Below are 57,671 nucleotides of genomic sequence, written 5' to 3'. Positions count from 1 at the left end.
CAATTCCAGCGATTCTTCTCCGCGGCGAACTTCCACCTTTGCCCCCAACTCGGCGTCATGGCTGGAAAGCGTGACCAGTTCCCGCATGTTTTCAAAACTTTCCACGGGCAAGTCATTGATGCTCAGGATTTTGTCCTGGGCCTGTAGACCCGCCTCCCAACCCGCGCCCCCGGGAATAACTTGGCCCAAGATGGGGGCGGTTTCTTGCACGCCCAGCATAAATGCCAAAGTCGCCATGAGAAACGCAAAAATAACATTCATGATCACGCCGGCGGAGATGATCGCCGCGCGTTGCGGGACCGACTTTGACAGATAGCTGCGGGGGTCATTCAGGCTGGATTGCAGATGCACGATCCGCTGGGTGATTTCCGCCTCGGTCGGCAGTTGCTCTCCCTTGGCCAGCCGAATTTGATCGGTTTTGCCGGCGCGGATCAGCTCTTGTAAATCGGAAAGCTCCTTTAGCTCCGCAAACGCGGTGGCGGGATTGTCTTCTTGGCCCAGCATTTTGACGTAGCCCCCCAGGGGAACCAGGCCGATGCCGTAGGTGGTTTCACCGTAGGAAAACTTAACCAGGCTGGCGGGTACGATTCGGCTAAAAAACTTGGACTCGGCGGCGTTTTTGTTGAACAACCTCCGCAGCCGGTTCCCCAGGCCGTCCAACATCAAGCCAAAGGGGACGTCAAAGCCCAGGTAAAACTTGTCACAGCGGACGCCGCAGGCCTTGGCGACCAAAAAGTGCCCCAGTTCATGGACAAAGATCACAAACCCCAGCCCGGCGGCCACGGTAAGAATGGTTAGCCAGTTCCCCGGCTGCAAAAACCACCAGACGGTTTCAATAAAATTATAAATCAAGAACATACGCGCGCGGTGACCTCCTGACGGGCCCAGCGATCGACGGCTAGCAGCCGTTCGAGCGTGGGTTGGGATTCAAAAGTATGAGCGTTAAGGACGCGGCGGCAAACCGCGGCAATTTCGGTAAAGGGTATTTCCCCCGCTAAGAATTCGGCGACGGCCGCTTCGTTGGCGGCGTTGAGCACGGCCCCCGCGGTGCCTCCGGCGCGGGCCGCCTCAAAGCCTAGCTCTATCGCGGGAAACCGCCGCGTATCAACGGGGGAAAAATCGAGTTGGCAGGCGGTTTGCCAATTCATTTTTTTGGCGGGGCCGGGGACCCGCGCGGGATAAGTCAGGGCATACTGGATTGGCAGCTTCATGTCCGGCGGGCTAAGCTGCGCCATGACGCCGCCATCACAAAATTCCACCAGCGAATGAATCACCGATTGCGGGTGAACTACCACCTCGATTTGTGCTGGCGAGACGCCAAACAACCAGCGCGCTTCGATAATCTCGAGCGCTTTATTGAGCATCGTGGCGGAATCAATCGTTATTTTTTTGCCCATCGACCAGTTAGGATGGCACAGCGCTTGATCAACGGTGACGCGAGCCAGTTCGTCCAGCGGCAAATTGCGAAACGGCCCCCCGCTGGCGGTCAAAATCAATCGCGCGACCTCGTGCGGGCGGCCCGCTTGCATTGCCTGAAAAATGGCCGAATGTTCGCTATCCACCGGCAACAGCGCGGCACCGGTTTGCCTGGCCAATTCCATGACCAGCGGTCCCGCCATCACCAGCGTTTCTTTATTGGCCAAGGCCACGCGCTTGCCGGCGGATATCGCCCCCCAGGTGCTGGGCAGTCCCGCGCTCCCGACGATCGCGGCAACCACGCAATCAATTTCCGGATGGGCGGCCAGCTCCTCCAAATGCTCCGGCCCGACCAACAACTCTGTCTGCGGCGGCAGGGAACTCCAATCCTGGGCGCGTGCGGCTTCCTGGTCGGTAATGACGAGCCAACGAGGCAAAATCTGCCTGGCCTGGGCTAGTGCCTGCGCCGTCCCCCGATGGGCGGAAAGGGCCACAATGCGTAGCTCCGACCGCAGGGCAGTCGCCACAGCCAGGGTGTTCTGCCCAATGCTGCCTGTGGAGCCAAAGACAGCGATAGATTGAATGCGGGACATGCCGGGCGGGCCAAGCGGAAGTTATTTTGGGGAAAGGGGCAAGCTAGGGGAGAATGGCGCGGAACTTAATCTTGGGAAATTCGTACTATTTGGTATGTCCCCGGCGACAATGGGGTAAAGGTGGGGTAACGAGCAACAAAATCAAGCAGAAGTTAAGGAAATAACCGCACCGCCTAAAATAATCCGACAAAACCCCCGGGGGGAATGGCAATTTTAGGCCCGCCGCCAGCCAAAACGACCTGCTTATCAAAAAAGACCGCCATTCCCGGTTCTCCGCGGAAGGGATCGGCCCAAGGCCGTTGAACGACTGCAACCCCCCTTGCATTCGTACGCAGCAGCCGGGTCTGGGGTTGAGGACGCCAGTTTTTTTTCGTAACTGGATTCTATAGAATGACTTCGGACATCACAACCCGCAAATCCGGCACCAGGGGATGCGTCGGAGCCAGGAATTTATTGACACTTTTGTCAAAAAGGGGTCGGTTGGTTGTGGGGCCGCGCGCGGCTGCCTAGGATAAATCACAGGGGAATGAGCGGCGATCTGTTTTATCCCGCGACGCATCTAAGTGGTTAGGGGAAAGATTGGCGTGGTGGGGGAGCCCCCCGCGGAGGTCTCTCCCAGGCCGAAATGAACTTTCATTTTTTAATAATCGATTATGGATCAAGACTCAAACAACCTTCCCCGGACCAAGACGCCCGAACGCCGCCCCAATTTGTGGGTGAATACGCTGCTTATGGTCCTGGGGGGGACCGGCGTGTTGGTATTGGCGGTTTATCTGCTGAATCCCGCTGGCGAGACCGTGGAGCTAAGTTTTTCGCAACTGGTGGCATTGCTAGAAAAAATTGATCCCCAAACGCAGACCGGTTCGCATACGTTGAAGCTGGCGGGGGCCGAGCAAGAGGTGACTTTGTCTGATCCGCGCGAGATCATTATCGAGGCACAAAAGATCTCGGGCACGCTCAAGCGCAAAACCACCGGTGAAAAGCCCGTGGAAAAGAAAGTCAACTTTGCCGTGGATCGGCTGTATAGCGATGCCAACGAAACCCGCCTGATCGAGCTTCTTGATAAAAAAGGCCTGGACTTTCGCTATCCCAAGGGTCCCAACGGTTGGATGAACTATGTGCCGATTGTGGTCTGCACCTTGCTCATCATGGGCTTTATTTATTACATGCTAAAATCGCTGAGCGGCGCGGGTTCGCCGATGGCGTTTGGCCGCAGCCGGGGAAAAATGTACGCGCAAGAGGATTTGGAAATTTCCTTTGACGATGTGGCGGGCATTGACGAAGCGGTGGAGGAACTGCGGGAAGTCGTGGAATTTTTGAAGCATCCGGAAAAGTTTCAGGCCCTGGGAGGGCGCATCCCCAAGGGAGTGCTGCTGGTTGGTCCCCCCGGCACCGGCAAGACCCTTTTGGCCAAGGCGATCGCCGGCGAGGCGGATGTGCCGTTCTTTTCGTTATCGGGGTCGGACTTTGTGGAGATGTTTGTCGGCGTGGGGGCCGCTCGCGTGCGGGACATGTTTCAACAGGCCGAGGCCAAAGCCCCCTGCATTATTTTTATCGATGAACTGGACGCCCTGGGCAAAACCCGTGGCAGCAGCGTGGTCGGCGGCCATGACGAGCGTGAGCAAACCCTCAACGCGCTCTTGGTCGAAATGGACGGCTTTAGCAGTAATAATGGCGTGATCGTCATGGCGGCCACCAACCGTCCCGAAACGCTCGATCCCGCGCTGTTGCGTCCCGGTAGATTTGATCGCCATGTGCTGGTGGATCGGCCCGACATTCGTGGACGGGAAGACATCCTCAAAGTACACATCCAAAATGTAAAACTGGATAATACCGTCCAGCTTAAGGAAATCGCTTCGTTGACGCCGGGCTTTGTGGGGGCGGATTTGGCCAATTTGGTCAACGAGGCCGCGCTGCTCGCCGCGCGCAAGGGTAAAACCGCCGTCGGCATGGCCGAATTTAACGAAGGGATCGAGCGTGTCACCGCCGGTCTAGAAAAGAAAAAGCGGGTCATCCAACCCGAGGAAAAACAGCGCGTCGCCTACCACGAGGCGGGACACGCCCTGGTCGCGTTTTCCCTGCCTAATACCGATCCCGTGCACAAGGTCTCGATCATTCCCCGCGGTCTGGCGGCCCTGGGTTACACGCTGCAACGTCCGGAGGACGAGCGTTATCTGATGACGCAAAGCGAGCTAGAGGCCCGCATTCAGGTGCTCTTGGCGGGGACCCTGGTGGAGGAAATGATTTACGACGATATTTCTACCGGAGCGCAAAACGACCTCGAACGAGCCAGCGAAATGGCCCGGTCGATGGTGATGGATTATGGAATGAGCAAGCTGGGGCGCATCTCTTACCGCGAAAGCCCGCGCTCGGCGTTTTTGCCCGGTGGTGGGGAAGGCTTTACCAACCGCAATTTTAGCGAGCATACCAGCCGCGAGATCGATATCGAGGTCAAGCGCATCATCGAGGAAGCGATCGAAAAAGTACGCCAAATTCTTCAGGCCCGCAAAGGAGCGCTAGAGGCCCTCACCGCCCGCCTAATGGAAAAGGAAGTTATCGACGGCGAGGAAATGCGCGCCGTCATCGAAAAATTCAGCCAAAGTCCCAGTATCGTGCCGGGCACCACCAGCCCGCGCAAGCCCCGCGCCGATGGAACCCCCTCCCCCGGCACTCAGGTCGCCGGAGGCCCGGTGGCGGGTGGTCACGTCGGCGATAAAGCGGACTTTAAACTCGATATTGCCGAAGCCGAATAACCCTGGCGCAATCACGGAAGAGGGGAATTTCTGTGGTAAACGGCGGTCATTTTGCGTAGAGTAACCTCTGGCGGCTTTGCCCGGCAAGCGTTATTCCATCCAGTTTTTTGTCACCCGCCTTTTCCCCCTCGCCAATCTCGTGTCCAACTCTTTGCAAGAAATTCTGTTTGTGTTCGGCCAGCCCGTCGCCGGTAACCCCACCCAATTCATGATGGAGCGGGCCTTGGCCGAGGCCAATCTTGATTGGCGCTATTTGACGCTGGAGGTCCCCGCCGAAAAACTGGCCGATGCCATCCGCGGCGCGCGGGCGATGAACTTTCGCGGGGGCAATATCACCATGCCCCACAAAGTGGCCGTGATTGAGCATTTGGATGAACTAAGCCAGGCCGCCCAACTGATGCAGGCGGTCAACTGTATCCACCACCACCAGGGGCGGCTACTGGGCGAAAACACCGACGGCAAGGGATTTTTGCAATCGCTGCGGGAGGTGCGGGATCCCGCCGGGACCCAGGTCACGATCCTGGGGGCGGGGGGCGCCGCTCGGGCGATCGCGGTCGAGCTGGCACTCGCCCAGGCGGGTAAGATCACCATTGTGAACCGCACGCCGTCGCGCGGCGAAGAACTGGCGGCGGTCTTGCGGGAAAAAGTGCATGTGGCGGCGGAAGCGGTGGGTTGGGAAAAAGAATACGAAATTCCCCCCGAGACCGAAATTTTGATCAATGGGACCAGTATTGGCCTGTTTGCCGAAGAGACCCGCGTGCCGGTCAAGCGCGAGACCTTGCGGCCGAATCTGGTCGTGGCGGATGTGGTTTTTAGCCCCCCGGAGACCCGATTTTTACAAGAAGCCAAGGCCGCCGGAGCGACCACGCTGGATGGCCTGGGCATGCTGGTCAACCAGGCGGTAATCGGCTTTCAAATCTGGACGGGCGTTACGCCGAATGCCGCGACGATGCGCGAGGCGCTGGAAGAGTATCTTAGCCTGTGATAACAATTAAGAATGAATAATTAAAAATTAAAAATTGTGCTTATCCACTCCTCACTAACCACTTCCCACCCTCCACTGCCCACCCCCCTCTCCCTCATGGCACGCAAAAAATTTCGCGCTGAATTTCGGAAAAACCGCGGCTCTCGCCAGCGGGAAAACGACCTGACGCGCGATTTTCAGGCGGATCGCCATAATGAGGACCACACCCGCGATGAACGGATCAGTGGCAAGGGGGAACTGACCCGCAAGCGCACGATCATCGGCGATGTGGCGGCCGATGACGCGGGACTGACCGCGCAACCCGGAATCGACCTGTCGGTCTGCCGCCGGGGGCGGGTACTGTCGGTGTTTGGCTTAACCAGCCTGGTCGAGGACGAAACCGGAGCGCACTATCAGTGCGCGACCCGGCGACTGTTAAAAACACTGGCCACCGACCAGCGGCATGTGGTGGCGGCGGGGGATTATGTGTACTTTCGCCCTGCCGCCGAACAAGAAGGGATCATCGAGCGCGTTGAACGGCGGCATGGCGTCCTTAGCCGCATGAGCAAGGGGCGGCGGCATATCATGGTCACCAACGTCGATCAACTGCTGGTCATTGGCAGCGCCGCCGAGCCGTACCTCAAGCCCAACCTCATTGATCGCTTTTTAGTCTCCGCCGAACAAGCCGGTTTGCGCCCCATCATCGGCATTAACAAAGTCGATTTGGCCGATCCCGCCGACCTGCAGCCGCTGGTCGGCGTGTACGCCCGCATGGGTTATCGGGTGCTGCTGCTATCCGCCCGGCAAAATATGGGAATCGCGCGGCTGCGGCAATGGCTGGGGGGGTATTCGACCGTGATTGTCGGTCAAAGCGGCGTGGGCAAATCCTCACTCCTCAACGCGGTGCAGCCGGACTGGAATCTGCGCACTAGTCATGTGAGCGCCGATAATCAAAAAGGACGGCATACCACCACTACCGCCAAATTGCTCAAGCTCGATAGCGGCGGTTATGTGGTCGATACGCCGGGAATCCGGCAATTTCAGCTTTGGGATATTATTCCCGAGGAAGTCGCTGGCCATTTTCGCGATTTGCGACCCTATGCCAATTTGTGCAAATATCCCAATTGCACGCACACCCACGAGGCGCACTGCGCGGTAAAGGATGGCGTGGCGGATGGCTTTTTAGACGCGCGGCGGTACGAAAGCTACTGCGCGCTGGTGGAAAATAACGAACCGTTTGCGGATTGGGATTAGATAAAAGCGAATTTCATCAGCGAGCGCGAAAGACAGCGGATGAGAATACAGATAACGCTGAAAGAACAGATTTATGTGGTATGGGCTTCAGCCCGTACCCCATGAGTTTTACTTTTATTTGTGGACAGAATGATGAATCGGGCCGTTGGCCCTTCCATTGAATTTGTCAAATATCCTAGGGCGACGCTGCGCTTGCCCTAGGCTGGGATAGGTTGGGCCTTTGGCCCACGAAGAATCAAATTCCTTTGGCCCACAAACAATCAACTGCTTTTTGGCACAAAAATGTTTAGGCAACGCTTCTATTTTTTGTAGTGGGAAGTTATGAAAGGTTAGCAGCACTGATCTGATTCAAAAAACGTAGGGTGTTGTCGCAACTGTTTTTCCTCCATTGCACCGCTAATCTTCCATGACCGAACCCCTCCTAACCGTCAACGACCTGCGGGTGCACTTTCCCATTCGCCGGGGAGTGCTGCAAACCACCGCCGGCCATGTGCGGGCGGTCGACGGCGTCACTTTTGCCATCAAACCGGGGGAAACGCTGGGCCTGGTGGGGGAAAGCGGCTGCGGCAAAACCACCACCGGCCGGGCGATTCTGCGGCTCATCCCCCCCACGGGGGGGCAGGTGGTCTTTCAGGGGCGGGACCTGACCAACCTGCCCGAGGGAGAACTCCGCGCCCTGCGCAGCGAAATGCAAATCGTCTTTCAAGATCCCTACAGCTCGCTCAATCCGCGGCATACGGTCCGCGGCATTGTCGAGGAAGGACTGATCCTGCACGAGAACCACCCGCCGGAAAAGCGGCTGGAGATTGTCAAACAGACATTGTCGCGCGTGGGCCTGGACCCCGAATACTTAACCCGCTATCCGCACGAGTTTTCCGGAGGACAGCGGCAACGGATCAGCCTGGCGCGGGCATTGGCGGTCAAGCCAAAATTTTTGGTCCTGGACGAGCCCATCTCCGCCCTGGATGTTTCCATTCAAGCGCAGGTGGTGAATCTGCTGGTGGAACTCAAACAACAGTTGGGCCTGACCTATTTGTTCATCTCCCACGATTTAAGTATGGTTGAGTACATTAGCGACCGGGTGGCGGTGATGTATTTGGGCCAGATCGTGGAACTGGCCCCCAGCGCCGAACTGTACCGCGCGGCGCTGCATCCCTACACGCACGCGCTGCTGTCGGCCATTCCGCGGGTGCGAGCGGAACCCGGACAAGAACGAATTCCCTTGACTGGCGATGTTCCCAGTCCGGCCAATCCTCCGCGCGGCTGTAGGTTTCATCCCCGCTGCCCGTTGGCCAATGAACGCTGCCAAACCGAAGAACCGTACTTACTCAACCTGGGAGACCACCAATACCGCTGCCATCGAGTGGAGGAATTGGCGCGCGAACTGCCGAATAAAAATGATCCCGCCGCGGCAGCGCAAATTAGCCGGGAAATCGCCGGACGGATGGCCACGGTGCCAGCGGTCTAACAAGACGGTAAATCCCCTCACCCCGGCTCGTTTCCTCTGGCAGTGGGCCGGGGTGAGGAAATCTACCGCAACGCGGTTGCGTCATGCGGAAATAACCCAGTAATACTGGGTGCCTTCACAAATTGCTAACCGCGCTACATTTAGCTAGAAAGCGTATTAACACAAATATCGAGCTTTTGGCAAAACTCAATACAGCCATAGAGCCGTAAATGCGTTTGGGCACGGAACTTTGTGCAAGTTCCGCTACGCGTTTAGTTCCGTTTACGATGTGTTCTACTGCACGGTCACGTTTGTTCGCTGCATTTGACCAAACCAGCCAATCCCATCCCGCACCATCCGTTGGCGAATGGTATAACTGCCCGGAGTGGCGGGGGCGGCGTGCGTGACGTTGACGCTAATTGTCTCCCCCGGCAGGACGTCACGCGGTAGCGTGATGCGGACGGGTTCCGCCGTCCAGGCTCCCACGGCATCGCTGGCCCCGCCAAAATAGACCCCCAGACGATACGGATTGGTCCCGGTGGCGTTCCAGGTCGTATTGCCGGTATTTGTTAGCGAAACGGCGTACGTCCGCGCTTGGTTAGGGGCCCAGGTGGTCGGGGTGGTACCGCCATAAGCGGCGGTGTTGATTTGCACCGTTACCGGCGTCTTTTGCAGGTAGTCAAACCAGCTCACCCCTTCCTTAACCAGACGCGTCCGCAGGAATGGATAATTGCCAACCGTGCCCGGAACATTGGGCTGGACGGTGACGGTTACGCTTTGGCCGGGGGCCACGTCATTTGGCAGGCTAATGCGCTTTGGCTCAATCGGCCAGCTATTTGGAGCGTCGCTTTCACCGGCAAAATAGACCCCCAAACGGACAGGGTTATTCCCCGTCGCATTCCAGGTTTGGGTGCCGGTGTTGGTCAGGGTCACGGAGTAGGATTGGCCTTGGAGGTTGGTCCATGTTGCTGGCACGGAACCGGCATACGTGGCCGCCAGGGTGGGGACATTGACGGTGGCGTTGAGCGCCTGGATTTGGTCAAACCACATGCTTGCGCCGGTGATCATCCGATGCCGCAGGATGTAACCATTGGCAATCGAAGGGCCGACCATATTGACCGTAATGGTCGCGGACTGTCCGGGGGCCACGTTATTGGGCAAGGAGAAATACTGCACGTCACCAATGGCCGCGGCGGGGTCTTCATTCAACCCTCCAAAGTACGCCCCCAGACGGGTGGGATTGGCCCCGCCCGCGGACCAGGACGTGGTGCCGGTATTTGTCACGGTCACGGTATAACTGCGGGTAGAGCCGGTCCCCCAGACGCCAGTCGCGGTGTTGGTGTAGCTAGCGGACGAGGTGCCGACGGTGGTGACTGAAAAATTCAACCGCTCCATCTCTTTAAACCAGCTTATCCCCTCGCGCACCATGCGGTGCCGCAGCACGTAGCCATTGGCCATCGTGGTGGCGGGTAACGTGACATTGATCGTGATCGACTGCCCCGCCGGGACATCCGCCGGCAGGGTGATCCGCTGCACGCCGCCAATGGCCAGGTCGGGATTATCATCGATCCCCCCCAGATACACGCCCAACTTCACGGGATTTGCCCCGGTGGCGTTCCAGAGTGACTTGCCGGTGTTGGTAATGGTGACCGGGTACGTCACGCTTTGGCCCAGGGGAACGGATGTCGGCGCGGAACTACTGTGCGCGGCGATAAAAGTTTGCACCACGACATCAGTCTTTTGCAGGTAGTCGAACCAGCCCACGCCTTCCTTGACCAGGCGCGCGCGGAGGATAAAGTTTTCTCCCCCGGGGCTCCCCGTCGCGGGCGAAATTCCGCCGCTGGTGGGAACATTGGGCCGCACCGTCAATGTTACCGATTGACCGGGAGCCACGTTATTTGGCAGGACGACGCGCTGGGGTTCGGTATTCCAGGCATTTGGCGCGTCGCTATATCCGCCAAAATAGACGCCCAGCCGGACGCGATTGGTCCCGGTGGCTAGCCACGTCTCGGTACCGGTGTTGGTCACGGTAACGTTATAGCTGGGGGATTGCAGATTACTCCACACGGTGGGGACGGTACCGGCGTAGGTGGCCGCCAGCGTGGGAATCGTCACCGTGGCGTTTCGCCGTTCCATCGAAGAAAGGTATTCGCCACTGGCCCGCACCAAACGATGCCGCAGGATGTAACCATTTGGCACGTTCGGGGCCACCACATTCACATTGACCACGACTGTTTGGCCAACTGCGGTGGCGGGGACGTCAAATAGTTGCGGCGTGCCGGTCCAGGTGGAGGGATTGTCGTCAAACCCGCCAAAGCCCACGGCGACTTGGACACGGTCGGGACCGCTGTTAGTCCAGTTGATCGTGCCGGTGTTAGTTAGGGTAATGTTGTAATTCTTGGTGGCGCCTGTGCCCCAGGTGGAGGGGCGATTGCTAGTAATCGTCGCCTGCACCGTCCCTAAAGAACGATACTGCGCTGTCAGGCTATTGCCGGCCGCCGCGATATTTAATGTCCGCGATAGTGCCGTAACGCCATCTGACCACTGCACAAACTCGTAAGTGTTTCCGCCCAGGACTTGGGTGGCGGGGGCGGCAACCGTCCGTTCCGCGCCTACCACGCTGGTAAAGGTGCCCGGAGTGGTCCGGGTTTCACCGTCTAGGGACAAGGTCAATCCGCTGGGCTGAGCCGCCAGGGTCAGATCGGCCGTGGCGGGACGAATGTCCAAAATCTTAAATCCGGTCAGTCCGCTGGAATCCGTCACCGTCAGAATGATCCGGTAATATTGATCAGGGTCTTGCTCGCCGATGGTGGGGATTTCAAAGGAAGCGCTCGAGACCCCTTCGATTGGCGGAATAAAATCATGGAAATGCGTGTTATGTCCAAACAAAAATGACCAAGTGAACGAACTGGCGGGCATCACCCCGTCTTCGGCGTCGACCGCGCTGCCGGAAAAGCTGACTGTCGAGCCGGCGGTATAACGAAATGTCGGCGCGGGGGTGTTTATGCTAACCACCGGCATGTTATTTCCCACGCTGATTGCTTGCGGAGCGCTGGTGTTGGACAGGCCCGTGCCGCCAGGACGGTCGTTAACCGTCAGCGTGACGTTATAAGTACCTAGCGTGTTATATGTGTGGCTGGTGGTAACCCCGGTCCCCGTGGTTCCATCGCCAAAGTTCCAGGTGTAGGTCAGCGCGTCCCCATCGGGATCGCTACTCCCCGAGCCGTTAAACTGCACCGTCAACGGGACTCCGCCGCTGGTGGGATTGGCGGTAAAGGCCGCCGTGGGCGTGCGGTTGCCCAGGGTATAGGTATACTTTAGCACGCCCTGATTGTTGGATTCCTTCGTCAGGACATACATGCTGCCATTTGCGCTAATATCGACATCCACCAGCGCGCGGGCGTCGGTAGCAAAGATCGTCACATTGCCCGTGTCGGGGTCCAGGTTGCGGATGACATTTTGCACAAAATCGGGAAAGAAATAAGTCCCCCGATAGCTGGCCGGAAATTGCGTCCCGTTATAAAAGGCCCCCCCCGTGACCGCCGCACCACCATCGCCATGCGGATACGCGTATGTCGGATTGACATACAACGGATTGGTCGACGGACCCTCCACAACCGGCCAGCCAAAGTTTGCCCCCGGCTGGATTTGATTTACTTCCTCAAAACGTCCCCCCCCCACATCATTGACAAACTTCAACCCCGTCACGGGATCATTGGCCAGGGTAAAGGGGTTCCGCACGCCGCTGGAGTAGATTTCCGGGCGCTTGTTGGGCTGGCCCACGTAGGGATTGTCAGGTGGAATCTGGTAGGGCAGAGTAGAGACATCCAGCCGCAAAACTTTACCCCGGAGGGAGTTTTGATCTTGGGCAATTTCCGATTGCAGACCATCCCCCACGCCGATGTACAAATAGCCGTCATTGCCAAAAAACATCCCCCCGCCAATGTGAATCCCCGATGGAGAGGGGATTCCCCCAAATATCACCACTTCGCTTCCGGCCAACGCGCGATTGGGATTGTTGGGGTCGGCGGTAATGCGGACTAATTGCGCCTGGGTGCCATTATCCGCCACGTTAGGATTTCCCGGCACTTCGGGAGTGTAATAGATATAAACGTAGCCGTTTTGGGCAAAGTTAGGATCCAGGACAATAGAATCCAATCCCCGTTCGCGGTACGTATCGACGGGGACGGTGTAAAAGTTTTCGGAAAGGAGCACATCATTTTGGATGATGCGGACCCGTCCCCCTTTTTCGGCCAAGAATAACCGCCCATCGGGGGCAAAGTCGGCGCTGGTGGGGTTGAGTCCGCCGGCGATGCGTGTTTCTTGAAAACCAGCGGGCAGAACCGCCAGGGCGATCCGAGTTTCCAAAGGCTCAATGCCGGTGAAGCGGCGGCGGGAGGGACGAGTGGAGCGATTGGAAGAACGAGGGCGGATACCAAAAAACTTAGCCGAAAAGAAATTCTGCCACATGAAATAGGACCAAAGGAAGTGAAGCAATGAATGTAAAATGGGCAATATAGGCAAAGTATCGCGTGTGTGTGATAGCAGCATTACACTTCATATCACGACAAAAATCAACCGCCCACACCAGAAAATGCCGCAAAAAGACAGAATTTTACTCGCTTTTAAAGCCCGCAAAATAAATATCACGATACTATATATGCATGAATGTAAGTTGATAATGTAAATAATTTCTACATACGATAGCTAGTTTCGTGGCAAATAATTAGCAAGCTTGGTCACTGTGCTGGCCGAATGTATCTCACTTTTGCCAAAGCCCGGCTCCGCCCCCAGTCGGACGGCCTCTTCTTGATATTGCGCATAGTTGCTTAACATCATAATTGGTATAGAGTTATATCGCGAATCAGCCTTTATATGGGCAATCAAATCCAGCCCGGCAGCGCCATCCCGGTCAAAAATGCGATTAACCAGCACTAGCGCGGTCGATTCCTGGTCGAGATTGGCCATGACCTCTGCGGTCGTGTCGCAATGTTGCAACTGCACGTCAAATTCACGGGTTAGCAACCATTCCAGGCTGGATTGATCGGCAAAACAATTACCCACGCAGAGCACGATTGGCTTTTTTTTCATGGCATGTTCACTGTTTTAGTCAGTATTTACTAAATCGTCAGGCGACGGGGTATGGCGGGGATTTTTTTTGAGAATGAATTATTTTAGGTAGTTTGGCGAATAACGGCCAGTTTGCCGGCTACCGGCGCAGAAAAACTGTTACCGCCCCATGCAGCATCAACAACTCTGGAACTGACAACTCTTCGACGCGGGCATTTTCAGCAAATGATAATCCCGCCAACAGGGTGTCAACATCTGATTTGGGTAGTTGCTTTTTGAGGGCATGAATCAGAACCCCCCGCAAATGCTTGCGACGATACAAAAACAGCGCGCGGATGAATTCGTGAAAACCGCGAAGATCGGGGATTTGACGGCGTAACGCGGGATCGGGCGTGATTTTCAGGATGGCGGACTCCACCTGGGGGCGCGGCCAAAACGCGCTGGGGGGCAGCACACGCAAAATTTCAGCATTCGCCTGACACTGCACCCAAATCGACAGCGCGGAATAATCCTTCGTTTGGGGGACGGCGGTTATTCGCTGCGCAAGCTCTAATTGAATGGTCACGGTCAATGAGACGGGCAGCGGCGGATCCAACAGCAGGTTGGATATGATCGGCGTCGCCACACAGTACGGCAAGTTGGCCGCGACCTTGAATTGGCGGTCAGGCCCCGCGGTTAATTCGCTTTGGACCAATTCCAAAATATTAGGAGCCAAGTGGTTCTTGTCTTGCAGGGCATCCTGGCAAAGCAAAGTCACATTGGGCTGGTCGATCAATTCCTCGCTGGCTAATTGATGCAACCGGGGATCAATTTCCACGCTGATCACGTGCGCCGCCTGCTGGGCCATGATTCCCGTGAGAGCGCCTGTCCCGGTCCCCACCTCCAGCACGACGTCCGTCGGTTGCAGGTCCGCGCTTTTGGCCAGCAGCTCCATCAAATTCAGGTCAATCAGAAAATTCTGCCCATGTTTTTTGACCGGTTCGAGTCCCACTTCGGCAAATCGGCGGCGCAAAAATGATTGAGTCTGGCGGGTGGGTGTCATGACAAGGGGGGCGGTACATTCGTAAGGGTAATAGCTTGACGAAAGGATGGCCCAAAAAGTGGTTTGCTTGAAAATGTAAAGCCGTCATCTAAAAACAAGAGCGGGCGAGCTTATTGATCGCGCGATTTACAGCGCGCGCCGGTTGCGTAACATGCGTAGCAGGGCAATCAGCGTTACTGCTCCCACGGTGGCCACCACCAATTTGCCAATCAGACCCGTGGCAGTTAAACCCAGCAATCCAAACAGCCATCCACCCAAAATCGCCCCCACCACGCCCAAGAGCAAATCGCCCAAGAGTCCGTAGCCGCCCCCTTTCATGATCTGTCCGGCCAACCAACCCGCCGCCAATCCGATCAACATAAACCAGAGAAATTCCATCACAGCACGAACTTTCCCGTTAAATTACTGCCCACCGCAAATCATGACGAAGCCATCCCCCAAAAACCCGTTCCCCATCAATTATTATAGAAGCCCGTGAACGTGGCGATAGCGGGGCCTGTCGGCAAAATAGGGCACGGCCTGTTATAATGAACCAGCGGGGATCGGTTTGATCTCTATTATATGTTAGTTCCCAGCGGTTTTTTTGCCGGTGTGCGTTGATTATGGCCCGCGTGGTTTTAGCCATGTCCGGCGGCGTGGATAGCAGCGTCGCCGCCCATCTCCTGTGCCAAGAGGGGCACGAGGTGATCGGTATTTTCATGCGCCATGGGCAGACGCTGGAAATGGCGTGTGCGGCACCGGGCCAGGGGACCTCGTCAAAATCCCCGTCGGAGTCGTGGGATAAAACATCCGGGCTGGCGACCTTGCCCATTGTCTCAGTCCGATCCGACCATAAGCAAGGCTGTTGCACCGCCAGCGACGCCGCCGACGCCCGCCGCGTGGCGACGCAACTGGGTATTCCTTTTTATGCGCTGGATTTTACGGACGCGTTTGACCGCATCATTGATTATTTTGTGGAAGAGTACAGCGCTGCCCGCACGCCCAATCCCTGCGTGATGTGCAATAATTGGATCAAATTTGGCCGGTTGTTTGACTACGCCGCCAGCGTCGATGCCCAGTATGTGGCGACGGGGCATTACGCCCGACTGGAAGGGGCTGACGCTACCGGCAGCTATCCCCGGTTGCTGCGGGGATTGGACGATGACAAGGATCAATCCTACGTCCTGTTTGGCGTGGAGCGGCCGTTGCTATCCAAAATGCTGTTGCCCCTGGGGAATTTTCGCAAGCCACACATCCGCGCCCTGGCCGCGGAACTGGGCCTGCGCGTCGCCGACAAAAAAGATAGCCAGGAAATCTGTTTTGTCAGCGCTGGAAAGCAAGCGGAATTTGTCCGCCGTCGCCGCGCCTTGGCTGGCGACAGCCTGGATACTAGCGGAGAGATCGTCAGTGTCGAGGGACGCGTCCTGGGCCGCCATGACGGCATCGAGGGGTACACCATCGGCCAACGAAAGGGATTGGGCGTGGCCCTGGGGGAACCGTACTATGTCGTGCGGATTGACGCGGATTCGCGCCAAGTGGTCCTGGGTCGGCGAGAGGATTTGGCCCGGACAACATTAACCGCAAATGGGGCTAACTGGCTGGCGGATCCCCCCCGACGGGCTTTTTCCGCCGCGGTACAGATTCGCTACAACAGCTCGGCCCAACCGGCAATTGTCACACCCACGGATCATGACGAATCAAGTGGCGTGCCCCGCCGTTTTGAAGTTTCGTTTTTGCAGCCGGTCCACGGAGTCGCCCCCGGACAAGCGGCGGTGATTTATGAGGGGGATCAAGTGCTGGGCGGGGGCTGGATTGAGGGTTAGGGAGGCTGGAGGAATGGAGTTTAGAGGAATATTAGCCGTATAGTGACAGCGTGCAGCGCAGCTATACCCTTCTGGTATTAATTCTGCATTCATTATTCTGCCTTCTGCATTCATCCTTCACACTTCCCCCCTCCTATTTTCCCCCGTATTTTTTCTTGGTTTCCGCTAGCTTGTCACTCAGTTCTTTTTGCAAATCCCGTTCGGGAATCTGTTTGATCAATCCCTCGACCTGGGCAAAAAGTTGCACACTGTCATCCGCCAGACCCGCCAAACTGTATTTTTCCGCTAGTTTCAGCAACACATAGCCCCGCGATAACGGTTCGACAATCTCCCCCGCCAGTCGCCGAGCCTCCCCTAGTAATTGTTGGGCTGGCTCGATTTGCTTGACTTTGAGTTGAGCGTCGGCAATGTCCAATAGCAATTCGCATTTGAGTCGCGCCTCCGGGGCGGACATGGCCGCTGTCCGCGCCGCCGTGTAGGCCTCGTCCCGCGGGCCATGTTGATCTAAAAAATGCCGCGCGCGGGCCAGTTCCAACCAGGCCCGCGTCAGTTCCTCGGGATCTGTCAGTCCCTTGGCCAATCCCTCGGCGGTGGCTAATGTGTCCGCCACGGTGTTTTGCGCCCCCAACGCCGCGTGGGCGTACGCCATGCGGGTCAGCACCCGGACCCGGCCAAAAGGGTTTGCGGCAAGCTTTTCTTGTCCACTTTTGGCCAACAGCAGCGATTCCCGCGCTGCTCCTTTTTGGCTGGCGCGGGCTTGTCGTTCGGCCAGGTCCGCCCAAAGTCGGGCCTGCTCGACGGGATCATCCACTTTGGGGATGATTTCCTTAATGGCGGTCAATGCCCGGTCGGCGGCGGGCTGGTCGGCCGCCGCCAATAGTTCATTAACCAGGCGCAAGAGGTTGTCAGCCCGTGCTTTTGGGTCTGAGATTTTCAGCGCGCGGGCGAGTTTGTCCGCCAGGGAGACTGTCGGCGCCGGGGGAGAGGAGGATTCTCCGCACCCGCCCCCCAGTATGCTAGCGACCACCAGCGCGCAGGACAACCAGGGGATGCTTTTGAATTTAAAGCGTAAAAACATTCCATTGCACCTGAAAAAAACGCGAAAAGCCGCGATCCCCCGGGAAGGCGGCCAACGCGGATAAAGCAGTTCCGTGATATTGCCAGCGATCAAAATGTTGGTTGGATTTGCCGCAACTGCGCCTCGGTCAGGGCCATCAGTTCATCCTCGGCGGCTTCGGTGGGGGCCTCGTAGGTAACGCTAAATCGCAGATACGCCCCCGCGTCGTCCCAGGGGACAGTGACAATGGAATGTCGGGTGATTAGGTACTGGCTGGCGGCTTCGGCATTTTCAAAGACCGTGCCATTGGCCAGACCCCGCGGCGCGGGCGTGTACAGAAAGTACGTGCCGCCGGGCATTTGGCAGCTAAAACCGCAGCGCGACAGCATGGCAACCAGTTTTTGCAGGCGACGTTGATATTTGGCCCTGACTTGCGCAGGGATGGATGCATCATCCAAGGCGGCCGCGCCGGCTTTTTGGATGGCCATGAACTGGCCGGAGTCGCTGTTATCCTTGATATCGGCAAAGGCCCGAACCAACAGCGGATGTCCCGCCACAAACCCTAGCCGCCAGCCGATCATGTGGTACCCCTTGGACATGCTGTGCACCTCGACGCCGACATCGCGCGCGCCGGGGACGCTCAGAAAGCTGAGCGGAGGGGAATCATACGATAACAAAATATGCGCCGCGTCCTGCACCACGACAATCTCGTGCCGGCGGGCAAATTCCACCACCCGCTTGTAGAAATCGACCGTCGCGGTCTTGCCCGTGGGACTGTTCGGATAGCAGATCACCAGCAATTTGGCCCGTTGGCAGACTTCGGCGGGAATGGCGTCCAGATCGGGAAAAAAGTCATGTTGCGCCAGCAGCGGCAGCCGATAGACCGTGCCGCCATAATACCGCGTGTGCGTCCCCGCCACGGGATAACCGGGGACGGTGAGCAGCGTGATATCGCCGGGATTGATAAACGCGGCGGGAAGCATGGCGTAGGCGGGCTTGCTGCCGATGCAGTGGTTGATCTCTGTCGCGGGGTCTAGCTCCACGCCAAATTGCCGCCGCATGAACCGCGCGGCGGCCGCTTTGTATTCCAGGATTCCATTGTCGGCATAACCCCGGTTTTCCAGTTTGTCCAGTTCGACATGCATGACGCGGCGCACGCTCTCCGGCGCCATTTCATCATTTTCGCCAATCCCAAAGTCGATCAGCTTGCGATCGGGAAAATCAGCCAGGGCCTGCCGCTTGGCCCGTTTGATCTTTTCAAATTTGTAGATTTCGGTCCCTTTGCCGTAATTGGACCCGCCAATCCGTTCGGCAAACAGTTTTTGAAAGTAAGGGTCGCTCATGGGCTAGGTAGTAGGCAAAGGGTGTGTAAAAGTTCCTTTCAATTTATCCGGTTGCTTTACTTCCTGGCAAGCGGTTTGGGGTATTGAGTGCACTCGTACAACTAAACTGCCAATTCGCATCGTGCGAGAATTTTGCGTTTTCTTGGCCCTTGCAGCCAAAGGCTATTTATGGGCCAAAGGCCCAACCTATCCCAGCCTAGGGCAAGCGCAGCGTCGTCCTAGGTTTATGGGAAGGAATTTAGGGAAGGGCCAACGGCCCGATTCATCCGTTTGAAACAATAGTACTGTTGCTGGTAGTCCCCAAGTTTACGAACAATGCTGGTGCTAACTAAACATGCTCAATCGGCGGTAGAATTTCATGTGAACGCTGATAATGCGGTAGGGACTGAATACCGTGGATTGCCATGGGCAACGTTCTGTTTTAACCCCACGCGGTATTATCTAAAATACAACACAACCCAGGCCGCGCTGCGACCTGGGTTGTGGCTTTTCTGCATTCGTACTTCTAAATCCTAATCACTGGGGGCTTGCCGAGGCTCGACCCCCGCCATCCCTTGAAAATCCAGACACCCCTTCAAAGCCCAGACACCCCTTCGTGGCTAAACCTTTGCGGCGACGTCGGCTAGCTCCGGCGACGCCATCCAAATGCGCCCCACGCGACAGCCGCCAGACCCCCCAGCACCCAGACACTGGGTTCGGGAATGGCGCTAATGGCGGGGTTACCGCCCAGGGGGTTCCCCACGCCACTGCCAAAGTTGCTGTCGATGGGCAGGTAGTCGGCGGGTGTGATCAGGCCGTCAAAGTCGCCGTCCCCCAGGGTCCAGCCGCCGGACAAGCCCGGTGTCACCGCCCCCAGGTTGGAGTCAACCACGGTATAGTCCGCGCCATCGACTTGGCCATCCAGGTTGTAATCCCCGGGATAAGTAAAGCGAATGATTACCTGGTTAAAGCCGGTCCCCAGCGTGCTATTACCCAGGGTCAGGTCGTAAAATGGATTTCCCATATCGCCGAACTGGCTATTGGCGTTGTCCACCGCCACGATGACGCGCGAACCGCCCGAGTTATCCACCACGGTGCTGCCGATCATGGGAAGGTTATTACCCGGAGCCGAGCCAAAGCTGTAATAGTTGTCCAGGTATTGGGTGATGGTCGAGAGGGGGTTTTCCTCAGAGTTGTAGTAAACCACCAGGTCGTTGTCGTTCAGGTCGAGGTAGGATTCGTTCGCTAGGGAGAGTCCCAGCGAGCCGGTCCCGCCATTTTCCACGGTGTTATTTAGGACGACCAGGCCATTTGCCCCCCCATCCACGGTCGCCGCGTTGACGCGGGTAAAGGCGCTAGCGGTCCCCGCGGCTAGGGTCAGTTTGTTCTGTCGTAGGCCGTTGGCCGTCAGGCTAGCCTGGCTGGCGACGGTGATCTGGCCGATGGCGGTCCCCGCACCGGGGCCCGGGCCGCTGATGTGGCCGACGACGTGGGCGCCGCTGGCGACCTGTAGTTGGCTGGTGGCGGCGTTGGTTAGGATGGCGGCTTTGTTGCCAGAAGTACTCCCCAAGGCGCTCAGCGCGCCACTCAGATTTAGGCTGGCCCCGGCGGCCACATTGGCGGTGACGTTGGTCCCTATGGAGCTAGTGGCGCCCGCGGGGAGGGCCAGCGTCAGTTGACCGCTATTGACATTTAGCACGGTGCCAGCGCCCAGGTTCAGACTGGTGGCCAGCGTTTGGGTGCCATTCCCCGTGACGTTGATCGTGGGGTTGGTCCCGGCCAGACTAAGGACATTTGCCACTGGTCCGCTGAGGGTGTAGCTGGAGTTGGTGTTAAAGGTTAGTTTATTTACCGTCTGACTGGCGTCTAAGTTTGCGGGACTGCCGCCCATTCCTAAAAAGCGGGCTTCGGCGGAAGCGCTGTTGGGGACATTGCCGCTGGACCAACTGCCGGGCGCGGTCCAATTAGCTCCGGTGGCGCCGATCCATTGGTTGGTGTCGGGGGTGACATTGAGGACGATGGCGCCGTTGGTGGTGTCATTGGCTAGGGACAATTGAAAAGCCCCCAACACGGACGAAGCGAGACCAAAGTTAGCCAGGGAGCCGGTAAAGCTGCTGTAATCCAGCAGCGTGTAAGTCCCCGTGGCCAACCCACCGCTATTGGTAAAAGTGAACGTATTGGTCCCGGTGGCGGTTAGCAACCCCCCGATATTTACCAGGTCGTTCGTCCCGGGGGCATCCAGGTCAAAGGAGAGGTTTGCCTGATCTAAACTCAAGCTACCCACGGTCAAAGTTCCTAGTCCCTCCCCCGGAGCCAGCGTGCCGCCGGCGTTGATCGTGGCGGAGTTGACGATGGTCCCCGTTCCCCCCAGGGTGCCGCCATTATTTACCACGAAAGCTGTGGAATTAAAAATGGCGTTGGCCAACAGCGCGCCGCCGTTGATGGTGGTGGCGCCGGTGTAGGTTTTGTCCACGCCCCCTATTTTCAGCGTGCCGGTGTTGGTAGAGGCCAATGTCAGCGTGATGTCATCATTCGGGATACCAAAGATAAAGCCGGTGGTAATGGTCGGGATCCCGATAAAACCATTAAAGCTGTCGTTGCCCCCGCCGGGCTGGTTGATGATCAAGTGCCCCGATCCGTTGGTGTTATTGATTCCCAGCACGTCCGTGCTTGACGTGTTTTGGTGCAGGCCATCGACCGTGACGGTAAAGCCGTTCAGGTCAATACCCCCGGCCTTGCGGGTGCCGGCCGGGAGGCCATAAAACAACTTGGCGGAGGCGGGGTACGCCGTGGCCGAATTAATCCGAAAGACACCATTAAAATCGTTGTTGATGTAGACGTCGCCCGTAAATGAGTTGTTCCCGGCAAAGGTCACGGTCCCCGGACCAAAGGCGTCCACATCGACCTGAATGTTGACATCGGCATTGCCCGAGATATTGCCATTGATGGTCAGTGTGTTCGCGCCGCTGGCACCCAGATAAGTAAAGAACGGCCCGGCCACGTTATTGAAATTAAGGCGAATATTGTTGTTAATGACCGTGTTATTATTCTGGCCGGTCCGGTTATGCCCCACCACGGACGATCCCGGAGTCAGCGTGCGAATTTCGCCACCGCCGCTCACTTCGCCGCCGCCAAAGTTCAGCCGCGCGGGATTGGTGATGGTGATGTTTCCCACGTACTGGTTGGGGGCGTTGGGCGCGATAAAATTTTGCGTCCCCGCCAGTTGATTCAAGAACAGATTACCCCCCAACAAAGAGAACGTCTCGGTGGAAGAGACCACCCCCGACAGCACGAGGTCGCCGGTCCCTTGCTTGACCAACGGACCGTCAATCGACAAAAAGCCGGAACTGGCCAGGTTAAAGCCGTTCGTGTTTAGCGTCCCCCCAATGGCCGAAACCGTGGTGACGCGAGCCGTCGTGACGTTGGCTCCCAGCCGCAATTCGCCGCCGTTCAGTTGTACCCCGCCCACGCTATTTCCCAGGGCCGCGTCGCTGCTAATTTGCACCACGCCGCCGGTAATATTGATCCCTCCTTGGAACGTGTTGCTATTATTAATAATCAGCGTTCCCGCGCCCGATTTGATCAGTGTTCCCGGGCCGCCAATCGACCCGCCGGTAAACGTATAGGTCCCGCTGTCGTTGGCCACCGTGGTAAAGCTGGGTGTGACGCCCGCCGGATCGACATTTACCGTGCCGATGCCGGTATTGCCAAAGACTACCGCGTTATTTGCGGCAAAGGCGCTCGGCGCGCTCGAGGTGTTGAGCCAATTGATGTCCGTGGTGTTCCAGTTGGTGTTAGCCGCTCCGGTCCAGGTAACGGTTGCTCCACCACCGACCGCGCTAAAGCTAAAATTATCAATTCCAAAGCCATCATCCTGTCCGGCGCTGTTCGTGTCAGTCCAGCGGAGGATCAAATTCGTCCCCGGTATCCAATTTAGCCCCACCAGCGTCGCGGTGCGCACCGCCTGATTCACCGGCAGATTGCCATCCAGATTCATGTTGATGCCCGGTGTCGGGCTGATGCTAGTTAAATTCAGCGCGGCAAAATTATTGCTGAGCGTGGTGTTAATATTGTCGCTGGCCAACCCCTCGTCATAGGCAAAGGTCACCGTGTCCGCGCCCACGTCCCCTTCCCGCCACTGTTCCATCGTAAAGGTGATCGTGGCTTGGGTGAGTGTGATGTCAGAAGTATTTGTAAATACCGCGCCAATCCCCGACCCCACGGTGCTACTGCCCAGGGTGCCAAAGGCCCGTTCCGAGCTACCGTTAGAACCAAAGCTCGTCGCCGTTCCCCCGCTGACAGATCCATTATTGACCTTCCAGCGCATATTGGGTCCACCTCCAGGATTAAACCCGCCATCTCCATTGGCCAAGTACAATTGCCAGCCGCGGAGCAACTGGCTGGGGTCAACCAAGCTTACATTTGTTAATTCAAAAGTCCCCGTTCCCAGCATGTCATCGCTTACACCGTTCAAGCTGGGGATTGGCCCGCCCCCCAGCGTGGGGTCAATGTCATACATCACCGCCGGGTTGGTCTCAGAGATAACCTTAGGCAGGGTGTTAAAATTTTGGGTGTAAATTCCGCCACTATAAGAAATCGTGTCCAGCCCATAAGCGGACCCAACCGCCGCCAAACCAAAAGACAACCCGATACTGCCCGCCAACAACCGCCGCGCGTGAATTTTTGACATGGATGCTCGACACAAAAAGAAGTAGAAACCAAAAAGAACGGTGAATTTTAATAGAAAACGAAAACCGCCCCGCGCACGAAAAAACTTGATTAAACACCTAATATAATCATTGCCGCGCGAATAATTTTTAATCGGGTGTTAGAGATTTGTTAGAATTGCATTAAGCCGCTGTTACGATATCCATGAACAACCTTTGGTCGCCGGTATCTCCCCTGCGGTTAGCGCAAGGATGTTATTTTCGACAATTTTTTTGTCGGGATGCCCTGCGCATGAGACAGGTTTTGACCGGAATCACAATCAAAAAAAGAGAGGCTCCCCACCGGCAATTCCGTCAAGCGGATTATTCCCAGCCGCTGGGGATCGTCTCGTCCCCATTGCGCGAGGCCAAATACCAAATGACATTCAGCGCGGTCTCGGCATTGAGATAATGGACTGACGCGTCGCACATGGCGATGTGCGCCCCGCTGACATGATCCGACACGATATCCTCGTTCGTCCATTGATTGCCCCCCGCCAAGTAACTATTGCCATGGGCCGTATTCACTGGGGTCTCTCCCACGCGAAAGGTGTTATCGCCGCTAGCCCAGGCGCCATCCAGGCGCAGATTGGTGGTAACCTTGCGTCCGGGATCACCCAGTCCGCGGCCGGTGCATTCGGCCAGGCACATGGTTTTGGTCATGCCGTCCGTAATCATGCGTGGGGCGACCTCGATGGCGGATTTGGGATTCTTTTTGATGTCAATATTGCACAAAATACCGCGATTTTCGCCATAAGATTGACCCTTGAGGTCCTTGGCGTCCTGGCTGGTCGGACCGCCGACGCCACCATAATCAATACAGGCCAGGCCCCCTCCCTGGTTGGGGTCGTCATTGCCATCCTGCGGAACATCCAAGTCCCGCTTAAGAAAACCATCCGCTTCCCGTGTCCGATCAATAATATTGGTGCTGGGGCACAGATAGACGTTTACCTTTTGCCGACCTAGTTCTAGATTGGCCGGATGGGTGATCCCTTTCTTGAGGTCCAATTTTTTATAAACGGTGTCTTCCTCTATATATCCCAGCATAAAGGTGGACCAGGCGAAACGCAGATTGCGATCTTCTAATGTTTCGTGAAAAATCTTTTGCCCGGGGGGAAACTTTTTGCGCGTGGAAAGATAGTTGTTCAGGCCCAGCGCGATTTGCCGCAGATTGTTTTTGCACTGCGTACGGCGGGCGGCCTCGCGCGCCATTTGGATGGCGGGTAGCAAGAGCGCCACCAGAATCCCAATGATTCCGATGACGACCAGTAATTCCACTAGAGTAAATCCGCGCTGCCGCGCGTAAGGTGACTTCATAATACCGCTCTGCTCTGAGTATCCGTTAAGAGAACATAACAGTATAAAGACCAATTGTTAGATTCATGTTAGGAGGCAGCGCTATTTCATTTTTTTGTGAATTTTCTAATCGATATTTAACAATTCCTTTCGCGAGCGGAATGCCGGTACCTTTTTCTCATTTTGCCTGGCTAGTCTTTATACTCAATTTCCAGAGAGATTCTGGGGCTGCTTGATGAATCACTAGTTGTGTGTTGCCAATTGGCCATAAAGACTACGTCTCTTGTTCATCGGCGATCGCCCGCGTCTCATCGTTGGAGTCGCCGTAATTGGCAAAATCATACCACAAAACCACTCCTCCGGTGACGCAGCATTTTGAGCGCGTGTCGGGTATCGGACACGACCGACGCATAGGGATGTGCCCCATCCACGAACACTCAATCCATCTACCCATAATGAGGACTGAAATTAAACTCCAGTTAATTGCCATGAGTCTACTGGATTTTGTGGCTAAGATTTTTTTCCTGAAAATAGATCCCTGAAAAGCTATGCCCGATGATTTTAGCATCGGTTTAATGGGTGCTAGCTTGGGTTTGACCGCGGTTTTGGCATGGGGCGCGCCTTCTGGATAAGTTCAACTAGCGACGGGCGGATTCGAACCGCCGACACACGGCTTATGAAGCCGTTGCTCTAACCGACTGAGCTACGTCGCCATTTTCCCAGGCAGCAAAACTCCCCTTCATTCCGTTTTTTGGCTATTTGCCCACGCTGGGGCTGATTGCGGCAAAATTTGCTCAATCTCTAAAATTACTGCGAAATCCCGGCTCTCGCAAGCCCCCACACCCATTCCACATCTTTACACCGATGGCAATCAATATCGAAAAATTCCCCTGATTTGCTAATTTTAGCGACGACGATTTGGTCAGATTCAAGGGACATGGGGATTCACGGGCAGGTTCCCGGCGGAACAGGCCGGATTGTTGTTTTTTTTGTTTGAAGCTGAATTTGCGATCCGTTCCTTGCCGAAATTAACAATCGTGGATCATCTTTTGCTTGTTGGCCGCCAGCAACCCAGCGGTCTTTGACCTGACCAGCGGGAACAGGCGGCACCCACCGCGAAAAAATCGCGGTTGCTGGCCAGATTTCCCAGCGGCATTCCCGCCAACCGTAGTTTTTTGACACCAGGGCGCGACGCCTTTGGCGGTTAACCAAGGAAGGTTCACCGTGCCGAGATTAACGTGCATATTGCCCGTGCCAGGGCCAACGGACGCGATGGAGCCGACGTTGGTCTCGTTCCTGGAGCACCGCCCCCCGGACTGCGAAATTTTGGCGGTCTTTAATCGCCCTTATGACGACCCGTACCAACTCGCCGGGGAAGTGACTTTTTTACAAGCGCCCCCCCGCGGAAATGTGCTGGACTGCCTCAACTTTGCCCTGGAACAAGTCCAATCCCCGTACCTGTTTATTGGCACCGCCGGTATCCAGGTCACCGCGGGCTGGGCGGATTTGCCACTGGCCCATTTTCAAGATCCCCGCGTGGCGACCATCGCCCCGCAGCTTGTCAGCCAAGCTCAACCACAACGCCTCTTGGCCAGCGGGTGGGGTTATGACCCGCGGCGGGGGCCTGTCATCCTGAACACATCCAGCGGATTTGCCAACACCGGCGATGATCCTACCGCCATCGGCAAAACCCCTGGAATGGCCCCCGCCAGCGCCGGGCCGCTATTGCAAGCGGGTTTTTACCGCACCATGGCGCTCGAACTGCTGGGGGCCAAATTTTGCGACAAAGTTGGTCCCGCCTGGGCCAGCGTGGATCTAGGCCTGATGCTCGCGGCGGTGGGTTATGATCACATCCACGAGCCAAATTCCGTCGTCCTGGCCGATGCCGCGCAATTTGATCGCGATCTTGCCGCCGCCTCGAATCCAGGTTACACCCGCGGCTATCGCGCCGAACAGCTTTACCAGCGCAATTGCCTGTTCGAAAGCTGGTTGGACGCGCTCGCGCGGCATCCCCTGGACTGTCTGTTGGAATGGGCGGGCCAATGTTGGCGGCCTGCCGCCTGGCTGCAACTAGCCGGAAGAATGCGCGCCTCCGCCCAATATCAGGCGGGCCGCCTCCATCGTGAAAAACTACGTGACACACGTTTGGCCTGCGCGGCTCTGCTGAGGGCAAACCGCGCGGTCCACATGCGGATCGATCCGGCGACACTGGGCGAATCCTCGGCGGGAAGGCCCATCGGTCCGTCACGCGGCAATGCGGGTCAACCCACGACGGCTGGTTCTACCGAATCTCAATTGCGCCGCGCGGCCTAGAGAGCGCATTAAAGAAGTAATGCCGGGAATCACTTTTTACGCATGCCGCATTTGATCGCGATGCCAACAGCATCGCTAGTAATGTGCCGCTCTCGCGTAATCGCCAATCCCCGGGTTGTTGGACGATAGGGGGCAAAACCAGTTTTGTCCCCCCTGCTCTCCACCGATAATGCCATCGTCGGCTTTGTTACTTTTGCGGGCCCAGCATTTCCTCGAGCAATTTGCCCAGGCGATGACCGCGCACGTTGACATGGACGATCTTGCCATCCTTGCCCACGAGGAACGTGGCCGGGATGCCGTTCACGCCAAATTGATCCACACGGGGATCGCTAAAGCCGCGGGTGGACTCGTCCTTGCTAAAAATTTGCGACCAGGGGAGGTTCTTTTCCTTGATAAATTCGACCAATGGTTCCACCGTTTCGTCCAGGCTGATCCCGATCACCTCAAACCCCTCGTCATGGTACTTTTTGTAGTTTTCCTGGACATTGGGCAACTCCGCAATGCACGGGCCGCACCACGTGGCCCAAAAATCGACCAACACGACTTTGCCTTTGTAGTTGCTTAGATCAATCTCGCTCCCGTCCAGCAAGTGTCCCTTGAGGTCCAGCGGTTGACCGATCAGGCCAATGCGTTTGAGCGCTTTTTCCGATTGTCCCTTGGCTTGTTCTAATTGCGGGCTGGGTTGTTGTTGGGCCGCCTTGATCACCCAGTTATGAATTTCCGTGGCCAGGGGATATTGGCCGATCATTTCCATGATATATGCGGTGTTGTCCAGCAGGCCCAGTGTTTCTGGATTGACTTCTTTGCTGGCGTTGGCCAGCTTCATCACGTCGGCGTAAACTTGCTGGGGTGATTCCTTGGATGTTTCCTCGACCAAACCGGAAATCCGATTCATCAAGTGCATCCGCTGCGCCATTTGGGCTAACTCGGGATTGGAATCGGTCATTAATTCCTGGGTCAGCTTTTCATAAGGGGCGGTGTACGAGTCTTCAAAGTTACTGAGCAGCCGCAGCGACATCCATTTGGCCTGGGTGACCTGGATGCGCACAGCTTCCTCGGGCTTTTCGGCCAACAGTTTATCCGCGACTGCCACCAGATTTTTGCGCGAGCGAAGATATTCGTCCCGCAGTTTCATTTGTAATTCTTTATCGCGGCGGGCGGCGGGGTCAAACGCCGGTTGCCAGGCGCTCAGCTTTTCAAAGTAGCCGCGCAGTTCCTCCCCCATGACGTTGGGAACATTAAAGGGATCAAATCCGCCTTTGGCGGCGGGATCTTCGCTGGCGGGCTTTTCCTGCTGGGCTTGCGCCGCGGGAGGGGAATCTTCCGCTGCCCGCAAAGCTGCGGAGGTGAAAACAAACGTGAGCGACACGGCCACAGCCAGGCCCAAGCTTACCCGCGGTCCGGAATGCCCCACAACCCAAATTGATCGCTTCATAAAATTGACTCTTGCAAAAAAAAGTGATACGCCGCGCGGGAACTGACCCTGTTTGCTGATAGATTGGCGGCATGCAGGCTGCCGCCAATTCCGCGGAGGGGCGCGGAGCAAACAACCCGTTCAATCTCCAGGATAAAAATTGCCCCGTGGCCTTATTGTATCCCATTTGCCAGGGGACTGACAGCGATTTTTTGTGGGTTTTTTACGGGCAAGCGGGGGTGGCCGTGCTTTGCCCCGGAAGGGATAATATGTTAAGTTGAGCGCGAGATCGTTTTGCCCCCTAGTGTAGTCAGACTCTCCCCCCCGGAACCTCTTTTCCAGTCGAGAACCATGTCCGATTTACCGCTAGAAATTGACGTGCATACCTTGCGCCAGATGCGGCAGGGGGGGCAGGATTTGGTGATTTTGGATGTGCGCGAGCCGGACGAGTACGCCACGGCCAGCATCGCCGGATCGATCTTGATCCCGTTGGGGGAATTGCCCAACCGGGTCGCGGAGCTGGAGCCGCACCGCCACCGGCCGATCATTGTCCATTGCCACCACGGCGGACGGAGTATGCGGGCGACCAAATGGCTGCGGGAACAGGGATACGCGCAAGCGCAAAATCTGGCTGGCGGAATTGAGGACTGGTCGCTGCAAGTCGATCCGTCTGTGCCGCGGTATTAGGCCGGCGGGAGGCTTGTGGGACGCGAGGTGTGGGACGCGGGATATGGGGTGAGAATGAATTGTAGGAGGCGACTCCGTCGCCGAACTGTCCGTAGCGGTGACGTTTCGTCGCCGTATTCGTAGTGGCAAGTTTTACTCGCCGATCTAGTATTTGTTTAGCCGCGACGCGCAGCGGAGCGCGGGGCCTGTTAGATTTTGGTTACTGGAATTTGGATTTTGGTTAAATGCCTTTCTACCGCGAAGCAGTTACAGCCCTTAGCCCCGGGTTACCGCGCAGCGACTATCCGGGGGATGCAAAACTGTCCTACCTCTCCTTTAGCCGCGCATCGGCGACGGAATGACACGGCACCGGAGACGGTGCCTGCTACATTCATGGCGGCGACGGATGCACTTTCTTCTACCTACAAATAAACGCCAACCAGACACGACGTCGCCGCGACGCGGCGAGATGATAATTTGCTTACCCGAACCGTGGGCTTGGGCCCACGGCTACGATACGAAACCGCTTCGCGGTGAAATTTTGCTTTCGACATTCCTGCTTCTGAATTCGCCCCCTCCCTTTTCCTGATCGTGCGTCCCATTTGAATCAATCATCCAGCGGGAGAGCTCTGGAAGAGGGAATCTACCGCATCGCGGTTAAGAAACTCAGCCCTGGGTTGCCGCGCAGCGGTTACCCTGGGAATATGGCAAGCCAAAATTCCTGCCGCAACGCGGTTGCGTCATCCGGACCAATAGCCTAAAACTGTTGGCTGTCTTCAAAAAAAAGTACTAGCCGTGAATTGTTTAGCTAGAAAGCATATTACTGGATATGACGTGTTGGCGAACTTTCCAGAATGGATTTCACTACTGTGTCATAAGGAATATGCACTGATTGACAGGCGTATATTAAGACTGTACTATACGTGAAAATCGCTGTATAGCTGTCCTAGTGTAGAGTCTCACACTGATGGCAACTTTTTAGAAATTTGAAAATCCCGGTCCAATACTAAGAAAAATTAGTTTTCGGTGATGATTTGTGGTTCCCTTAATTAAGAGACACTACACTAGATATGACAAATACCCCAGTGAAAAGCTTGGATCATACAATGTTCGGCGGCACACATTACTGATAGGAGCGGTGCAATGCCTCGTTACGCGATCATCTGCCTATTCGTTCTGGGTGCCGCGCTGGTGGCGACCCCGGCCTACCCGTGTTCGCGATATCTGTCGAACAATATCAAGCTCGGGGTGTTCGCCGCCCGCACCATGGACTGGCCGGGTACAACCGAGCCGACCCTTTGGGTGTTCCCCCGCGGGGTGATGCGAGACGGCGGCAAGTTGGGCGATGAGGTCGTCGTGAAGGAGAACGCGGTCAAGTGGACGTCCAAGTACAGCAGTATGGTTACCTCCATCTGGAATCTCGGGGCGGCCGATGGGGTGAACGAGAAGGGGTTGGCCGGCCACATGCTCCACTTCACTCCCGCCGACTTCGGTGAGCGAGACGTCAACAAGCCCGGCGTGAACGCGGTGATTCTGCTCCAGTACATGCTCGACAACGCGGCCGACGTGAAGGAGGCCCTCCAACTGCTCAAGGACATCCAGCCGGTGATGTGCAAGGCTCGCGGCGAGAAAGCCACCGTCCACTGGGCTATCGAGGACGCGTCCGGCGATTCAGCCATCATCGAGTACGTGAAGGGGAAGGTCGAGATTCACCACAGCAAGGATTACCGGGTGATGACCAACGAGCCAGCGTACGGCGAACAACTCCGGCTGCTGAAGGAGCAGGACTTCTCCAAGCCGAGCAGCGACACCCCCTTGCCGGGGAACGTGCGGTCGGTCCACCGCTTCCAACGGGCATCGTACTTCGGTGCGGTCCTCCCTGAGCCGAAGAACGAGCGGGAGGCGATCGCCAACGTGCTGTCGGTGATCCGGAACGTGTCCGTCCCGTTCGGGGCTCCGTACGGCGGGTTCGGCGTGTACAACACCGAGTACCGGACGGCCATCAACGTGACCAAGGGCCGCTACTTCTTCGAACTCACCACCAGCCCGAACGTGATGTGGGCCGACCTGACCAAGTTCAAGCTCGACGCCGGCTCCCCAGTGATGTCCCTGAATCCGGATGACATTGAGTTGTCCGGGGACGTGAGCGGCAAGTTTAAGAAAGTGGACAAGTCCCCGTTCTGACAATCGGGGCGACCGACACCGAAGGCACGCCGAACTAGGCGCTGCACCTGACCGTGGGGGCATTACGGTTTTTCGAGGTTCCACGGCTCTCCAGCCGCCGCAGCAGGCGAGCTTTGTCGTTCGCCGAGCCCCAAAACGTAGAAGCCTGAAAACCTATCAACCCACATATTTCCAAAAGGATTATTACAATGGCCAGCACGATTCGCACCTGCTTGTGGTTCCGCGATGGGCGGGGGCGCGAGGCCGCGGAATTCTACTGCTCTTTGATCCCGGAAAGCCGCGTCGAGACGGTTTTTGTCGGTGATAACGGGTATGGCACTTTCTCGGTCATCGACTTTTCGCTGGGCGGGGTCCCCTATCAGATCCTCGATGCCGGGCCGATGTTCACATTGACCGAAGCGGTCTCTATTTCGGTCGCGACGGTCGACCAGGCCGAGACCGATCGGCTGTGGGGGGCCTTGACCACCAATGGGGGAGAGGTCAGCGCCTGCGGCTGGCTCAAGGACCGCTACGGCGTGTCATGGCAGATTTACCCGCGACGGCTTTCGGAATTGACGATGAACGCCGACAAAAATGTGTCGGCCAAGGCGATGGCGGAGATGATGAAACAGACGAAAATCGACATCGCCGCAATTGAAGCGGCGGTGCGTGGTTGAGTCGCGGACCGACCGAGTCAAGTACTGTAGGTCGGATCGTGATCCGACAAATTCACACCGTGTCATTTCCCTCCAAAAAATGCAGTCCGACCGCGAACGGCGGAACACGTTCCGCCCTACGTATTATTTTCCCCCTCAGTGTCCCACGAGCGTCAGCACGATCTCGATAAAAATCAGCACGATCACGATGATCTCCAATAGCTCGATTCGGTACACCGCCGCCTGGTCGGAAACCACCTGGTACGCGCTTTCCACGGTGTCCAGGCTCTGTTGAATGCTGTGGCTCCATTCCCCCAGGTGAAACCGCTCGGCCAGTAGCCGATAGACCCGCGCTAGATATTGATCTCCCATTAGCTTAAACGCGTTTCCCGTCCGCTCGAACAGGGTGTGCGCCGTGACCCGCAGCTCGCCCAACACGCGCAGCGGCTGGTCGTGCGTGCGTAAAAACGGCCAACGCCAGCGCGTCAAGGGATGGATCGAGCGATACGCCTCGGCCAGGCGCGCATCCAGCAGTTGATCCAAGGAGCGGTATTCCAGCAGTTGTAAATTGGCGAACTCGATCGTTTGCAGGGTCTCCTCGCAGTCGGTGTCGAGCAGCAGCGCGGCGGGCCATTCGGGCAGAAACAAATCCCCCGGTGTATAACAGAGCCGCGATTGCGTGATCAGTCCCACTTCGGCGGCGCACAGTGTGGCACTTTCCAGCCGGGTCAGTTGCGCCAGCCACTGCGACTGGTCGCGCAGCAGTTCCTCGACCGACAGCGGGCAACTGGCGGGCTGGATTTCAAAGACCAAATATTCCTCAGCCAACGGGGACCAGTTTGGATGTTCGATTGCCGGTTGCAGGGTCTGAAAGGTGGGCTCTACGGCTGTCCGGGCCGTCGCGACCAACCCGCGCGAATCCGCCAGCGCGCGGGCGATCTCGAGCAGTTGCGGAGGCGTGGCCGTCAGCGGAATTTCCAGGGATAAACTGGCCCCGCCAAAATCAAACACCGCTAGTTTGGCCACTGCGGCAACCTGGCCCAACACCGGCAAATCCAGCCGCAGGGGGGTTAAGGGGAACAATAGGGGAGGGGGGCTGTAGGCGACGCTGGGTGGCGTGCGGGGGCGGCGGGGAAGGGTTTGCGGCTCGGCCGGGAGCAATCGCCGTGCGGCATCCAACTGGACTTCTTCCCCCCAATCCCACGCCACAAACATGTGCAACGTGCCGGTAAGCGGGGCGGTGGACCAGGCGTTCATGGGCGTTCCTGATTGACAAAGGATAGCACTAGTCTAAAGCTGAGTTGGGAAATCAACTAGCCCATGATGGCTGAAGTATTTGATTGCGTGAATTTTGCAACGCGCACAAAGCCGCCGCTGGTATCGGCGGAGGCGGGGCGCAGGTGTCATGAGTGGCAATTAGCGGTAGACGAGAAATTGTAGGAGGCGACTCCGTCGCCGAACTGTTCGTAGCGGCGAGTTTTACTCGCGTTTTTCCTCCCGTAGCGGCGAGTTTTACTCGCCGAACTGGTTTTTCGTTGAATCGCCTTCTGGTGTTAACGCTGCGTTCAACCACTGGCTAATTGCTATCATTTTTGCGAAATAGCCAGCTACAAAGATTGTGCTCCGCTGGAGCTAATGCCTTCGCACCCTAGCATCCCCGCAACGCGCTCCGTTGCGCGTCGCGGTTAAACGAATTCACGGCATCGGGACGATGCCTACTACTTTATCGGCATCGGGACGATGCCTACAACTTTATCGGCAGCGGGACGGTGCCTGCTACTTTTGCGGTGGCTGCTACTTACTTCGTCAGCACTTTTTGCATTTGCTGATAGACCTTGGTCAGGTGGGCCTCGTCGCCGCCGCCGACTTCGGATGTCGCCCAGCCGGTGTAGCCGATCTCGTCCAGGGCCTTGAGCACCTCGGGCCAATCCTCGGTCCCTTGGCCGATCTCGACCCATTTTTGCGTGTCGGCGTTGTATCCCTTGAAATCAAACTTGAGCATCCGCTTGTCCAGCTTGCGAATCCATTCCGCGGCGGGGACGCCATACTTGAGCATATTGCTGCAATCAAAGTACGCGCCGACGGTGTCCGTGCCAAAGTCGTCCACATATTGGACAAGCTGCTCCGGCTTGGTGATGAAATTATTCCAGACGACCTCAATGGCGATTTTGACGCCCAGCTTGTCCGCCAGGGGAATCGCCTTTTTGATCTCCGCCTGCGAGCGTTCGTAGCATTGTTCATACGTGACATCTTTATTCACCACGCCGGGAACCAAGAGCGCCGTCGTCCCGCCGACCTTGTGGCAATCCTCGATCGCGGTGAGCAACCCTTTTAACCCCTGGGCACGGACGGTTTCGTCTGGATGGGACAGCGTTTTATCCCAATGGATCGAATCGATCGTCCCATGCACGGCAATCCCATGTTTTTTGCACGCGGCGTTTAGATCATCCAGGTTGAGGTTGCTGGGGCTGTCGATTTCCACCCCGTCATAGCCTATCCGCTTGATCAGGGCGATTTTTTCGTCAATAGGGGCGTCGCCGCCGATCATGCTGTATTTGAGCGCGAGTTTCAGGTGCGACTTTTTCGCTTCCTCCGCCTGGACACGGATTGGCAATGCTGAAATCCCTCCACTAAAGAGTACCGCGACCGCGGTGGATTTGAGGAGATCGCGACGGGCCAAGCGGGAAATGTACGTCATGTGGTGGGACCTGTGTAGCTGGAGAAAACTAGGGTTAGGGCATCTCCTGAATATACCAGGATAACGCCGTGAATCAAAGTATTTCGCCGGGTGAACCCCGCCCCCGCCGCGCTCCGCTGCGCGTCGCGACTAAACGTGAAGGAATGTATAATTAAAAATTAAGAATGGGTTGTTGTCGCCAACTACAAAGATTGCGCTCCGCTGGAGCTAACTCCTTACCACCCCTGCTCCCCCACTCCCCTCCGGCGGAGGGGAGCTACTCACCGTACCGCCTCGTGCAGCATTTTGGTGTTGGGGATAATGCGCTGTTGTTGCGCGGCCCCTTGGCCAACGTCCAGGATCGTGCTGACGGGGCCAACTTCACGCACGATTCCTTGGATGTCTCCCACGGTCACGCGGTCGCCGGATTGCAACCGCTGGCGCACATAATATCCGGCGAGGATCCCCCCGATGACATCTTTTCCCCCCAGGCCCACGGCCAGGCCTAGGCCCAGCATCAAACCGGTAAAGGCGATCAAAATCAAATTTTCCAGTAGTTTGATCTCGATCCCCAATTGGGTGATGACGGAGTTAAGCAGCACGATAACCAGGGCAAAGTAGCAGACATTGGCCAGGGTGTCGGCGTAATTCAGGCCCAGTCGGTCGGCGCTGGTGGCGATGAGGCCGTGCATGAACTTGGCCAGCAGCAACCCCAGGACCAATAGCAGCACCGCGAATAATAGTCGCGGGATATAGTCCAGAATCTTTTGGATGGTGACGTCAAACTGCGGCAAAATGTGATTGAACGCCACCAGACAGGTTAAGACAAAGAAGACCCAAAACACAACCAGTCCCAAAATTTGCGGGATGGTCTGTTTGATACCGACTTCGCGCATCGATTCCGCCAGGCCGCTCCGTTCCATGACGGTTTGCAGTTCTAGTTTTTCCCCCACAAATCGGGCGAGGCGGGATAACGCCCAAGAGATCAAGCTCCCCAGGGCCAGCACGATTACAAACCGCGTAACATTGGGGATGTAATCGGCCAGTTGGCCCATTGTTTTTTGTAGGGCGTCCTGCAGGGGGGTGAGTAGCGTGTCGGATTTTTGGGCGAAGAGGAGGGTGATGGCATCCATGACAAACACGATTGAAGAGAAAGGGAAGAGCGGTCAAATCGTTGATTGCTGATTTTTCGCAGGCGGCCGGCTGGGCGCGGGCCATTGAGGCAATAGCGCTCCCGCCGCCAGGGCCGTGGTAAGCTCCCACACCGCTCCCCCCAGGCCGCACAACACGCCGTCGATCATTTGTTCCGTCACCAACGCCCGATTGAGCCGCTGCCGCAGTCGCTGGCCAAATTCGCGCTGGGGGGGTGGGTCGGGAATTTCCGGCCAGAGTAATATTTGTGGCTGATTCGGTGGTTGTTCGTCCGCTGCGCTCATGGTGGATAATGTGGTACGGGCTTCAGCCCGTAACCCAAGGGTTTTACTTTTTATTAGTACACAAGTATATGAATCGGGCCGTTGGCCCTTCCGTTCTTTTTTCCCATTAACCTAGGGCGACGCTGCGCTTGCCCTAGGCTGGGATAGGTTGGGCCATTGGCCCACAGGGGATAAAATGCCTTTGGCCCACTGGGAATTTCATGTTCATGGCACAGTTAAGTGCCAATCCGTGCCACATTTCTTCGGGCTAAAGCCCGTGCCACACATTTACTCCATATCGACGCCAAACCGCTGCTTTAGCTTTTCCCGCGCGCGGCTGATGCGCATCTTGGTCGCGCTTTCGGAAAGTTCAAAGATCTCCGCCAGTTCTTCATGACTGTGCCCCTCGGCGTATTTCATGACCAAAATCGCGCGGTCCTCCTCGTCCAGGATGGCCAGCATTTGTTCTAAATCCAGTCGCGTTCCGGCTGCCGCCCCTTCCCGCTCAGTCGCGCCGGACCAAACCGCCTCGCTATCGGCAATCGTCTCGCGCTTGCGACGACGGCCCCGTCCCCGCCGCAAAAATAGGCACGTCCGCACCGCCACCCCGTAGACCCAGGTGGAGTACCGTGAACGCCCGGCAAACCGTTGCCGCTGCAAAAACAGCCGCAGGCAGACTTCTTGCGCGGCGTCCGCGGCGTCCTCGCTATGCGACATCAGGCGATAACAGGTGCTCCAGACGCGGGGTTGAAAGCGGCGCAACAATTCATTGAACGCCGGCCCAGCGGATTCCTCGCGCGCGGCCAGGGCCGCCAACTGCTCATCAGTCTGCGTCGTCCAATCTGGCTGTGCCGCCCCATCCGTGGTCGCCACCATGCGTGCGCTCGCGCAAGGAATGTCTGTTGCCACCAGCCCGCGCGACAACCGATCTGTTGCCGTAAGTGTCACAATCGTCACAACTTTCGCCGGGGAATTTTCTCTTGCGAATTTAGGCAAGATACCAAGTTCGCGCAATTTTCACAGCGGCAGTTTTGGCGGTGGCGTGCGAGTACCTTCCCGCTTTACATAAAATCGCGTCCCTGCATGATTTATCGCTCGACTGCTAGAATTCTTGGCAAAAAAATATTGCCGCTTGCCCCCCTATTTCCCGCCTGCTACCATCAATCTACATGAAAGGGATTAGCGTATCGCCGGGCGTCGTCGTGGGTGCGGCCTACTGTATTCACGAAATCTTTGTTAATCCCGAAACACGCAAATTGGAACCCAACGAGGTTCTGCCCGAACTGCAGCGCTACGAAAACGCCCGTAAATCGACCGCGAACGACTTGCAGGCCATGCGACAAAAGGTCGCCGCGCAGGTGGGCCAGCAAGAAGCGGCGATCTTTCAGACGCACCAATCGATTCTGCGGGATCCCGCCTTTACGGCCAAAATCCGCCATTATATCGTCGAACAGCGGCTGACCAGCGCGGCCGCGCTCGAACGGGTGCTAGCGGATTACTCCTTGCTCTTTACCAAGACCAAAGATGACTACCTGCGGCAGCGGCTGGACGATGTGCGGGATGTCATCATCCGCCTGAGTAGCTACCTCAGCGAAGTGCTGCGCCCGGTCGAACATGCCGAGCATGGGCCATTGATTATTGTTGCGGATGAACTGCTCCCCAGCCACGTGGTGACGCTGGGTAACCGCGAAGTGGCGGGAATTGTCACGCAAAGCGGGGGCCAGACCAGCCACGCCGCCATTTTGGCCCGCAGCCGGGGGATTCCCGCCGTGGCCGGGGTGCGCAATATCCTCAAACAAGTAAAAAACGGCGACACGCTGGTGATTGATGGGCGGGAGGGGGACATTCTGATCAATCCCGATCCCGAGACAGAAAAAGCATACCGCAAGCTGGAGCGGGAGTTTTTTCACTTAAAAGACCACCTAGCCGAAAACCGGGACGCCGTGGCGATCACCGCCGACGGCGTCCTGCTGGATTTGCTGGCAAATATCAACAATCCCGCCGATGCCGCCGCCGCCACCGCTATGGGGGCCTCGGGCGTGGGGCTGTACCGGACCGAGTATCTGTTTTTGTCCCACCATGATGTGCCCGACGAAGAGGAACAATACGCGACTTATAAAAAAGTGATCGCCGCCAGTCCCCAGCGGCGGGTCACCATCCGCACCTTGGACCTGGGGGGTGATAAAACCACGCCGTATCTGGGCAGCAAAAAAGAAGCCAACCCGTTCATGGGCTGGCGGTCGATTCGGCTGTCGTTTGAACATCCCGAGTTTTTTGCAGCGCAGTTGCGGGCGATCCTGCGGGCGGCAGCGGGCAAAGGGGTCCGCGTGCAGATCATGTTTCCCATGATTACCACGCTGGAGGAAGTACGCAAGGTCCGCAGTTTATTGCTCAAGGCCCAGCGTAAACTGCATGACGAGGGAAAACCGTACGAACCCGTCCCCCTGGGGATCATGATCGAAGTGCCGGCGGCGGCGGTCTGTATCGATAATTTACTCGAGGTGGTCGACTTTGTGTCGATTGGTTCCAACGATCTGGTGCAATACCTGATGGCCGCCGACAGGGACAACCCCCGCGTCAGCCACCTGTGCCAGCCCCTCAGTCCCGCCGTGCTACGGGTCCTGCAGGGAATCATTGCCGTCTGCAACCAGGCCAATAAACCCGTGACGCTCTGCGGGGAAATGGCCGGCGCGCCGCGGGCGTTTCTATTGTTACTCGGCATGGGGCTGCGCAGTTTTTCCATGAGTCCGGCGTTTATTCCCACAATTAAGGAACTGGCGGCCAAGGTAACGATCGAACAAGCCCGCGAGTCGCTGCTGCACGCCCTTCGGTTAAAGACCACCAGCGCTGTGCAAAAGCACATGGGGGACTTTGTGGCTAGCATCGCCCCGGATTTGAAATTGCTGGATACGGGGTGATGGGGAAATGCAGAAGTTTGAATGCAGAAGGCAGTAGAGAGATGCTACATCGAGACTGCGAGTGTGCCACGGCTGATTTGCCCTGCGGTATTGCTCCGGAGGTGCGTTATCTTTGTAGTAAGCATTTTCGAACAATACTGCTTCTCGTCTCCCGCTCCCTCGCCCCGCCTTCCTCATCCCGGCATTCGCGTCTCCTCTCTCGTAATCCCTCCTGCCGCGCGGGACTTGGAATTCATCCCGTAAAATCAACTTAAACCATTATCTGCTATGATTTTACAGAAATATTTTTCGCCAATTTAACTTCCCCGCCAACGAATCTGCTATACTCTAAAGTGCATTTCTGCTTTGCCACTTTGGCGTTGGGCCCATGCGCCCCGCTTTGCATGAACACCCAATCCATCTCCGTTCTCGATTCTAAAATCCTGCTCACGCTCTTTGGGCCGCGGGATCAGTATTTGCGTAACATCCGCAAAGCCCTGGGCGTAACCATTACCGCCCGCGAGGATCGAATTCATATTGAGGGAGAGGCCGCGGCGGTCGCCCAGGCGACGGCGGTGCTAGAGCAGCTAAAAAGTCTGGCGGAGCGGCGGGGGCAACTGGATTCGCACGAAGTGGCGGCGGCGTTATCCGCGGTCACGGGCAAGACCAACGAGCATGATCACGCCCCGATCCAGGGGTTATCGGCCAGTCGGCAGGTGCGTCCCCGCACGCCCGGCCAGGCGGCGTATGTGCAGGCGATTCAGGAGCATGATTTGGTGTTTTGCGTCGGTCCGGCGGGATCGGGCAAGACCTATCTGGCAGTGGCGACGGCGGTTTCCGCGTTTCGCCGCGAACAAGTCCGCAAGATTGTCCTGGTCCGCCCCGCAGTCGAGGCGGGGGAGTCGTTGGGCTATCTGCCCGGGGATTTGCAGGCCAAGATTAATCCTTATTTGCGGCCGCTATTGGACGCCCTGCGAGAACTTTTGGATTATGACCTGGTCAAGCGGTTAAGCGAACAAGATGTGATCGAAATGGTCCCCCTGGCCTACATGCGGGGGCGCACGCTCAATGACGCGTTTATTATTCTGGACGAAGCGCAAAACACCACGATCTCGCAGATGAAAATGTTTTTAACTCGGATGGGAAATAACTCCAAAATTGTGGTTTCCGGCGACACCACACAGATTGACTTGCCGCCGCATACGCCCTCGGGCTTGATCGACGCCCTGGGTCGCTTGCGGGGGTTGCCGGGCGTGGCGGAAATACGCCTGGAAAAGACTGACATTGTGCGACATAAACTGGTCCAGGCCATCGTCGAGGCCTACGCGGAGGATGACGCCCAACTGCATCAGACGGTTCGACGCCGCAAAGCGTGATGCCCCTTTTTTTCCACAAGAGCGTCCTAATTACGATTTTTTAGGAAAAAGACGACGATCTGCCCGCTGGGCGAGCGCGGATAAACGATCAGCGATCCCATTTGGCTTTTTTGTTCATGACGTTGTATGTCCTCTGGCCCTTTACGCAAATTAACGCGCACTTCCCGGCTCAGTTCGTTTGAGCTGCCTCCGGGGTTGATAGAGCAAACGCTGGACAATGTCAAGCGCGGGGATGTGCTCTTGCGGTTTGTGCTATGTCTGGCGGGGGCGGTCATTTTGTGGTTGATGGTGGGGGGCTGGAAACCGCCGTTTCCCTATCGGACAGAGCAGGTCCCCCTGCGCAACATCATCCCGCGGGTCGATTTTCGCCAGTTGGACCAGCCCGCGACCGATCGCCAACGAGAAGAAGCCCGCAAGCAAACGCCGGCGATCTTTCAACATCAAAACACCAAGTTTCCGCAAATCCGGGGAGAGTTAAATAACCTGTTGCAGTTGATTGCGACGGCCGAGACCTTTGACAAGCTGCCCGAGGGACTGTGGGAAAAATTTTCCCTGCCGCCGGAAATGCAAATGGCTACCCCGACGCCGCAAGAGGCGGTGGAAAGCTTTAACCGGTTTCGCGAGAAACTGGTCCCCGAAAAATCGTTTCAAGAATTTGAAAAGGCGATCCAAGAAGCCTTTGCCGAACTAGAGCGCGACGGCGTCCTGGAAACCAGCGAAAAGACCAAAATCCCCAGCCGCCAGGACGAAATCATCCTCAAGACGCCCAATGTCCCGCAGGTCGTCACCGTGGCGGAGGTGCTGCAGCAGCGGGCCCGCGACAAACTGTTAAAACGGCTGCAAGAAAGCCCGGCCATCGGGACGGAAGCGGCCCAGCGGCTGTTTCATTGGCTCGGCCCGCAAATCGTGGGGACCCTGACCTATGACGACGCCGCCACCCGCGCCGCCCAGGAAAAAGCCGCCTTGGACGTCCCCCCGGTATATCGCCAGTACAAGGCCAACGATCAAGAGCGGGCTTTGGCGCTGGGGGGCAAACCGATCGGTCCGGAGGAATTTCAACTGCTGCGCGAAGAATATGCCGCCATGGTTAACAGCCTGACATGGGAGCAAAAGCTGTATCGCAGCCTGGCCAACTTTGGCATGTTTTTTGCGCTGTACACGCTAAGCGGGTTTTATATTTTCTTTCGCGAGCGGTCCCTCTTGACCGATTTTCGCCGCTTTGTGACGTTGTTGGCGCTCTTTATCGTGGCGGTGGGTCTATGTCATTTGGCCGCCACGAACGACATGCGGGCCGAGATGGTGCCGCTGCTCGTCTTTGGCATGACGGTCGGCATCGCCTATCACCAAGAATTAGCGCTGCTGCTGACCGCCACGCTGACTTTGATTGTTACATTTACCCTGGGGCAGGGCTTGCCGGAATATGTTATTTTGTCCAGCGCCGCGGCCACGTCTATCCTGCTCCTTGGCCGCATTCGCACCCGCCGAAAGCTTATTTACGTCGGCGCGGCGGCGGGGTTGGTCGCGTTCTTTACAAGCATTGGCGTGGGCGTGCTCAATCATCAGCCCCCGTCGCTGGGTCTGCTGATTACCGGCGGAAAAAACGCCCTGTTCACGCTGATTGCCTGCTTTATCGTATCGGGCATGCTGCCATTTATCGAGCAAGTCTTTAGCGTGCTGACGGACCTCAGCTTGCTCGAGCTGGGGGATCCTTCGCATCCGTTATTGCAACAGTTGGTCCAGCGCGCGCCGGGAACGTACAACCATTCGATCAATGTCGCGGCCATTGCCGAAGCCGCGGCCGAGGCGATCGGCTGCCGGGGACTGTTGGTGCGGGTGGGGGCGTATTTTCATGACATCGGCAAGATGATCAAGCCGCAGTACTTTGTCGAAAATCAGGGGCGCGAGGGGAACAAACACGAAACGCTAAATCCCGCGATGAGCACGCTGGTGATTATCGCCCATGTCAAGGATGGGGCGGACTTGGCGCGGCAACATCATCTGCCGCAGCCGGTGATTGATTTTATCCAGCAGCATCACGGCACGACGCTGGTCGAGTTTTTCTTTCGCCGGGCCAGTCAGCAAAGCGAGAACGACCCCGACGCCGCGGACGTGGACGAAAGCAGCTTTCGCTATCCGGGGCCAAAGCCGCAGACCAAGGAGATCGGCATCCTCATGCTGGCCGACGCGGCCGAAAGCGCCAGCCGCACCCTGGTGGATCCCACCCCCGCGCGGCTGGAGGGGCTGGTGCATGACTTGGCGATGAAGCGGCTCTTGGATGGCCAGTTTGACGAATGCGGACTGACGTTGCGGGAACTCGCCAGTGTGGAAGAAAGTTTGGTCAAGTCGCTGACGGCGGTATTCCACGGCCGGGTCAAATACCAGGACCAGCGAACGGCGTGAGATCAATCAATTAAGAATTAAAAAATGAAAATTATTAATTTGAGATTCACTAACCACTATCCACTATCCACCGCCCCCATGCCCCCCCACGCGATACAGATTGCCGACCAGCAAACCGCCCTGCCGATCGACCGCCAAGCGCTAAAAAACCTGGTGCTGACCGTGTTGGCCGGTGAACGCTGCCGCGCGGCCAAAATCTCGGTGGCGATCGTGGATGACGCGGCGATTCAGGCGCTGAATCTCCGCTATTTGAACCATGATTATCCCACGGATGTGCTCACATTTCCCCTGGAAAACGGGGCCCGCGGCCTGGAGGCCGAAATTGTCATTAGTAGCGAAACCGCGCTGCGCCAAGCGGAGGAATTTGGCACCTCCGCCCAGCATGAATTGCGGCTGTACGTTATCCATGGGCTATTGCACTTGTTTGACTATGACGACCATGACCCCGGCTTTGCCGCGGCGATGCGAGCGCGGGAGGAACACTATTTGCGGCTGATTGAAGGAACGGGGGGAGGCCAGCGTGCGGGTGGAGCGGGACAAAAACGCCCCCAAGCCGGTAAATCCCCGTCAGCACGGAGGAAGCGCTAAATGAACGTCTGCGGTTGGTTGGCGCTGGGGTGCGCCTTGCATGGGGTGCTGGCGCGCACCATGGTTTATGTCACGTCCGAAGGTTCGCTTAGTCGCTTATTAGAGCTGTCGCGGCAAAAAATGCCCCCCGACCAGGCCGAACGTCTACGGCAGACCGTGGATGAGGTGGACGGCACGATTCGGCTGATTGCGCTGGCGTCGCTGGTGGCGGCGGCGCTGCTCTTTCCGTATGCCCTGGCGCGCGAGTTGCACAGTCCCCTGTCCGACACAACGGCGGCATCATCACCAGCAACCTCGACACCGACCGCATCCTTGACAGTGAAAGAATCCAGCCCGACAGCTTTGGTACCAGGACCAGCCTGGGGATGGACATTGGTCATCGGCCTGGCGCTCTCTTGGTTATTTGGCGTGTTTGTGCCGTACATGATTAGTTTTTGGCATGGTGAACGGCTCCTGCTGGCCACGTGGCCCTATTGGCGGTTATGGCACCTGCTATTGGCTCCCTTGACGCAGTGGCAGGTTTCGGCCCGCAATTCGCTGGCCACGCAGCCCGCCGCCACGCACCAAGACGAGGCGGAAGAAGACCTGGAGGAAGAAATTCGCTCAATCGTCAATGCCGGCCAGCGCGAGGGACTGATCGAGAATGACGAACGCGAAATGATTGAAAGCGTCATGGAGCTTAATCAGGTCACCGTCGCGCAAATCATGACTCCCCGAATAGACATGGTCAGCATGGCCGCCGACCTGGGCTGGGACGCCGTCCTGCGGTTTGCCAGCGAGCATGGGCATACCCGCCTGCCGGTCCACGGCAAATCCCGCGATGAAATCGTGGGGATCCTGCATTTAAAGGATGTGCTGGGGGAGCTGGCCCGGCCCCAACAGGCCCGCCGCAGCCTGCGAGCACTCTTGCGACGGCCGTTTTTTGTTCCCGAGACCAAGCCCGTCAACGAAATGCTGCAGGAATTTCAACGGGGAAGGACGCATTTGGCGATTGTATTGGACGAATATGGCGGCGTTTCGGGGCTGGTCACGATCGAGGATGTGCTGGAGGAAATCGTGGGCGAAATCGCCGACGAGCATGACGACGCCCTGGTGGACGGCATCAAGCAACTGGATGACACCACGTTTGAGGCCCTGGCCCGCGTTCGCTTGGAAGATCTTAATTCCCGCCTACAACTGGATTTGCCCGAGGATGAGTCCTTTGAAACAATTGGCGGATACGTGTTTCACGAATTGGGACGAATCCCCGCAGTGGGAGAGATTTTGGAAAAACCTAATATGCGGATCAAGGTGCTGGATGGCAACCGCCGCCGCCTGGACCGACTGCTGATCGAGCTGATCAAGCCGGACGAATCCGCGCCTGTCCCACAAGCAACCGCTAGCAAAGATCCGCCGTCCGAAAAAATCGCGGAATGATGGCACCCGCTAGCATGCCGGCTCAATTTTTAATTGTAAATTTTTAATTCTTAATTTGTATTTCCCGCCATGTCCGCCGAAAAAGACCAAGCCCTGGTGCTGCGGTTTGTGGATTTTAGCGAATCCAGCGGCGTGGTCACGCTGCTAACGCGGGAATTTGGCAAGATTTCCACCCTGGCCAAGGGAGCACGCCGACCCAAGGGACCGTTTGAATCCGCTCTTGACCTACTGGCCCTTTGTCGCGTAGTGTTCCTCCGCAAATCGTCCGGCAATTTGGACTTATTAACCGAGGCCAAGCTAGAGCGCCGTTTTCGCCCCCCCGGGCGGGACCTGTCCCGCTTGTATGCCGGTTACTATATCGCCGAAATGTTGGACCGATTGACCGACGAATACGACCCCCACCCGCGACTGTTTGACACCAGTGTGGAAACCCTGGCCACACTAGCCCGACATCCGCGCGGACTGCCCGCGGCCTGGGTGTTGCGGTGGGAATTGGCCTTGTTGCGGGAATTAGGGCAGTTGCCCACGTTGGATCAGTGCGCCGAATGCGGCAACCCTTTGCCTCCCCAGTCCAGGCTAACCTATGGCGTGGCGGCAGGAGGCATGTTGTGCGCGGAATGCCGAATCGGCCAGCGGCAGTTGATTTCGGTGGCTCTGGGCGTGCCCGGGACGCTGGCGGAATTTGCCGCCAGCACCGATCCCGACCGGATCGGCGCCAGCGAAGATTGGCGGGATTGGACCATTCCGGCGGAACAGTGGGGCGAAGTGCGGGGCGTGATTAACCAGACTTTGTGGCAAATCCTGGGCGAACGGCCCCGCGTGCATGCGTACTTGGGCGGATTGACTCATTGAGAACCCACGGGATTGACAGGATGTGGTACGGGCTTTATCCCGTAAACCGGTGAGTATGTCATCCATGGAATATAAGTGAGAATGTTTGTGGGAAATTGAAGATGAATCGGGCCTTTGGCCTTGCCTATTTTGTTTTTTTCTAATCCTAGGGCGACGCTGCGCTTGCCCTAGGCTGGGCTAGGTCGGGCCGTTAGCCCGTTACGAAATACTACAACAGGCCCAAGGGGGGCGATGTGAGCCAAAGGAACAGCAACATGACAACAGTCTCCCCGCCAGCTTGGGTGGGAGCGCTGCTTTATGGGCTGGTATTGCCGCTGATAGCGGGGGGCTGCGCCAGTTGGCGCAAACCCCCGGTTGACCCTTTTGCGCAGCAAGCGGCCAAGGATCGCGCGGCAGAAAACGCCGCTCAGCAAGCGGCCCAAGCGGCAGTTGCCCGGCAACGCGGCCAGACGCTGTCGCGCGACACGGCGGTGCAGCCCGCCGCCTACAATGAGAATTCCGATTCCCAGGTGATCAGTTCCGAAATACGCCCGCCGGAAGCCGAGGGGTGGGAGCGCTTTAACGCCCAAAATTTAGGTAAAACCTTTAAAAAGGCCATGGGGCGTGGTCCGGATTTTAAAGTCGCCAAGCCCGCCTATGACGAGGGTCTGGCCCTGTTTGACCAAGCCACGGAATTGCTCAAGCAAAACAACGCGTCGGGAGCCCATGCCAAGTTTAAGGAGGCGGCGGCCAAATTTGCCATCGCCGCCGATCGCTGGCCCGAATCGGCCCTGGAGGAAGACGCCTTATTCATGCAGGCCGAGTCCTGCTTTTTTAGCGACCAATATGTCGCCGCCGAGGACAAATACCAGAATTTATTGGAAAAATTCACGAACTCCCGTTACCTGGACAAGGCCGTCCAGCGGCAGTTTAGCATCGCCCGCTTTTGGCAAGAGACTTCGCAGGCCAATCCCGTGTCGGAATACATGATTAACGTCACGGACAAATCCCGCCCCTGGTTTGACACCTACGGCAACGCCATTCGCGTCTACGAAAACATCCGCCTGAACGACCCCCGCGGCGTCCTGGCCGATGACGCCGTCATGGCCGCGGCCAACGCCCACTTTGTCAATGGGAAATTTGACGAGGCCGACCACCTGTATGGCGTCCTGCGGACCGATTACCCCAAAAGCGAGCATCAGCTCAACGCACATCTGCTGGGCCTGCAATGCAAGTTGAAGCTTTATCAGGGACCGGATTATGACATTAAATCCCTGCTAGAGGCGGATGAGCTGGCGGAGCAGACCCTTGTGAATTTTCCCGAAGAAACCCGGGATGAGCGCGATAATTTATTGCGGGTGCGGGCCGAGGCCATCGCCCAAAAAGCGCTGCGCGACTGGAATATCGCGCAGAAGTATGAAGAAGGGCAGTATTACCGCGCGGCGCGGTTTTACTATCAAAAGATACTCAAGGATTTTGCCGCCTCGCCCGCCGCGGCCAAGGCGCAGGAACGGCTGGCGGCGATCGAGGGATTGCCGGACAATCCACCGGACCGGTTTGGGTTTTTGGATTATGTATTCGGCCCCCCCAGCGGCAAGGCGGGCCAGCGACCGCGGTGAGCGAGTCAATGAAGAATTAAGAATGAAAAATTAAGAATGGAAAGAGTATTTCTCCACTCCTCCATTACTCCAAACTCCACTTCTCCCAATCCCACCCCCATGCCCGCCACGCGGATTGCCCTATTTGCGATCCTATTTGCCTGCTGCGGGCTAGCGTGCGGTTGCGCCACGTATCGCTTTGGCCAGTCGTCGCTCTTTCCCGCCGACGTCCAAACCGTCTATGTGCCAATGTTCGAATCCGACAGCTTTCGCCGTTATTTGGGCGAACGGTTGACCGAGGAGGTCTGCAAGCAAATCGAAACCAATACTCCTTATAAAGTGGTCAACGATCCCAACGCCGATAGCATCCTGCAGGGCCGAATTGTCAACGAAACCAAACGACTGGTGGTCAATAACCTCTTTGGCGACGCCCGCGAAACTGAAGTCAACTTTCAAGTGCTGGTCACTTGGGTGAATCGCCGGGGAGAAGTCCTGCGCGAGCAAACAATTCCCCTGCCCGCCGATTTAGTCGATCTGGGCCAAAGCGCGGAACTAATTCCCGAATATGGCCGCTCGATCGCCACCACCCAACAAGCCGTCATCGACAGCCTGGCCGCCCGGATCACGGGATTGATGGAGCGAGAGTGGTAAGGATCATTTGATAATAAAGTAATCAAAGTTATTGACTTTACACCAGGCGGTCATGTCATCAAAAATTGTTAATTGCTATACTAAGGGAATAGTGAACAACCTATCCGCGATTCGTGGATAAACATTTTTTAGTTCTTTATTGATTTCCATGCTTGCCGCCACGCATTGGCGTTTGCGTACCCGCACGTTGGATTTGACCGCTGGTCCGCTGGTCATGGGGATCGTCAATGTCACGCCCGACAGTTTTTCCGACGGGGGCCGGTATGTGGATGCCACACACGCGGTCGAGCACGCGCTAGGCTTAGTCGCCGCCGGAGCGGACATCCTGGACATTGGGGGTGAAAGCACCCGTCCCGCCGCCACGCCTGTCACCGCCGCCGAGGAACTGTCCCGCGTGCTGCCCGTGCTGCGGGAATTGCGCGACCGCGTGACGGTCCCCCTTTCCATCGATACCAGCAAAGCCCTAGTCGCCCGGGCGGCAATCGACCAAGGCGTGGAAATCATTAACGATGTCACGGGCTTGGCGGGGGATCCGGACATGCTCCCCCTGGCGGTGGCAACCAGCGTTGGCGTCTGCGCCATGCACATGCGCGGCACGCCCGCCACTATGCAAGACGACCCCCAATATATGGATGTCACGGCCGAAATTCACGACTATTTGCGGCAGCGGCGGGACGAGCTGTTGGCCGCGGGCGTCGCCTGGCAGCGAATCTGCCTGGATCCGGGAATCGGCTTTGGAAAAACGCATGGCCACAACATGACCCTCCTGCAAAACATGAGCCGTTTTCATGAACTGGGTTGTCCCCTCTTGGTGGGGCACTCGCGGAAGGGATTTATTAGCAAGGCCATCCGCCAGGATAGGGCTGTTCGGGGATTGCCCGCGGACGCCTCCTTGGTTAGCCTTGAGCAAGTGTTGGGAGGAACAATCGGCGTGGCTTGCGCGCTGGCCGCGGCGGGCGTGCAAATCATTCGCGTGCATGACGTGACGGAGGTCCGTGCGGCGCTCTTGCTGTATCAATCCCTGATGAAACACTAAAAATGAAGCACGAATCCCACTTATTAATAAATCGCCCCTAAAAAAAATAGCCTCAGACCACGCGTGGAAAAATTTAATCCTCCAAACTCCATTTCTCCAGACTCCATTCCTCCCATGTGGCTTCAACGCACGTTGCAACTTCCCGCGGCTCCCCGCGGTTTTCAGCTGATCACCCGCGACATTGTGGCCGCATTGCCGGAATTATCCCAAGTGGGGGTGGGTCTGTTGCATGTGCATATTTTGCACACCTCGGCTAGTTTGTGCATCAATGAAAACGCCGACCCGGACGTGCCACGCGACCTGGAAAGTTCCTTCAACCATCTGGCCAGCGAACAGTTTCCCTATGTTCATACCTGCGAAGGCCCCGACGATATGCCGGCCCATGTTAAAAGCGTGCTGATAGGCAACTCCGTGAGCGTGCCGATTGGCGGGGGAAAGCTGCAATTGGGGACCTGGCAGGGAATATTTTTGTGCGAGCATCGCAACCACGGCGGCCCGCGCTCGGTGGTGCTGACCATCCAGGGAGAAAGCCGCTAAAGATGCCACGGTTTGCCTTGCTGGAACATATCGGCACCCCCACCTACAAGCCCGGCGCGCATTATGATCTGCTGTTGGAAGCTGTCGCCGGCGACGGCATGTGGGCGTGGGAACTGACGTCTAATCCATGTGATTGCGGCGCTGGCCGACGGGAAAATATTCCGGCGCGGCGTCTACCGGACCATCGGACGCTGTATCTCGATTATGAAGGTCCTATTTCTGGCGACCGGGGAAACGTGCGGCGGATCGCGGCGGGTGAGTATCGGCTTTCTGATTCGGAAAGCGAAGATACGGCAGATTGGATTTCGATTGAGATTCTCGGTCCCGCGTGGCAAGCGCGGATTTGGCTGCCATTGGTTTTGACACCCGTGGATGATGTAGCCAGGGTAGCGCAGATTCTCAATCAATCCAACGAGGAGGCCAGCTTTTGCGATCCTGTAAAATAAAAACTATGACGTGAAATACGGGCCTCCCCGGGGGGTGACCACTGCCGCCAGAACCCCCTCTTCTGTTATATTAGCTCAAAGTGATTTTACCGCGCGGATTGCTCAAACGCCGCACTCGACGCACCTTCCATTAATTATCGCCCATGCCCGCCGTTGCCACCTTTTCTACCCGCCGCAGTGAGATTGCCGGTGTCCCCGTGCCAGATTTGGCCGCTAGTTTTGGCACACCATTGTATGTATATGACGCCGCCAAGATCATCGAGAGAATCAACGAGTTACGGGCTTTTGATGTGATACGCTACGCTCAAAAGGCTTGTTCCAACTTGGCCGTTTTGGATCTTGTGCGAAGGCATGGCGTGGTGGTCGACGCGGTGAGCGCGGGAGAAGTGCGGCGAGCCTTGGCCGCGGGATACCAGCCCCAGGGGGAGCCGCACCAAATTGTCTACACCGCGGATATCTTTGACCGAGAGTCGCTGGGATTGGTTCGCGAGTTGGGCCTACATGTTAATTGCGGATCGCCCGACATGCTTGACCAACTGGGAGAGGTTTGCCCGGGCAGCAATGTGACCTTGCGTATTAATCCGGGGTTTGGACATGGCCACAGCCAAAAGACCAACACCGGCGGAGAACAGTCAAAGCATGGCATTTGGCACGGCGAAATTACCGACTGTCTGCGGCGGGCGGATCGGCACAATATCGTGGTGACTGGCTTGCACATGCATATCGGGTCCGGGACCGATTTGGAACATCTTCGGCATGTCTGTGACGCCATGGACCAATGTGCCCGCGAGGTGGGCCGCACACTCACCACCATTAGTTGCGGTGGAGGGTTACCGGTGCCGTACCGCGCCGACCAGGGGTACATCGACCTGGCTACCTATTTTCAATTGTGGGACGCCACCCGGCGGCGATTGGAGGACGCCTTTGGCAAAAAACTCTCCCTGGAAATTGAGCCGGGGCGCTACTTGGTGGCGGAATCGGGCTATTTGGTCAGCGAAATCCGCGCGATCAAGCAGTCCGGCCAAAATTTGTTTTATTTATTGGACGCGGGGTTTAATAATCTGGCCCGCCCCATTCTATACGGCGCGTATCATCCCATGTCGATCTGCCCCGCGCCAGGCCGCGCATTAGGCCAAACAGAGCATCCCGTAGTTGTCGGTGGTCCGTTATGTGAATCGGGCGATATCTTTACCCAGGAGGATGGCGGGTTTGTCCGCAGCCGCCCCTTGCCCCCTGCTGCGATCGGCGATTATTTGATCTTGGAGGTGGCCGGGGCCTACGGTGCCGTGATGGGATCAAATTATAACGGCAAGCCCCTGGCCGCCGAGGTGCTCATCCACAACCAAGTCCCGCATCTGGTCCGGGCCCGCCAAACATTTGAGGATCTCATCAAGGGGGAAACCATCCCCGCGCTCTGATCCTGTCGCGTGGCCAACCCCCTGAATGTGTGCATGTGCCGATAAGTTCTAACGACTAGGTAAACAGTTTCTGTGTTTGCGGCAAGTAACCAGCTTGAGCGGAAATCCGCAAAGCGCGGCCTATTTTGTGCTAGCAAGCCCCGCAAACTAGGCGTGGTAGGGACTTACGGCAATTTCGACACAACAGCCAGAACTGGTGAATAGATTGCAGCCCGCGAAATCGCTGCGCCGATGATATTCGTGTCGGAAGGACTTTTGCGGGTGAGCGACAGGATGTCCCCCCGGGGCGAAAGTCTGCGACACCGACACAACTCGGAAGGGCGAGCCCGCACCGCTAGCAGTCGCGGCTCGTTTCAGGATAAAGCTTATGGCACGACGACGGACCGTCCTGCCATAAGCTTTTTTTATGGATATTTGGGCTTTTTCCACAGTTTGTGAACGATCTGTGATTAAGGCCAGTCGCTATGCCCAGCCGCGCTACTCGCCCTGCTAAACCCTGCCCTCCGCCGCGATGATGGGATTGGTTAGCACGCCCAATTTTTCTATTTCCACCTCGACCGTTTGGCCTGGCTGCAGATAGACCGGTGGCTGGCGGGCCACGCCCACGCCGGGGGGAGTGCCAGTAAAAATCAAATCGCCGGGGCACAGCGTGACCACCCGCGAGAGGTATTCGATTAAATATGGGAGGTTGAAAATGAGTTGCGCGGTGGTGGAATCTTGCATAGTGCGGCCATCCAAACGGCACTGGACGCGCAAGTTTTCAGGCGGTCCCACCTCGTCCGCGGTGACCAGTTCCGGCCCGCAGGGGGCAAACGTGTCAAACGACTTGCCCAATAGCCACTGCCCGCCGGGCTTTTGGGTTTGCCAATCGCGGGCGGAGACATCGTTACCGCAGCAGTACCCGGCGATATGGTCGTAGGCCCGCTCCCGGGGAATATCGCGTCCTCCCTGGCCGATCACCGCGACCAATTCGGCTTCATAATCGACTTTGTGTGAAGCAACCGGCAAAACAATTGGTTGGCCGGGAGCCACTAGCGCGGTGGGCAGTTTATTAAAAATGACCGGCTCGGGCGGGGGTTCTTTGCCGGTTTCACGCGCATGATCGGCGTAATTCAGCCCGATGCCAAAGATCTTTTGGGGATCGACAATCGGGGGCAAGAGTCGCACGCTGGATCTGGCCAAACCCGGCCCCGTGCGGATGGCCGCCGCGGCCCGCTCTAACAATGACGTTCCTCCCGCCAACAGTGCGCGTAAACCGCTAGGCAGACCGGGGTCGGCATTGGCCAAATCGACCAATTCCGCACCCCGCACGCCCGCCGCGCGGGGTTCTCCTTGGGCATCCAGGTATGTCACAAGACGCATGATAAATTTTCCAATATCGCAAAAGAGGTTTGCGTTCAATCGTGCCGCGGCCGTCGGATAAGCCCTACATCTGGTTTAAAGCTAACATTTCGTCCGTGGCGGCTCAACCGGCATGTCCCCCGGGCAAGCGCGTGATCCGCGCAATTGGTGAAATATGTCCCTGGAATCAGAAAAATCAGGCACAAAATGGGGTTAAAAAACGCAGCAAGTTGATGCCACACAAGGATAACCTAGATTTGATGTAACCGTGCCCCTCCCCAGCGATCATTTTGCAGGAATAGTTCGTGGCTGCTCCCTCCGCCCTTGATGTTGGCCCATCGCCGTCACCTGCGGCCCCAGAGCCGAATAGCGGCATTAGCGCTACCGGCGCGGCGGCGGAAGGGTCTTTTCCCGCGGCCGCGCGAATGGATCATTTATTGGCCGATGTGGCGGGCGCGCTGGCCGAGTTGGGAAATAGCGACACATCCACCCCGGCCCATTCAAGCGGGTCAACCCATCTGGCAAAGAGCCAAGCCGAATTAGTCGCCGCCCGGCTGGGGATGGCGGCCAGCCTGTTTACGGCGCTCCGCTGCAAGCATGCCGAAACAGCCGCGCACAGCGTGCGGGTCGCGTTATGTTGTTCGGCCTGGGGCCTGAGGCGCCGGTTGCCCGCGGAAGAGCAAACCCAACTGGAAATCGCCGCACTCTTGCACGATATCGGCAAGATTGGACTGCCGGACTCAATCCTGCTCAAGCCGGGACAACTGTCCGCGGAAGAACAAGCGGTGGTGGACCGGCACCGGTTGATGGGTGTCGAAATCATGTCCGCCAGCAGCGCGTCGTATGAATTGCTCGAGATTGCCAGCAATGTGCCCGCCTGGTATGACGGCACCCGCTTGAAGCTAGAGGGACAAGGTGGAGAATTGCCCCTGGCGGCGCGGATGATCGCCATCGTGGACGCCTATGACGCCATGGTCAATCCGCAAGTCTATCGCGGCGCATTCACCCACGAACGCGCCGTACAAGAGCTGCGCGCCTGGGCGGGCCGCCAGTTTGACCCGCGACTGGTGGCGGAATTTGTGGAATTGATGCCATTTGATCCGGACCCGCGGCGGGCCGGGGAAATCCACGGTTGGTTGAGCGAACTGGGCCCGCGTACGCTGGACACGCATTGGCAGCTTAACCATAACTTTTGCCGATGTGAATCCGCCAGTCCGACCATGCTGTTTCAGCAACGCTTGCTGGATAACATGTACGACGCGGTCATCTTTTTGGACACAAATTTGCAGGTCATGGTTTGGAATCGCGGGGCGGAGCGGTTGACGGGAATTTCCTCCGCGAGCGTCTATCAGCGCATTTACAGCCCGCAATTATTGCGCTTGCGGGATGAGGATGGCCGGGAAATACCCCCCGGGGGATGTCCCGTGGACATGGCGCTTAAATCGCGGGTGCAGTCGATGCGGCGATTGGTGATCCGCGGCCGCGGCGAAAAAAAGATATCGGTCAATATGCACACCATTCCCGTCCTGGATAATCATGGCGTGCTGTTCGGCGCGGCGGTGCTGCTGCATGACGCCTCCGGGGAAGTCACCCTGGAGGAGCAATGCCAGGCTTGGCAAGCTCGCGCCACCCGCGATCCCCTGACCCAATTGGCCAATCGCGCGGAATTTGAGCGCGCGTTTAAGGAACTGGTCAAGGAACACTTTGATCGCAGCCTCCCCTGCAGCGTCATTATCACCGATATCGACCGGTTCAAGTCCGTGAATGACACTTATGGCCATCAGGTCGGCGACCAGGTGCTGATCAGCTATGCGCAGGTGTTGCAAAATATTTCGCAAATGGGATATTTTGCCGCGCGCTACGGTGGAGAGGAATTTGTTATATTGTGCGCGGATTGCAATGCCCAATCCGCCGCCGCGCTGGCCGATCGGATACGGGTCATGTTAAGCGAAATACGCCAATCCGGCATGGGGGGCCGCGGAGTAACCGCCAGCTTTGGCGTGACTGAACTGCAGGCGGGGGATTCCCCCGAAATCATGCTTCGCCGGGCCGACCGCGCCCTCTACATGGCCAAGGAAGCGGGCCGCAACCGGGTTGTGCAGTTAGGCGTGGGCTTTGACCAGCCCGTTAGCGAACGCCGGGAGGTGGGTTGGTGGCGTTGGCTCTGGGGCTCTCCGGCCGCGACATTCCAGCGCAAGCTGATGACCACGGTCCCCCTGCCGATGACCATAGAAAAACTGCGGGGATTTATCTCCGATCATAAGGCCACGGTGCTTAACGCCAACGACAATCAAATCCGGCTCGAGGTCTCGACCACGCCGCAACAGTTGCGGCGGCGAACGGATCGGACCGAAGTGATGATCCTGGATCTCAATTTTACCGAAAAAGAGCTCCCCACGCCCGCCAGCGGGGACAAGCCCGCTCGTTTAATCAAGTGCACGCTGATCGACGTATCCGCGGCTCCCAAGTGGAATCGCAACCGCCGCCGCGATGATGTGGAAGAGTCCGCCAAACAAACCCTGGCCAGTATCAAGGCTTATTTGATCGCCAACGACGCGGATGAAGAACTGGAAATTAACGTAACCGCGTAAGCCCGTACGGCAGCAATATTTTCCACAAAAAAGTGGAATATCGACTTTTCCTGCTTAGTCCGCTAGTTCCCGGACAAACGCGGCGGTCCCCGCCTGCGTGGGATGTTCAAAGATTTGGTCCGGTGTCCCGCTTTCCAGGACCTTTCCCTCGGCAAAGACATGCACCGTCCCGGCCACCCGTCGGGCAAAATTCATCGCGTGCGTCACCACGATCATGGTTTGCCCCTCCTGGGCCAGATCCTGCATCACGGCCAGCACTTCGCCGGTCATTCGCGGATCGAGCGCGCTGGTCGGCTCGTCAAACAGGATAGCTTCGGGCCGCATGGCCAACGCCCGGGCAATGGCTACCCGCTGTTGCTGCCCTCCCGATAGTTGCTCTGGACGGTTATGGCACTTGTCCGCCAGGCCGACCCGCGCCAGCAAGTCCCGCCCGCGCTGCAATGCCGCCTCCCGCTCATCCCCCAGCACCATTTGCGGAGCAGCCGCCACATTCTCCAGTACGTTCATGTGGGGAAACAGATTGAATTGTTGAAAGACCATCCCCACCGTGCGGCGAATTCCCAGCAAAGTCGGTTGCGTCGACGCGGAGTGGCTGCCCGGCAGCAGTTGGCGTTCACCAATCCGCACGCTCCCCTGATCGAACGTTTCCAGCCCATTGAGGCAGCGGAGGAACGTGCTTTTACCGCCGCCGCTAGGTCCGATGATCGCGGCCACTTCGCCGGCACGCACCGACAAATCGATCCCCTTGAGGACATGCAAATGGCCGTGACGTTTGTGCAGGTCGGTGACTGTGATCATTATGAAGCAGACAACGGGAGATGGGCGAAAAGGGACAGTCAATCGGCAAGCGGTGGACATAAATCCGCTAGTCCACAGTTGGGGATTACGAAATAGTGATTAGTGACTGTCGTTGCTAGTCACTACACATGAATTTCTAATTTCCGAATTCTTCATTTTTAATTCTTATTTGCTCCCAATCTGGCCTCGCTCCACCGCGCCAAAAGCGACAGCGGATAGCTCATCAGCAGATACAAAATCGCCGTGATCGCCGCAAGTTCCATAAATGCTCCCGTGCTGTTGGCCTGAATGGTATACCGCTTGGTCAGTTCCATGATCGTAATCGCCGAGCAGACGCTGGTATCCTTAAAGAGCGCGATAAAGTCATTCGTGACCGGCGGTATGACAATCCGCATCGCCTGGGGCAGAATGATTCGCCAGATCGCCTGTTGACGGGTCAGGCCCAGGGCGAGTGCCGCTTCCATTTGGCCACGGGGAACGGACTGCAGTCCCGCGCGGTAAATTTCCGCCTCGTAGGCCGAGTAGTTCAGCGCCAGCCCGGCGATCCCCGCGACCAGAAAGTGCAAATTGATTCCTAGTTCGGGCAATAAAAAGAAAATGGCATAGAGCTGCAGCAGCAGCGGCGTGCCGCGAATGATCTCGACATACCAGGCACAGAGCCACGCCAGCCAGCGGGGACCGTACAGCCGCCCCAATGCCACCAAGACTCCCATAGCGATCGCCAGGGGCATGGACGCACAGGCCAAAAGCACTGTATAGCCCGCTCCTTCTAGCAAGAGCGGTAGATTCAAGCGGATGATATCCCACAAGCTTTGCGTGGCGGCGCTCGCGACGTGGGTCGTATCTCGCAGGACCAGCATCTGCGCCTTGCCCGACATGTCCCAGCGGTCATAGAGCGACTTTAGCTCTCCATTATTTAATAGGGCGTCCAGGGCTGCATTCACCGCTTTCAATAATCGATCTTCTCCCTGTTTGACCAGGATCACAAAGTACCCCTGTCCCACCGGCCGGCTGATAAACTTGACCTGGGTAAATCTGTCGGCATAATGCAGAGCTGCACAATCATCCAACAATGTCAAATCCAACAGTCCATCCTGGACTTTTTGAAGTGCATCGGTGTTTCCATCGAACTCGATGACGGTAATATAGTCCGCGTGGCTTTTCTGCAAATACTGGGCCGCCGCCGATCCCACCAAGACGCCAGCCGTGTACTTTTTGCCGCTGGCCTTGAGCTCTTCCCAACTGCTCTCCGCCAAGGACTTACGGGCCATGAGTTGCAGTCCATACATATAGTAAGGCCGCGAACAGAGATAATCCCGCTGACGATCCGGCGTCAATTCATAGCCATTCAGCACCAGGTCGATCTGATTATTTAGCATGAGCGGCAGATTGACCCATTGCCCCTGCTGAAAGACCGCCCGCAGTTCGCGCGGCGCCTGCTGTTGACGGCCGATTTCCTGGGCCAGCAGCCCCGCTAGCTCCACCTCAAACCCGATTTGTTTTCCCTGTTCATCGGGAAAGACGTACGGTCCACCCCCTTCTTGGTCTCCCCCCCAAACGATTGTTCCCCGGGCGAGCACCTCGGCCAGTTGATCGGCGGAGCAAACCGGTCCCCCCCCCCAGAGTCCGATCCCCAAGCACAATAATACCCAGATTCCGATTTTGCCCCCCCCGGCGCCGGGTGCCCCCGGGTGGCCCGCGGGCCGCGGGGTGGGGGGGGC

General features: G+C 57.2%; 42 protein-coding genes and 1 tRNA gene (1 of these 43 running past the window's edge). 22 read left to right on the top strand and 21 right to left on the bottom strand.

Annotated elements, in window-relative coordinates; translation table 11 throughout:
• Positions 1 to 858 carry the 5' portion of a site-2 protease family protein gene (locus SFX18_08085; GenBank protein MDX1963097.1) on the bottom strand. 1,416 nt of this gene lie to the left of the window's left edge, so only the first 858 of its 2,274 coding nucleotides appear in the window; the start codon lies at positions 856 to 858; its stop codon lies beyond the left edge, outside the window.
• Entirely contained in the window at positions 849 to 2,009 is a 1,161-nt protein-coding gene (gene dxr / locus SFX18_08080) for a 1-deoxy-D-xylulose-5-phosphate reductoisomerase (protein MDX1963096.1), read from the bottom strand. The genes SFX18_08085 and dxr overlap by 10 nt, the downstream gene beginning before the upstream one ends.
• Before the next feature lie 653 nt (positions 2,010 to 2,662).
• Here dxr and ftsH point away from each other — a divergent pair.
• The 4 genes from ftsH to SFX18_08060 all read left to right on the top strand — a co-directional run bounded on the left by ftsH (position 2,663) and on the right by SFX18_08060 (position 8,448).
• Positions 2,663 to 4,762, top strand: a complete 2,100-nt coding sequence (ftsH, locus tag SFX18_08075; GenBank protein ID MDX1963095.1) for an ATP-dependent zinc metalloprotease FtsH — start codon at positions 2,663 to 2,665, stop codon at positions 4,760 to 4,762.
• 139 nt (positions 4,763 to 4,901) lie between these two features.
• The gene (aroE, locus tag SFX18_08070; GenBank protein ID MDX1963094.1) at positions 4,902 to 5,747 is read left to right on the top strand and encodes a shikimate dehydrogenase; all 846 of its coding nucleotides are present in this window, start codon (positions 4,902 to 4,904) and stop codon (positions 5,745 to 5,747) included.
• 96 nt (positions 5,748 to 5,843) lie between these two features.
• Positions 5,844 to 6,980 (top strand): ribosome small subunit-dependent GTPase A, encoded by a 1,137-nt coding sequence (gene rsgA, locus SFX18_08065; GenBank protein MDX1963093.1) that lies wholly within the window; start codon positions 5,844 to 5,846, stop codon positions 6,978 to 6,980.
• Positions 6,981 to 7,386: 406 nt separating this feature from the next.
• Positions 7,387 to 8,448, top strand: coding sequence for an ATP-binding cassette domain-containing protein (locus SFX18_08060; GenBank protein MDX1963092.1), 1,062 nt, complete (start codon positions 7,387 to 7,389; stop codon positions 8,446 to 8,448).
• Between the two features lie 273 nt (positions 8,449 to 8,721).
• On the opposite strand, the gene SFX18_08055 is transcribed toward SFX18_08060, so the two are convergent.
• The 4 genes from SFX18_08055 to SFX18_08040 all read right to left on the bottom strand — a co-directional run bounded on the left by SFX18_08055 (position 8,722) and on the right by SFX18_08040 (position 14,917).
• Positions 8,722 to 12,897, bottom strand: coding sequence for a PQQ-dependent sugar dehydrogenase (locus SFX18_08055; protein MDX1963091.1), 4,176 nt, complete (start codon positions 12,895 to 12,897; stop codon positions 8,722 to 8,724).
• Positions 12,898 to 13,134: 237 nt separating this feature from the next.
• Positions 13,135 to 13,518 carry a hypothetical protein gene (locus SFX18_08050; GenBank protein ID MDX1963090.1) on the bottom strand — a complete coding sequence of 128 codons (384 nt, stop codon included), beginning with the start codon at positions 13,516 to 13,518 and terminating at the stop codon, positions 13,135 to 13,137.
• Positions 13,519 to 13,636: 118 nt separating this feature from the next.
• Positions 13,637 to 14,539, bottom strand: a complete 903-nt coding sequence (gene rsmA, locus SFX18_08045) for a 16S rRNA (adenine(1518)-N(6)/adenine(1519)-N(6))-dimethyltransferase RsmA (protein ID MDX1963089.1) — start codon at positions 14,537 to 14,539, stop codon at positions 13,637 to 13,639.
• 126 nt (positions 14,540 to 14,665) lie between these two features.
• On the bottom strand, positions 14,666 to 14,917 hold the full coding sequence (locus SFX18_08040; protein ID MDX1963088.1) for a GlsB/YeaQ/YmgE family stress response membrane protein: 252 nt from the start codon (positions 14,915 to 14,917) through the stop codon (positions 14,666 to 14,668).
• Between the two features lie 224 nt (positions 14,918 to 15,141).
• Here SFX18_08040 and mnmA point away from each other — a divergent pair, with 224 nt between their 5' ends.
• The gene (gene mnmA, locus SFX18_08035) at positions 15,142 to 16,341 is read left to right on the top strand and encodes a tRNA 2-thiouridine(34) synthase MnmA (protein MDX1963087.1); all 1,200 of its coding nucleotides are present in this window, start codon (positions 15,142 to 15,144) and stop codon (positions 16,339 to 16,341) included.
• Positions 16,342 to 16,474: 133 nt separating this feature from the next.
• Here mnmA and SFX18_08030 read toward each other — a convergent pair whose 3' ends face one another.
• The 6 genes from SFX18_08030 to SFX18_08005 form a co-directional block, all read right to left on the bottom strand.
• Positions 16,475 to 17,419, bottom strand: coding sequence for a hypothetical protein (locus SFX18_08030; GenBank protein ID MDX1963086.1), 945 nt, complete (start codon positions 17,417 to 17,419; stop codon positions 16,475 to 16,477).
• An 89-nt stretch (positions 17,420 to 17,508) separates the two neighbouring features.
• Entirely contained in the window at positions 17,509 to 18,741 is a 1,233-nt protein-coding gene (locus SFX18_08025; protein MDX1963085.1) for an LL-diaminopimelate aminotransferase, read from the bottom strand.
• Between the two features lie 622 nt (positions 18,742 to 19,363).
• On the bottom strand, positions 19,364 to 23,410 hold the full coding sequence (locus SFX18_08020; protein ID MDX1963084.1) for an autotransporter-associated beta strand repeat-containing protein: 4,047 nt from the start codon (positions 23,408 to 23,410) through the stop codon (positions 19,364 to 19,366).
• 340 nt (positions 23,411 to 23,750) lie between these two features.
• Complete coding sequence (locus tag SFX18_08015; protein MDX1963083.1) at positions 23,751 to 24,743, bottom strand: DUF1559 domain-containing protein; 993 nt, start codon at positions 24,741 to 24,743, stop codon at positions 23,751 to 23,753.
• A gap of 253 nt (positions 24,744 to 24,996) precedes the next feature.
• On the bottom strand, positions 24,997 to 25,134 hold the full coding sequence (locus SFX18_08010) for a hypothetical protein (protein MDX1963082.1): 138 nt from the start codon (positions 25,132 to 25,134) through the stop codon (positions 24,997 to 24,999).
• 227 nt (positions 25,135 to 25,361) lie between these two features.
• Positions 25,362 to 25,435 (bottom strand) — tRNA-Met (locus SFX18_08005).
• Positions 25,436 to 25,946: 511 nt separating this feature from the next.
• Here SFX18_08005 and SFX18_08000 point away from each other — a divergent pair.
• Entirely contained in the window at positions 25,947 to 27,035 is a 1,089-nt protein-coding gene (locus SFX18_08000; protein MDX1963081.1) for a hypothetical protein, read from the top strand.
• Positions 27,036 to 27,222: 187 nt separating this feature from the next.
• On the opposite strand, the gene SFX18_07995 is transcribed toward SFX18_08000, so the two are convergent.
• Positions 27,223 to 28,470, bottom strand: coding sequence for a TlpA disulfide reductase family protein (locus SFX18_07995; protein MDX1963080.1), 1,248 nt, complete (start codon positions 28,468 to 28,470; stop codon positions 27,223 to 27,225).
• Between the two features lie 330 nt (positions 28,471 to 28,800).
• Here SFX18_07995 and SFX18_07990 point away from each other — a divergent pair, with 330 nt between their 5' ends.
• The 3 genes from SFX18_07990 (at position 28,801) to SFX18_07980 (ending at position 31,955) form a co-directional block, all read left to right on the top strand.
• Positions 28,801 to 29,136 (top strand): rhodanese-like domain-containing protein, encoded by a 336-nt coding sequence (locus SFX18_07990; GenBank protein MDX1963079.1) that lies wholly within the window; start codon positions 28,801 to 28,803, stop codon positions 29,134 to 29,136.
• A 1,122-nt stretch (positions 29,137 to 30,258) separates the two neighbouring features.
• Positions 30,259 to 31,299 carry a linear amide C-N hydrolase gene (locus tag SFX18_07985; protein MDX1963078.1) on the top strand — a complete coding sequence of 347 codons (1,041 nt, stop codon included), beginning with the start codon at positions 30,259 to 30,261 and terminating at the stop codon, positions 31,297 to 31,299.
• Between the two features lie 188 nt (positions 31,300 to 31,487).
• Positions 31,488 to 31,955 (top strand): VOC family protein, encoded by a 468-nt coding sequence (locus tag SFX18_07980; protein ID MDX1963077.1) that lies wholly within the window; start codon positions 31,488 to 31,490, stop codon positions 31,953 to 31,955.
• A 135-nt stretch (positions 31,956 to 32,090) separates the two neighbouring features.
• Here the strand turns inward: SFX18_07980 and SFX18_07975 are convergent, their stop codons facing one another.
• The 5 genes from SFX18_07975 to SFX18_07955 form a co-directional block, all read right to left on the bottom strand.
• Positions 32,091 to 33,191 carry a hypothetical protein gene (locus SFX18_07975; GenBank protein MDX1963076.1) on the bottom strand — a complete coding sequence of 367 codons (1,101 nt, stop codon included), beginning with the start codon at positions 33,189 to 33,191 and terminating at the stop codon, positions 32,091 to 32,093.
• A gap of 541 nt (positions 33,192 to 33,732) precedes the next feature.
• Positions 33,733 to 34,632: a sugar phosphate isomerase/epimerase family protein gene (locus SFX18_07970; protein MDX1963075.1), complete on the bottom strand. Its 900-nt coding sequence runs from the start codon at positions 34,630 to 34,632 to the stop codon at positions 33,733 to 33,735.
• 260 nt (positions 34,633 to 34,892) lie between these two features.
• Positions 34,893 to 35,744: a mechanosensitive ion channel gene (locus tag SFX18_07965; protein ID MDX1963074.1), complete on the bottom strand. Its 852-nt coding sequence runs from the start codon at positions 35,742 to 35,744 to the stop codon at positions 34,893 to 34,895.
• A 33-nt stretch (positions 35,745 to 35,777) separates the two neighbouring features.
• Complete coding sequence (locus SFX18_07960) at positions 35,778 to 36,047, bottom strand: hypothetical protein (GenBank protein ID MDX1963073.1); 270 nt, start codon at positions 36,045 to 36,047, stop codon at positions 35,778 to 35,780.
• A 267-nt stretch (positions 36,048 to 36,314) separates the two neighbouring features.
• Positions 36,315 to 36,902 carry an RNA polymerase sigma factor gene (locus SFX18_07955; protein ID MDX1963072.1) on the bottom strand — a complete coding sequence of 196 codons (588 nt, stop codon included), beginning with the start codon at positions 36,900 to 36,902 and terminating at the stop codon, positions 36,315 to 36,317.
• A 293-nt stretch (positions 36,903 to 37,195) separates the two neighbouring features.
• Between SFX18_07955 and ptsP the strand changes: the two genes are divergently transcribed.
• The 12 genes from ptsP (at position 37,196) to lysA (ending at position 51,220) form a co-directional block, all read left to right on the top strand.
• Positions 37,196 to 38,944 carry a phosphoenolpyruvate--protein phosphotransferase gene (gene ptsP / locus SFX18_07950; protein MDX1963071.1) on the top strand — a complete coding sequence of 583 codons (1,749 nt, stop codon included), beginning with the start codon at positions 37,196 to 37,198 and terminating at the stop codon, positions 38,942 to 38,944.
• Between the two features lie 383 nt (positions 38,945 to 39,327).
• Positions 39,328 to 40,299: a PhoH family protein gene (locus tag SFX18_07945; protein MDX1963070.1), complete on the top strand. Its 972-nt coding sequence runs from the start codon at positions 39,328 to 39,330 to the stop codon at positions 40,297 to 40,299.
• A gap of 126 nt (positions 40,300 to 40,425) precedes the next feature.
• Positions 40,426 to 42,699, top strand: coding sequence for an HDIG domain-containing protein (locus SFX18_07940; GenBank protein ID MDX1963069.1), 2,274 nt, complete (start codon positions 40,426 to 40,428; stop codon positions 42,697 to 42,699).
• Positions 42,700 to 42,777: 78 nt separating this feature from the next.
• The gene (gene ybeY, locus SFX18_07935; protein MDX1963068.1) at positions 42,778 to 43,287 is read left to right on the top strand and encodes an rRNA maturation RNase YbeY; all 510 of its coding nucleotides are present in this window, start codon (positions 42,778 to 42,780) and stop codon (positions 43,285 to 43,287) included.
• Entirely contained in the window at positions 43,288 to 44,703 is a 1,416-nt protein-coding gene (locus SFX18_07930) for a hemolysin family protein (GenBank protein MDX1963067.1), read from the top strand.
• Positions 44,704 to 44,772: 69 nt separating this feature from the next.
• A complete protein-coding gene (gene recO, locus SFX18_07925) occupies positions 44,773 to 45,555 on the top strand; it encodes a DNA repair protein RecO (GenBank protein MDX1963066.1) in 783 nt (260 codons plus the stop codon).
• A 254-nt stretch (positions 45,556 to 45,809) separates the two neighbouring features.
• Positions 45,810 to 47,153, top strand: coding sequence for an outer membrane protein assembly factor BamD (gene bamD, locus SFX18_07920; GenBank protein MDX1963065.1), 1,344 nt, complete (start codon positions 45,810 to 45,812; stop codon positions 47,151 to 47,153).
• Between the two features lie 99 nt (positions 47,154 to 47,252).
• Positions 47,253 to 47,783: an LptE family protein gene (locus tag SFX18_07915; GenBank protein MDX1963064.1), complete on the top strand. Its 531-nt coding sequence runs from the start codon at positions 47,253 to 47,255 to the stop codon at positions 47,781 to 47,783.
• Positions 47,784 to 47,931: 148 nt separating this feature from the next.
• Positions 47,932 to 48,819, top strand: a complete 888-nt coding sequence (gene folP, locus SFX18_07910) for a dihydropteroate synthase (protein MDX1963063.1) — start codon at positions 47,932 to 47,934, stop codon at positions 48,817 to 48,819.
• Positions 48,820 to 48,933: 114 nt separating this feature from the next.
• Complete coding sequence (locus SFX18_07905) at positions 48,934 to 49,356, top strand: secondary thiamine-phosphate synthase enzyme YjbQ (GenBank protein ID MDX1963062.1); 423 nt, start codon at positions 48,934 to 48,936, stop codon at positions 49,354 to 49,356.
• 2 nt (positions 49,357 to 49,358) lie between these two features.
• Positions 49,359 to 49,802 (top strand): hypothetical protein, encoded by a 444-nt coding sequence (locus tag SFX18_07900; GenBank protein ID MDX1963061.1) that lies wholly within the window; start codon positions 49,359 to 49,361, stop codon positions 49,800 to 49,802.
• A gap of 143 nt (positions 49,803 to 49,945) precedes the next feature.
• Entirely contained in the window at positions 49,946 to 51,220 is a 1,275-nt protein-coding gene (gene lysA / locus SFX18_07895) for a diaminopimelate decarboxylase (GenBank protein ID MDX1963060.1), read from the top strand.
• A gap of 489 nt (positions 51,221 to 51,709) precedes the next feature.
• On the opposite strand, the gene SFX18_07890 is transcribed toward lysA, so the two are convergent.
• Positions 51,710 to 52,582, bottom strand: coding sequence for a fumarylacetoacetate hydrolase family protein (locus SFX18_07890; protein MDX1963059.1), 873 nt, complete (start codon positions 52,580 to 52,582; stop codon positions 51,710 to 51,712).
• Positions 52,583 to 52,866: 284 nt separating this feature from the next.
• Here SFX18_07890 and SFX18_07885 point away from each other — a divergent pair, with 284 nt between their 5' ends.
• The gene (locus tag SFX18_07885; GenBank protein MDX1963058.1) at positions 52,867 to 55,152 is read left to right on the top strand and encodes a diguanylate cyclase; all 2,286 of its coding nucleotides are present in this window, start codon (positions 52,867 to 52,869) and stop codon (positions 55,150 to 55,152) included.
• Positions 55,153 to 55,206: 54 nt separating this feature from the next.
• Here SFX18_07885 and SFX18_07880 read toward each other — a convergent pair whose 3' ends face one another.
• Positions 55,207 to 55,950, bottom strand: a complete 744-nt coding sequence (locus SFX18_07880) for an amino acid ABC transporter ATP-binding protein (GenBank protein MDX1963057.1) — start codon at positions 55,948 to 55,950, stop codon at positions 55,207 to 55,209.
• Between the two features lie 158 nt (positions 55,951 to 56,108).
• Positions 56,109 to 57,671: ABC transporter permease subunit (locus SFX18_07875; GenBank protein ID MDX1963056.1), on the bottom strand; the 1,563-nt coding region annotated here is incomplete at its 5' end.

It is taken from the genome of Pirellulales bacterium (genome assembly GCA_033762255.1).
GTDB lineage: Bacteria > Planctomycetota > Planctomycetia > Pirellulales > JALHPA01 > JANRLT01.
Note: the sequence above shows the minus strand (reverse complement) of the source record. Positions and strands in the feature narration are given on the sequence as shown.

What these genes read in the sequence shown, in the direction of transcription:
- SFX18_07965 (MDX1963074.1), bottom strand. Translation starts at nt 35,744, where the DNA reads ATGGATGCCATCACCCTCCTCTTCGCCCAAAAATCCGACACGCTACTC.
- rsgA (MDX1963093.1), top strand. Translation starts at nt 5,844, where the DNA reads ATGGCACGCAAAAAATTTCGCGCTGAATTTCGGAAAAACCGCGGCTCT.
- SFX18_08060 (MDX1963092.1), top strand. Translation starts at nt 7,387, where the DNA reads ATGACCGAACCCCTCCTAACCGTCAACGACCTGCGGGTGCACTTTCCC.
- mnmA (MDX1963087.1), top strand. Translation starts at nt 15,142, where the DNA reads ATGGCCCGCGTGGTTTTAGCCATGTCCGGCGGCGTGGATAGCAGCGTC.
- SFX18_07930 (MDX1963067.1), top strand. Translation starts at nt 43,288, where the DNA reads ATGAACGTCTGCGGTTGGTTGGCGCTGGGGTGCGCCTTGCATGGGGTG.
- SFX18_07985 (MDX1963078.1), top strand. Translation starts at nt 30,259, where the DNA reads ATGCCTCGTTACGCGATCATCTGCCTATTCGTTCTGGGTGCCGCGCTG.
- ftsH (MDX1963095.1), top strand. Translation starts at nt 2,663, where the DNA reads ATGGATCAAGACTCAAACAACCTTCCCCGGACCAAGACGCCCGAACGC.
- bamD (MDX1963065.1), top strand. Translation starts at nt 45,810, where the DNA reads ATGACAACAGTCTCCCCGCCAGCTTGGGTGGGAGCGCTGCTTTATGGG.
- folP (MDX1963063.1), top strand. Translation starts at nt 47,932, where the DNA reads ATGCTTGCCGCCACGCATTGGCGTTTGCGTACCCGCACGTTGGATTTG.
- SFX18_07970 (MDX1963075.1), bottom strand. Translation starts at nt 34,632, where the DNA reads ATGACGTACATTTCCCGCTTGGCCCGTCGCGATCTCCTCAAATCCACC.
- SFX18_08025 (MDX1963085.1), bottom strand. Translation starts at nt 18,741, where the DNA reads ATGAGCGACCCTTACTTTCAAAAACTGTTTGCCGAACGGATTGGCGGG.
- recO (MDX1963066.1), top strand. Translation starts at nt 44,773, where the DNA reads ATGTCCGCCGAAAAAGACCAAGCCCTGGTGCTGCGGTTTGTGGATTTT.
- ptsP (MDX1963071.1), top strand. Translation starts at nt 37,196, where the DNA reads ATGAAAGGGATTAGCGTATCGCCGGGCGTCGTCGTGGGTGCGGCCTAC.
- SFX18_07990 (MDX1963079.1), top strand. Translation starts at nt 28,801, where the DNA reads ATGTCCGATTTACCGCTAGAAATTGACGTGCATACCTTGCGCCAGATG.
- SFX18_07955 (MDX1963072.1), bottom strand. Translation starts at nt 36,902, where the DNA reads ATGGTGGCGACCACGGATGGGGCGGCACAGCCAGATTGGACGACGCAG.
- SFX18_07945 (MDX1963070.1), top strand. Translation starts at nt 39,328, where the DNA reads ATGAACACCCAATCCATCTCCGTTCTCGATTCTAAAATCCTGCTCACG.
- ybeY (MDX1963068.1), top strand. Translation starts at nt 42,778, where the DNA reads ATGCCCCCCCACGCGATACAGATTGCCGACCAGCAAACCGCCCTGCCG.
- SFX18_07900 (MDX1963061.1), top strand. Translation starts at nt 49,359, where the DNA reads ATGCCACGGTTTGCCTTGCTGGAACATATCGGCACCCCCACCTACAAG.
- dxr (MDX1963096.1), bottom strand. Translation starts at nt 2,009, where the DNA reads ATGTCCCGCATTCAATCTATCGCTGTCTTTGGCTCCACAGGCAGCATT.
- lysA (MDX1963060.1), top strand. Translation starts at nt 49,946, where the DNA reads ATGCCCGCCGTTGCCACCTTTTCTACCCGCCGCAGTGAGATTGCCGGT.
- SFX18_08015 (MDX1963083.1), bottom strand. Translation starts at nt 24,743, where the DNA reads ATGAAGTCACCTTACGCGCGGCAGCGCGGATTTACTCTAGTGGAATTA.
- SFX18_07995 (MDX1963080.1), bottom strand. Translation starts at nt 28,470, where the DNA reads ATGAAGCGATCAATTTGGGTTGTGGGGCATTCCGGACCGCGGGTAAGC.
- rsmA (MDX1963089.1), bottom strand. Translation starts at nt 14,539, where the DNA reads ATGACACCCACCCGCCAGACTCAATCATTTTTGCGCCGCCGATTTGCC.
- SFX18_07915 (MDX1963064.1), top strand. Translation starts at nt 47,253, where the DNA reads ATGCCCGCCACGCGGATTGCCCTATTTGCGATCCTATTTGCCTGCTGC.
- SFX18_07940 (MDX1963069.1), top strand. Translation starts at nt 40,426, where the DNA reads ATGTCCTCTGGCCCTTTACGCAAATTAACGCGCACTTCCCGGCTCAGT.
- SFX18_08020 (MDX1963084.1), bottom strand. Translation starts at nt 23,410, where the DNA reads ATGTCAAAAATTCACGCGCGGCGGTTGTTGGCGGGCAGTATCGGGTTG.
- SFX18_07960 (MDX1963073.1), bottom strand. Translation starts at nt 36,047, where the DNA reads ATGAGCGCAGCGGACGAACAACCACCGAATCAGCCACAAATATTACTC.
- SFX18_08050 (MDX1963090.1), bottom strand. Translation starts at nt 13,518, where the DNA reads ATGAAAAAAAAGCCAATCGTGCTCTGCGTGGGTAATTGTTTTGCCGAT.
- SFX18_07905 (MDX1963062.1), top strand. Translation starts at nt 48,934, where the DNA reads ATGTGGCTTCAACGCACGTTGCAACTTCCCGCGGCTCCCCGCGGTTTT.
- SFX18_08055 (MDX1963091.1), bottom strand. Translation starts at nt 12,897, where the DNA reads ATGTGGCAGAATTTCTTTTCGGCTAAGTTTTTTGGTATCCGCCCTCGT.
- SFX18_08040 (MDX1963088.1), bottom strand. Translation starts at nt 14,917, where the DNA reads ATGGAATTTCTCTGGTTTATGTTGATCGGATTGGCGGCGGGTTGGTTG.
- SFX18_08030 (MDX1963086.1), bottom strand. Translation starts at nt 17,419, where the DNA reads ATGTTTTTACGCTTTAAATTCAAAAGCATCCCCTGGTTGTCCTGCGCG.
- SFX18_07975 (MDX1963076.1), bottom strand. Translation starts at nt 33,191, where the DNA reads ATGAACGCCTGGTCCACCGCCCCGCTTACCGGCACGTTGCACATGTTT.
- SFX18_07980 (MDX1963077.1), top strand. Translation starts at nt 31,488, where the DNA reads ATGGCCAGCACGATTCGCACCTGCTTGTGGTTCCGCGATGGGCGGGGG.
- SFX18_08010 (MDX1963082.1), bottom strand. Translation starts at nt 25,134, where the DNA reads ATGCGTCGGTCGTGTCCGATACCCGACACGCGCTCAAAATGCTGCGTC.
- SFX18_07880 (MDX1963057.1), bottom strand. Translation starts at nt 55,950, where the DNA reads ATGATCACAGTCACCGACCTGCACAAACGTCACGGCCATTTGCATGTC.
- SFX18_07890 (MDX1963059.1), bottom strand. Translation starts at nt 52,582, where the DNA reads ATGCGTCTTGTGACATACCTGGATGCCCAAGGAGAACCCCGCGCGGCG.